This is a genomic window from Dietzia sp. PP-33 (assembly GCF_033790845.1).
Lineage (GTDB): Bacteria > Actinomycetota > Actinomycetes > Mycobacteriales > Mycobacteriaceae > Dietzia.
In genome coordinates, this window is sequence record NZ_JAMYEI010000008.1 from 227,252 (window position 1) to 273,609 (window position 46,358).

Consider the following 46,358-nt stretch of genomic DNA (forward strand, 5'->3'; position numbering starts at 1 on the left):
TCGTGATGGTGTAGAAGCGCTCCTCCTCCTCGAGGCGGATCCGGCCCGCCTCCTCGGCGATCGGCGCCTTGCCCTTGGGCACGCGAGCCTCGAAGAGCTCCTGCACCCGCGGCAGACCACCGGTGATGTCGTCGCCGACGCCACCCTGGTGGAACGTACGCATCGTCAGCTGCGTGCCCGGCTCACCGATGGACTGGGCGGCGACGATGCCCACGGCCTCGCCGATGTCGACCAGCAGGCCGGTGGCCATCGAGCGGCCGTAGCAGGTCGCGCACACGCCGGTGCCCGTGGTGCAGGTCAGGACCGAACGGACCTTGACCTTCTCGATGCCGGCGGCGATGAGCGCCTCGATGTTCGGGTCACCGAGGTCGGTGCCGGCGGCGACGATGACCGTGCCGGACGCGTCGACCGCGTCCTCGGCGAGGGTGCGCGCGAACGTCGAGGTCTCGACGTGCTCGTCCCGGTCCAGCACACCCGTCTCGACACCGTGGACGTCCACGTCGCGGCGGGCGATGGTCGTCTCGACGCCCTTGCTGGTGCCACAGTCGGTCTCGCGGACGATGACGTCCTGGGAGACGTCGACCAGACGCCGCGTGAGGTAGCCCGAGTCGGCGGTACGCAGAGCCGTGTCGGCCAGACCCTTACGCGCACCGTGCGTGTTCATGAAGTACTCGAGCACCGTCAGGCCCTCGCGGAACGAGGACTTGATGGGCTGCGGGATGAACTCGCCGTTCGGGCGGGTCACCAGACCCTTCATGCCCGCGAGCGCGCGGATCTGGGTCATGTTCCCCGCCGCGCCCGACTTGACGATCGTCGGGATGGGGTTGCTGTCCGGGTAGTTCGCCTCCATGGCCTGACCGATCTCGTCGGTGGCCTCCTGCCAGAGCTTGACCAGGTCGCTCTTGCGCTCCTCGTCGGTGATCTTGCCCAGGTTGAACTGCGACTCCAGACGCTTGGCCTTGGCGTCGTACGAGGCGAGGATCTCCTTCTTGGCCGGCGGGACCAGCACGTCGGACATCGCGATGGTGACGCCCGAGCGGGTGGCCCAGTAGAAACCGGTGTCCTTGAGCTTGTCCACCGTCTGCGCCACGACGATCATCGGGTAGCGCTCGGCCAGGTCGTTGATGATCACGGCCTGACGCTTCTTGGGCATCTGCTCGTTGACGAACGGGTAGTCCGCCGGAAGCAGCTCGTTGAACATGACGCGACCCAGGGTGGTCTCGGCGATCCATTCCTGCCCGGGGGTCCAGCCCTCGGGGAACTGCTCCGCCTCGATCTCGGCGGAGGGACGCTGCAGCGTCATCCGCACCCGGATCGGCGCATGGATGTCCAGCACCTTCAGGTCGACGGCCATGATGGCCTCGGCCGAGGTGGAGTACACACCGGTGGCCGGGGCGTCCTCGGCGGCGGGGACGTGGGCGCCGGGGGCGTCCTCGTCCAGACGGGTCAGGTAGTACAGACCCGTCACCATGTCCAGTCGCGGCATGGCGAGCGGACGACCCGAGGCCGGCGACAGGATGTTGTTCGAGGCGAGCATGAGGATGCGCGCCTCGGCCTGGGCCTCCGCCGACAGCGGCAGGTGCACGGCCATCTGGTCACCGTCGAAGTCGGCGTTGAACGCCTCACACACCAGCGGGTGCAGCTGGATGGCCTTGCCTTCCACCAGCTGCGGCTCGAAGGCCTGGATGCCGAGACGGTGCAGCGTGGGCGCGCGGTTGAGCATCACCGGGTGCTCGGCGATGACCTCCTCGAGCACGTCCCACACCTGGTCGCGCTGACGCTCGACCATCCGCTTGGCGGACTTGATGTTCTGGGCGTGGTTGAGGTCCACCAGCCGCTTCATGACGAACGGCTTGAACAGCTCCAGCGCCATGAGCTTGGGCAGACCACACTGGTGCAGCTGCAGCTGCGGGCCCACGACGATGACCGAACGGCCCGAGTAGTCGACCCGCTTGCCGAGCAGGTTCTGACGGAACCGACCCTGCTTGCCCTTGAGGAGGTCCGAGAGCGACTTGAGCGGACGGTTGCCCGGGCCCGTGACTGGCCGGCCGCGACGACCGTTGTCGAACAGCGCGTCGACGGACTCCTGCAGCATCCGCTTCTCGTTGTTGACGATGATCTCGGGGGCGCCGAGATCCATCAGCCGCTTGAGGCGGTTGTTGCGGTTGATCACGCGACGGTAGAGGTCGTTGAGGTCCGAGGTGGCGAAGCGCCCACCGTCGAGCTGGACCATCGGACGCAGCTCCGGCGGGATCACCGGGACCGCGCCGAGCACCATGGCGGCCGGGTGGTTGCCGGACCGCAGGAACGCGGAGACGACCTTGAGGCGCTTGAGTGCCCGGATCTTCTTCTGACCCTTGCCGTTGCGGATGATCTCGCGGAGGTTCTCGGCCTCGGCCGCCAGGTCGAAGTTCTCCAGCAGCGACTGGATCGCCTCGGCGCCCATACCGCCCTCGAAGTACTCGCCGAAGCGGTCCTCGAGCTCGCGGTAGATGCCCTCGTCGACGATGATCTGGTTGACGTCGAGCTTGGTGAAGGTGGTCCAGATCTCCTCGAGGCGGTCCAGCTCGCGCTGGGCCGACTCGCGGATCTTCTTCATCTCCTTCTCGCCGCCGTCCTTGACCTTGCGGCGCTGGTCGGCCTTGGCACCCTCGGCCTCCAGCTCGGCCAGGTCGGCCTCGAGCTTCTTGGCGCGGGCCTCGATGTCCGAGTCCCGCTCGTCCTCGATGATCTTCCGCTCCTCGAGTACCTGGGCCTCGAGCGTGCTGAGCTCGTTGTGGCGCAGGTCCTTGTCCACGCCGGTGATGACGTAGGCCGCGAAGTAGATGATTTTGTCGAGGTCCTTGGGCGCGAGGTCCAGCAGGTAGCCGAGCCGTGACGGGACGCCCTTGAAGTACCAGATGTGCGTGACGGGCGCGGCCAGCTCGATGTGGCCCATCCGCTCACGACGCACCTTGGCGCGGGTCACCTCGACGCCGCAGCGCTCGCAGATGATGCCCTTGAAGCGCACCCGCTTGTACTTGCCGCAGTAGCACTCCCAGTCCCGGGTGGGGCCGAAGATCTTCTCGCAGAACAGGCCCTCCTTCTCCGGCTTGAGGGTGCGGTAGTTGATGGTCTCAGGCTTCTTGACCTCGCCGAAGGACCAGTTGCGGATGTTCTCCGCGGTGGCGAGGCTGATGACCAGCTCGTCGAAGTAGTTGACGTCCTGCACGTAGGCGTCCTTTCCCGTATGGGATGGTGGCGGGCCCCTCGCGGGGTGGGGCCGGTATGGGGCCCGCCGTAGTTGAACTGAATTATTCGGGGTGCGGGGCGCCGGTGGTGCACGCCCCCGGCGCCTACTGCGCCAGTTCGTCCGCTGCTGAGGACTCGTCCCTGGAGAGGTTGATCCCCAGGTTCGCAGCGGTGCGGTCGAGATCGTCGTCCTCGGCGCCCTCACCCAACGAGACCGCCTGACCGTCGCTGGAGAGCACCTCGACGTTGAGGCAGAGCGACTGCAGCTCCTTGAGCAGGACCTTGAACGACTCCGGGATGCCGGGCTCCGGGATGTTCTCGCCCTTGACGATCGCCTCGTAGACCTTCACGCGGCCCACGACGTCGTCGGACTTGATGGTGAGCAGCTCCTGCAGCGTGTACGCCGCGCCGTAGGCCTGCATCGCCCAGCACTCCATCTCACCGAAGCGCTGGCCACCGAACTGGGCCTTACCGCCGAGCGGCTGCTGGGTGATCATCGAGTACGGACCCGTGGAACGGGCGTGGATCTTGTCGTCCACCAAGTGGTGCAGCTTGAGGATGTACATGTAACCCACCGACACCGGGTACGGGAACGGCTCGCCCGAACGACCGTCGATCAGGGTCGCCTTGCCGTCGGCCTCGACCATCCGCTCGCCGTCACGGTTCGGGAGAGTGCAGCCGAGCAGGCCGGTGATCTCCGTGTCCGCCGCACCGTCGAAGACGGGGGTGGCCGTGTTGGTGCCGGCCTCGACGCTGTAGATCTCCTCCGGCAGCTTGGTGGCCCACTCGGGAAGGGAACCGTCCGCCTCGCGGGGCACCTCCCAGCCCGCCTTGGCCAACCAGCCGAGGTGGGTCTCCATGATCTGACCGATGTTCATACGACGCGGGACGCCGTGCGTGTTGAGGATGATGTCCACGGGCGTGCCGTCGGGCATGAACGGCATGTCCTCGGCGGGGAGGATCTTGCCGATGACGCCCTTGTTGCCGTGGCGGCCGGCGAGCTTGTCGCCGTCCTGGATCTTGCGCTTCTGCGCCACGTACACGCGGACCAGCTCGTTGACGCCGGGGGGCAGGTCGTCGTCGTCATCGCGTGAGAACACGCGGACGCCGATCACCTTTCCGGACTCGCCGTGGGGCACCTTCAGCGAGGTGTCGCGCACCTCGCGCGCCTTCTCGCCGAAGATGGCGCGCAGCAACCGCTCCTCCGGGGTCAGCTCGGTCTCGCCCTTGGGCGTGACCTTGCCGACCAGCACGTCGCCGTCACGGACCTCGGCGCCGATCCGCACGATGCCGCGGTCGTCCAGGTCCGCGAGGACCTCGTCGGAGACGTTGGGGATGTCGCGCGTGATCTCCTCGGCACCGAGCTTGGTGTCGCGGGCGTCGATCTCGTGCTCCTCGATGTGGATGGACGTGAGCACGTCCTCCTCCACCAGGCGCTGCGAGAGGATGATGGCGTCCTCGTAGTTGTGGCCCTCCCACGGCATGATCGCCACGAGGAGGTTCTTGCCGAGAGCCATCTCGCCGTTCTCGGTGCAGGGCCCGTCGGCGAGGACCTGACCGACCTCGACGCGGTCTCCCTCGTCCACGATCGGCCGCTGGTTGGAACAAGTGCCCTGGTTGGACCGGGCGAACTTGGCCAGACGGTAGGTGTTGCGGCCACCGTCGTCGTCCATCACCGTGATGAAGTCGGCCGAGACCTCCTCCACCATGCCCGCGCTGGTGTTGACGACGACGTCGCCGGCGTCCACGGCCGCGCGCAGCTCCATGCCGGTGCCGACGAGCGGCGCCTCGGAACGCACGAGCGGGACCGACTGGCGCTGCATGTTCGCACCCATCAGGGCACGGTTGGCGTCGTCGTGCTCGAGGAACGGGATCATCGCGGTGGCCACGGAGACCATCTGCCGCGGCGAGACGTCCATGTAGTCGACATCGGTACCCGCGACGACCTCGACGTCGCCGTGCTTCTTGCGCACGAGGACGCGGTCCTCCACGAACTTGCCGTCCGCGTCGACCTCCGAGTTGGCCTGCGCCACGACGTGGCGGTCCTCCTCGTCGGCGGTCAGGTAGTCCACCTGATCGGTGACGGCACCGTCGATGACCCGGCGGTACGGGGTCTCGATGAAGCCGAACGGGTTGACCCGCGCGTACACCGAGAGCGAACCGATGAGACCGATGTTGGGACCCTCGGGGGTCTCGATCGGGCACATACGGCCGTAGTGCGAGGCGTGGACGTCGCGCACCTCGAGGCCCGCGCGCTCACGGGACAGGCCACCGGGGCCCAGTGCCGACAGGCGCCGCTTGTGGGTCAGGCCCGACAGCGGGTTGTTCTGGTCCATGAACTGCGACATCTGGGAGGTTCCGAAGAACTCCTTGAGCGCGGCGGTGATGGGCCGGATGTTGATCAGCGACTGCGGGGTGATCGCCTCGGAGTCCTGCGTGGTCATGCGCTCGCGGACGACGCGCTCCATCCGGGACAGGCCCACGCGGACCTGGTTCTGGATGAGCTCGCCCACCGTGCGCAGGCGACGGTTGCCGAAGTGGTCGATGTCGTCGACGTCGACCGGCACCTCGCGACCGCCCTCGACCTGCATCGAGTTCTCGCCCGCGTGGAGACGCACGAGGTACTCGATGGTGGCGGCGATGTCCTCACGCGTGAGCGTGGTGGTGGAGTCGCCCTCGGGGTCCGGCAGACCGAGCTTGCGGTTGACCTTGTAGCGGCCGACGCGGGCCAGGTCGTAGCGCTTCTCCTTGAAGAACAGGTTCTCCAGGAGGGCCTCGGCGGACTCGCGGGTGGGCGGCTCGCCCGGGCGCAGCTTGCGGTAGATCTCGAGCAGGGCCTGGTCGGTGTCCTCGACCGTGTCCTTCTCGAGGGTGGACATCATGATCTCGGAGAAGCCGTAGCGCTCCTTGATCTCGGTGGTGGTCCACCCGAGCGCCTTGAGCAGCACGGTGACGGACTGACGACGCTTGCGGTCGATGCGGACACCGACGGTGTCGCGCTTGTCCACGTCGAACTCGAGCCAGGCACCACGCGACGGGATGACCTTGACCGAGTGGACGTCGCGCTCCGTGGACTTGTCGCGATTGCGGTCGAAGTAGACGCCCGGCGAACGGACGAGCTGCGAGACCACGACGCGCTCGGTGCCGTTGATGATGAACGTGCCCTTGTCCGTCATCATCGGGAAATCACCCATGAAGACGGTCTGGGACTTGATCTCGCCCGTCTCGGTGTTCTCGAACTCGGCGGTGACGAACAGGGGCGCCTCGTACGTGCGGTCCTTCTCGCGGCAGTCCTCCATGGAGGCCTTGACCTCTTCGAAGTACGAATCGGAGAACGAGAGCGACATCGATCCGGAGAAATCCTCGATCGGGGAGATCTCCCTGAGGATCGACTCCAGGCCTCCCTCGAGGTTGGTGACGCCGCGTGACGCGGCCCTCTGCTGCCACTCCTCCGACCCGATGAACCACTCGAACGACTCCGTCTGGAGGTCGAGCAGTCCCGGGACCGGCAACGGCTCGGAGAGTTTCGCGAACGAGACCCTCCGGGGCGCACCGGGAACGGTGGAGACTGACTTGGTCTGGCGGGAGACTGCCAAGGTGGGTCCTTCCAGCACCTCACGTGATCACCACGGGCGGTGAACACAGATGTATCTGCGAGCGGTCCGCCGACCGGTATCCACCCCGTCCGACCATCGATGAGGGCTCGGAGACCACCCGGTTTGACCGGGGGCGAACCGTCACAAGGGACGAGAGAGTAAATAGCAGCCAGCGCAACGACCTAATCTAGCGGAAGGCGGCGCGGAAGTCCAGCCGTCAACGGGGCATCCCCGGAGGCTGTGCTCACGTCCGGGCGCGTCGTCCGTCCCTGCGCTGGTTGCCCTCGTGGCTCTCGCCTCATCGGCCCCCGGTCGGGACGTCGCACCCGCAGGCGAACTGGAAGTCGCCCGATGCCCCTAAAGGGTGACGTGTCGGAGGCCGTTCGTCAAGGATCCTGCACGGTCCGCCCCGGGATCGGCCTCTCCCCGGACCGTCAGGACGGCAGGTCGGGGATCCGCGAGAGCTTCCACACGCCGTCGATCCTGTCCAGACCGACCAGATAAGTCCCGCTGGTACTGCCCGCCGCCGCCCCGTCACGGGAGATCGAGACGTCCTGCACGAGGAGCACCTCGGCCTTGTCCCCGTCGAGATAGGCCAGTCCCGCTTCACGGACCTGCGCGTCGACGGTCGTGGCGGACTGTTCGTAGCTCTCGCGCAGTGCGGGCCAGTTCTCGTCGAGTTCGGTCACCAGTGACGGGGTGAGGAACTCCCCCAACGAATCGTGGTACTCGTCGAGCGTCTCGTGGTCGATCGCCACCAGGCGCTGCACGTTGGTGCTCGCCGCGGTCAGCACCTCGTCCGTCGCGGCCTGATCGACGAAGGCCTGGTTGTCCACGTCTACGCCGGGCCCGGTGGCCAGGTACGCGCCCGCGCCGCCCGCCACCAGGCCCACCGCGAGGGCCGCGTACGCTAGGGCTAGGCGTGTCGGACGCCGCCGTCCCCGGGGACCGCGAGGACCGGCGGTGGTCCCGGAGGCGACCGCCTCGTCGTCGTCACGGGTCTCGTCCTCGGGCCGGGGTCCGGACTCGGGCCGGGTCGAGCCGGCGTGACCGGCCAGTCGTCGACGAGCCGGCTGACCGACGGTCTTGGCTGTCCTCTTGATGGGTGGCATCAGGTGATCGGTGTCCTCACTCAACGGCCGGCGGAGGTGGTCGGCGCAGTGGTCGACTCCCCCTGCGTGTCGGTGTCTTCTGTGCCGGTCTCTTCTGAGCCGGCGTCTTCTGTGCCAGTGTCTTCTGTGTCCGCGCCCTGCGCACCGGACTCCCCGAGGTCCTGCACGGACTGGCTGGACCCGCCGACCGGGACCGTCACACCCACCTGGTTGACCGCGTCGGCCTTCCACTGGTCGTCCACACGGGTCAGGTCCACGCGCATCGCCTGCCTGCCGGTGATGTCGTCCTGCCCCTCCCGCTCGGAGTGGGCGGTGAAGACCACCAGGACGGCCGCGTCGCCCTCATCCGTATCCAGTGTCTCCACTGCGGTGTGGGACACGGTCGCAGTGGTGACAGCCTTCTGCTCGACCACCCGGGTGCGCACGTCCTCGGCCCACTGCTCCTGCTCGATGAGGAAGTCCCCGGTCGAGGAGTCGGCGAGCTGCTGCAGGGAGTCGTCCACGTTCCGGTGGTCGAAGCTGAACGCGTTGATGATCACCTGCGAGGCGACCTCGGAGACAGTCTCCCGCTCGGTCGCCGCGTTCTTCGCTGACCGCGCGTCGGCGTAGCGCGCCCCGAACAGGCCCAGCATCGCCAGGCCCACCACCAGCACGAGCACCGAGACGACCGCCAGCCACTTCGGCGCCGCCGGGTCCCCCTGGACGCGATCGGCGCCCCCGTCCGATTCCTGCGAGCTCATGGTCGGAACGCTACCGGATCCCCCGTCCACCGGATCACCGCCCCCTGCCGCGGTCACCGCGGGATCAGCCCCTGCAGCACGGCTAGCTGCTCCGCGGCCACGGACAGGTTGAGTTTGTCGGGATCGACCTTGGGCTTGGTGTCCCACGGCTGCGGCACGTCCGGATGCGCGTACTCCACCCTGTCGGCGCTGCGGACCCCCGTGGGGCTACCGAAGGGAACCGTGCACTCCGCGTCGTAGTTGGGCGGGAAGTTCTGCTCCTGCCAGTCGAACGACGGGTCCTGTGCCCTCATCTGATCGATGATCGCCTGGGTGCCCTCGTATCCCTGGGTGCACGCTGGCGGGTTGTTCGTCTCCAGATTCAACCCAAAGTGGATAGTGCCGTCTCCGGGCGCCACCGACCGCCCACCGGCGGCCAGGGCGGGAAGCAACTGCAGCAACACGACGAACGAGGGCGCCAACGGGTCGATCGTCTTCATGGTGGTCGACAGGTTGCCGATCGTCTGCGTGAGCGGCTGACCCGAGTTGTCGACCAGGAACCTCATCTCGTCCGCGAACTCCGGAGCGGTGTCGACGAGCCGCTCCAGGTCCGAATCCGAGTCCCGCAGCGCCTCGGCGACCGTGCGCAGGTCACGCGAGAAGCTGACGATCTCCGCGGACTGGTCTGCCTGGGACTCCAGGGCCGTCGCCCCGTCGCGGATCAGCGCCTGAAGTTGCGGCATCGTGCGGATCCCTTCGGCCGAAATCCGGATGAGGGAGTCTGAGAGGCGCTGGAGCTGGGGGCCCCGGCCCTCGATGGCCTTGCCGAGCTCGTCGACCGTCACCTCGAGATCGTCCAGCGGGACCGAGCGGGCCAGGTCGTCCACCGACGACAGCAAGTCCTCGACACGCACGGGCAACGCCTCGCGTCCCGCGGAAATGACGTCCCCGTCACTCAGGTACGGCTCGGTGTAGGAGTTGGGCCGCAGGTCCACGAACTGCTCGCCGATGGCGGATCGGTTGGCCACGACGGCCTCCGTGTCGGCGGGGATCTCCGGGGCGCCGGAGTCCAGGTCGAGCTCCACCCTGACGCCGCCGTCGTGCAGCGCGAGTTCGCCGACGCGCCCCACCGGGGTGCCGCGATAGTTGACCGCGGCGTTGGTGAAGACGCCGCCGGTGTCGGGCAGGTCCAGGAAGACCTGGTATTGGCCGATGCCCAGCAGCGAGGGCAGGCGCACGTAGTTCGCGCCGACGTAGGCGATCCCCACTGCGGCGATCACGCAGAAGGCGATGAGCTGGGCTCTGAGTGTCTTGCTCATCGGTATCCTGGCTCCCCTGGTTCGGGCAGGTAGTTCTCGGAGAACTCCGAGGTACCCGGTGCGGGCTTGGGCACCACCGCCCGGTCCATGACCGGCGGCACCGGCAGGAGCGGCAGGACGATGGTCGTCCGCCGATCGGGACCGTTGTCACCGACCCACGGGTTCTGCGGGTCCACGACGTAGGGCCCGCTGGTGGTGTTCGGATAGGGGACCACCGGGTCGCCCTGATTGGCGCCGAGGCCCCGGAGCGTCTCGGAAATGCTCGCGTCCACGGACAGGAACAGGTTGGCCGCTCCGCCGACGGTCGCCGGGATAGATGTGTCGGGGAACGGGAACGTCGGCACGAACCCGGCCAACTCGATGAGCTCGGGGGTGGACTCGCTGAGGTACTGCAAAACCGGGCGCAACGCCCGCAGATCGGCGATCAGGTCCTCGCGACTGGTCAACAGGATGTCGGAGCCCACCTCGCCCAGCGCGTCGACCCGGCGCAGCATCTCCACGAACTGGGGCCGCTGTTCCTCGAGTACCGCCACGCCGGCGGGCAGCTCGTCCAGCGCAGCCTGGATCTGCTGCCGCTGGTCGTTCGCGCGGGCCGTCATGAGGTTCACGCCCTCAAGCGCCGCGGTGATGCTGTCCCGCTGCCGGTTGAGACCGGAGATGAGCTCGTCCGCGGACCGCAGGGTCGAGGTGAGGCCTTCCTCGCGACCGTCGGTGAGTGTGCGCATCTCCGCCACGATCGGCTGGAGCTGGTCCACCCCACCGCCGTTGAGCAACAGCGAGAGCGCCCCGAGTACCTGCTCGATGTCCGTGGCCGTCCGGGTGTTGGACGTACGGACCACGTCCCCGTCGGACAGCCGGCCGGTGGGCGGCTCGTCCCCGGGTGGGGTGAGTTGCACGAACTTCTCGCCCAGCAGGTTAGTCTGCTGGATCGAGGCCTCGACGTTGGCGGGGAGCTCGAGGTCGTCGCGCAGGACGATGTCCACCTGCGCCGTCCAGCCGTCGTCCGCCAGCGAGATGCCGGCCACCCGACCGGCGTCCAGCCCGTTGACCTTGACGGAGGACTGCAGGACCAGGTCCAGGACGTCGTCGAACTGGACGGCCACGTTCATGGGGTCCTCCCCCACGTCGGCGCCACCCGGCAGGGTGTAGTCCTCGAGGTTCATCGAACACCCGGCCGTGAGCGCGGCGACCACCACGGTGGCGCCCGCCGCGCGGGCCGTGCGTCGTCCGAGCGTGGGAATCTTCGGTCGACTCATCCCCGTCCCCCTTCCGAGGCGGGCGTCATCGGCCAGCCGCGGTTGCCCTGAACCGTCCCGGGAACCGGGATGGACTGCTTCATCTCGCCCTCGAGGATGCCGAGCGGCAGATCCGGGTTGGCGGCGCGGAGTTCGGCGTTGCGCTGCGGCGCGAGTGCCTCACAGGCATCGAGGTCGGCGCGTCGGAGGTTGTCGAGCTCGGCGAGCATCTGGTCTCCGGGGTTGAGGCGGCCGAGCGTCATGATCTGGCACAGGACACCGGCCGGGTTCTGACTCTCAGGGATGTTCAGACGCAGGTTCAGGCTCCCCGACTCGGAATCGTAGGCGTTGATCAGGTTGGACAGGCCCAGCGGGGCCGTCTTGAGGATCTCCTCCAGGTCGTCGCGCTGGTCTGCGGTGATCTGGCTGAGGGTGACCAGTCGGTCCGCGTTACTGCGGATCACGTCCTGGTTGTCGCGGACCAGTCGTGCGACGTCTGCGAGGGCGTAACTGAGCTCCGCCAGGGCGCCCTGCAGGTCCTCGCGTTGACCGGCCACGGTCCGGTTGAACGTCGCCATCTGGGTGTTGAACTGTCGCACCTGGGCGTCGTTCTGCGCGAGCATGGTCACGAACGACTGCAGGTTGACCACGGTCTCGCTGATGTCCTGGCTCGAGTCGGCCAGCGTCGTGGCCGCCCGCGACAACTCGTCGATGGAGCGACCGAGCGCCTCCCCGTTGCCGCCGAGGGTGTCGGCGGACGAGACGACGAACCGGTCGAGTGCGCCGTCGCTGTTGGCACCGTCCGGGCCGAGCGCCTCGGTGAGGTCCTGCACGGAGGCGTACAGCTTGTCCACCTCCACCGGGGTCGCGGTCCGCTCGAGCGGGATGTGCGCGCCGGATTCCATGGCGGGTCCGCCCGAGTAGGCCGGCAGCAGTTGCACGTTGCGGTCCGGGATGACCGACGGGGTCACCTGTACCGCCTTGGCGTCGGCCGGGATCTCGACGCCCCGCCGGACGTGGAGCTTGACCTCCACCGTCTCCCCCATCGGCGTGACCTCGTCGACCGAGCCCACCGTCACGCCCAGGATCCGCACGTCGGAACCCTCGGAGATGCCGACGGCGGTGGTGAACGTGGCGGTCACGGTGGTGCGGCCCAGTCGCGTGAGGGCCAGGTAGGTGACGGCCACGATCGCGACGACGACGACGAGGAGCAGCGCCACGAGCCAGTACGGCAGCTTCTTGTGCATCAGTTGATCCCACTCTGTCTGGCCGGCAAGCGGGCGCCGGGATAGAAGGGCGGCTCCGGCAGGCCCGGCGGGATGAGATTGGTGACCACGGAGTCGAGCCACCGGCCGGTGCCGAGCATGTTGGCGTACAACCGGTAGAACGGCGCGAGGTTGTGGATAGATGTCTTCAGCTGCTCCTCGTGATCGGTGAGCACGGCCAGCGCGGAGTCGAGACTGTCGAGGGTCGGCCCGAACTCGGCCTCGTTCTCCGCGACGAAGCGCCGGAGTTCGATCGAGAGCGCGCGGGTGGACGCCAGCACCAGTTTGAGCGTCTCGGAACGCTCGTTGAGTTCACCGAGGAGTTGTCCGGTGCCGATGATCAGGCGCCGGAAGTCATCGTTGCGCTCGGCCAGGATCTCCGAACTCGTGCGGGTGGCCTCGAGCAACTGCCGGAGTTCCGCGTCCCGGCTGGAGATGGTCTGGGACAGACGCGACACACCGTCGACGGCACCGCGAAACTCTTCGGGTGAGGCCTGCATGGCATCGGTGAGGGTGTCCAGGCTCTCGGCGAGTTGGGCGTCGTCGATCTCGTCGAGGGTCTCGGCGGCCGAGGAGAACGCGGTGACCACGTCATAGGGCGCCACCGTGCGCTCGAGCGGAATCGGGTCGGACGTGTCCAGCTCGCCTGTCCCGGCGGGGACCAGGGCGAGGTACTTCTGGCCGAGCAGGGTCTTGAGCTGGATACTCGCGCGGGTGTCTTCGCCCAACCAGGCGTCCTTCGCACGGAACCCCACGGCGACTTTGTCCCCCTCGAGCTCGACGTCGGTCACCACTCCCACCTTGACCCCGGCCACGCGGACCTCGCTGCCGTCTGCCAGCCCGGCGGCCTCGGAGAAGTACGCCTTGTACTTGGGCCCGGCCCCGACGATCGGCAGGGCGTCGAGAGAGAAGGACACGAGTGTGAGCACCAGGATCACGATCACGCCTATGACACCTACGGCGACGTTACCGATCTTGTGCTCACCCGGCTTGCGCTTGCTCATGGGGTCCCCCCTTCGTGGCACCGCGGCGCGACGTTCGTGTAGACGGGGTGATTGACGGTGGGCCCGCCGCTGGGGAGCAGGTTCGGGACGTCGGTGCCCGGCCCGTGCACCACGTCGAGACCGCAGAGATAGTACTGGAACCAGGACGCGAACGACCCCATCCGGATGAGGTTGTCGGTCTTGATCGGCATGTTGTTCAGGACCTCACTGAGCGTGTCACGGTTGGCCGACACGTCGTCGGTGACCACTTTGAGGTGGTCCAGTGACTCAGTCACGCTCGGCCTTGTCGCTCCGACCACGTTCTCGGCCGACGAGGTGAGGTCGGCGATCGAGTCGAGGGAGCTGCCGATCGCGTCGCGCTCCTGCGCCAGCCCCTCCACCAACTGTCGGGTGGTCACCACCAGCTGCTGGAACTGCACGTCCCGCTCGTTGATGGTCTGCAGGACCCGGGTCAGGTTGTCGATGACCTCCCCGATCACCTGATCGCGGTCGGCCAGGTGATTGGTCAGCTGCCCGGTCTGGCGGACCAGGTTGGAGACGGTTCCGCCCTCGCCCTGGAGCACTTGCACCAGGGAATCGGCGAGCGCGTTGACGTCCTCAGGCTGCAAGGTGGTGAACAACGGGCGGAAGCCGTTGAACAGCGCCGTGAGGTCGACGGCGGGCGAGGTGTTCTCGATCCCGATGGTCGTGCCCTCCGGCAGGGCCGGTGCGGCCGGCCCCGGCTCGCGCGAGATGTTCATGTACCGCTGGCCGATCAGGTTGCGGAACCGCAACGACAGCTTCGCGTCGGCCGGCAGGGTGCGGTCCCCCGACATCGTGAAGTGGACCTTGGCCTTGTCCCGATCGTGGATCTCGTAGCCGGTCACGTGACCCACCACCACTCCGGCGATCCGGACGTCGTCACCCTCCTCCACCATGGTCGCGTCGGAGAAGATCGCCGAGTACTCGATCCCGTCCTCGCGGGTACCGCCGCGGATGGTCGTGGCGAGCACCATGCTGAGCAGCACGGTCACCACGATGAAGACGGCGAGTTTGATGAACGAGGAGAGCAGGCCTCCCCGGAACAGGGCTTTGAACTTGGCGTTCATCGGAAGCTCACCTCCGCCCCACGCAGAGCTGGCGCTCCGATCGCGCCGATCCACCCCGGGATCTCCTCCGTGTCACGCGAGGTGGCGACCCCCAGCACCGTACGGACGGTGTCCGTCTCCAGCGGTGAGCCGGCGTAGGCCATCGCCATCACGTCGGCGTCCCGGCCCGCGGTGACGGTCGAGGGGAACGGCATGTTGGGCTGCTCGGGCACCGCCCGCCCCGGGGCCTCCGGGACCGATCCCCGGGTACGCAGAGCGGGCACCGGCCCGTCCTGCACGAGCGGATTCGGCAGTGTCGGGATGAACTCCGGCCCGGGGTTCCGCGTGGGGACCTGGTAGGACCCGTCCGCGATCGCCCCGCCGGGCGCGGCGGGGAAGTAGAAGGGTTCCTGGGCGGGGTCGTAGCAGCGCGGTCCGCGGGTGTCGAAGAACCGGGGTTCGTCCTGGTTGGGAACGTAGCGACCCTTCGGGTTGGTGACCTCGAGCGTCACCCGGATGCCGGGATGCGGGGTACCGACCCCGAGGATCGCGTCCGAGCGGTCCAGTAACACCAAGAACGACTCGACCGCGCACGGCAGTGCCGGGGAGTACTCGGCGAGGTACTCGAGCGGTGTTCGCGAGTCCGCGGACAGTGCGATGAGGTCGGTGCGGTTGGCGGCGAGGAAACCCGTGACGACCTCGGACGAGGTGCTGATCCGCTGGAGTCCGTCGGCGATGTCATCGCGCCGCTGGATCGCCGTGTCGCCGGTCGTGCGGAGGGCGTCGAGCGCGTGGATGAGATCCGGCAGCGCCTCGGAGTAGGTCTGCGAGAAGGTCGCCAGATCCTCGAGTCCGGATTCCAGCGCGGGCAGTTCCTGGTTGATGCCGTCGAAGACCTCTCCGATCTCCACGAGGCTGGCACCGAGCTCGTCTCCGCGCCCGGCCAGCGCCTGGTTCAGCGCACCGAGGGTACCCGCCAACTTCTCCGGCGGGACGGCCTCGAGGACCGGGAGCAGTCCGTCGAGGACGCGGCCGAGCTCGATGGCGTTGCCGCGGGTGTCCTGCTCGATGGTCGCACCGGGCTCGAGCGTCCCCGCCGGCTGGTCGGGGAATCCCAGGTCGACGAACCGCTCGCCGAACAGCGTCTTGGGAAGCAGACGGCCGCTGACGTTCGCCGGGAGCTGATCCATGTACACGGGGTCGAACTCCATGTTCACCTGCACGCGGTCCCCGTCGGGTACGACGCCGGAGACCCGGCCGACGAGCACTCCGCGGGCCTTGACGTCGGCGTCGTTGGGTAGGGCGAACGCCATGTCGTCGGTGTACAGCGTGATGCTGTCCGACGCGGTGAACGCACGGTTGTAGATCGCGATGGTCGTGCTGACGAACGCCACGACGATGACGATGAACAAGGCGGCCAGGAGCCGCTTGGACACGGACGACAGTTCGCTCATCCCGCCACCCGCACAGTCGTAGTGGTGCCCCAGAGGGCGAGTCCGACGAAGAAGTTGAGAATGGCCACCACGACGATCGTCGTGCGGACCGCACGCCCCACCGCCACGCCGACACCGGCCGGCCCGCCGGTGGCGGTGAAGCCGTAGTAGCAGTGGATCATCACCAGCACGAACGCGAAGATGATGACCTTGATGAAGGAGTAGATCACGTCTTCGGGTGGCAGGAAGAGGTGGAAGTAGTGGTCGAACGAACCCGTGGACTGGCCCTGCAGCATCGTGTTGACACCGCGCGTGGCCAGATATGACGCGAGCAGCCCCACCACGTACAGCGGGATGACGGCGATGAACCCGGCGATGATCCGCGTGGTCACCAGGTACGGGACGCTGGGGATCGCCATGACCTCCAACGCGTCGATCTCCTCGGAGATCCGCATCGCACCGAGCTGGGCGGTGAAACCGCACCCCACGGTGGCCGACAGGGCCAAGGACGCCACGATGGGCGCGACCTCGCGGGTGTTGACGTAGGCGGAGAGGAACCCGGTGAGGACCGAGCTGCCGATCTGGTCGAGCGCCGCATAGCCCTGAAGGCCCACGACGACGCCGGTGAACCCGCTCATCATGGCGATGACGCCGATGGTTCCGCCGAGGACCGCGAGCACGCCGACACCGAAGGTCACTTCTGCGATCAGGCGCAGGACCTCCTTGCGGTAGTGCACGACCGTCTGCGGAATCCACCGGATCGCCCGCAGGTGGAACGCGAGCTGGTCACCCAGACTGTCGAAGGAACTGACCGGGCCGCGCACCAGCGCCCGGAGCCGGGCCCTGGTGGGTCCGACATCGGTGAATATCGCCATTACGAGCCCTTCGGCGGAACGATCTGCAGGTACATCGCCGTGAGGATGAGATTGGCGAAGAACAGCAGGAGGAAGGTCAGGACCACTCCGAGATTGACGGCGTCGCCGACCCCCTTGGGGCCGCCTTTGGGATTCATGCCGCAGTACGAGGACACCACGCCCGCTATGAGGCCGAACACGAGCGCCTTGAACGAGGACATGATGAAGTCCGGCAACTGCGCGAGCGCACCGAATGACATGAGGTACGCGCCCGGGGTGCCGCCCTGCAGGAGGATGTTGAAGACGTAGCCGCCGGAGATCCCGACGATCGAGACGAGGCCGTTGAGCAGCACGGCCACGAGCATCATCCCCAGCACGCGGGGCACGACGAGCCGCTGGACGGGGTCGATCCCGAGCACGCGCATGGCATCGAGCTCCTCACGGATCGTCCGCGCCCCCAGGTCCGCCGCGACGGCGGAACCCGCGGCCCCTGCGATGAGCAGCGATGTCACCAGGGGCCCACCCTGCTGGACCACGGCGAGCACGCCGGTAGCGCCGGTGTACGCCTCCGCGCCGAGCTGCTGGACGAGCGAACCGGTCTGCATCGCCACGACGGCCCCGAACGGGATCGCCACCAGCGCCGACGGCAGGATCGTCACCGACGCGATGAACCAGGACTGCTCAATGAACTCGCGGAACTGGAACGGCCGCCTGAAGATCCCGCGGAGCACCTCGAGGAAGAGGCGGAACACCTTGCCGGCCTCACCGACCGCGGTCCGTACCCCGCCGCCGGCATCAGCCGGAGACACTCCGGATCTCGCCTCGGGTTGCTGATCCACACTCTCCGTCATCTATTCCCCCCGACCTTTCCGGCGTCCTCAGACCTCGTCCGAACCGTAGTGATCGTCGACACCCGTGGTAGTGGTGCCGTCCGCCGCACCCCCTGTGGTGGTGGCACCGGCCGGTGCCGCTGCGCCGACCTTGCCGTTGCCGTGGCCGCGGGCCGCCCACTCCTCGCGGATGGCGGTCTGGGCGCTCTCGGGGAGGGTGTCCATCATCTCGGACACACGCTTCTCACGGCGGACCTCACCCTGACGCTCGGGGCCGCCCGGGGTCGGCTGCATCTGTGGCGGGACACCCGTGACCTCGTCGGCTTGCGGAGACCCGTCGTTGTGGCCAGCGTCCGCCTGTGCCTGCTCCTCACGCATCTGTGCGTCGTCCTTCTCCTCGGACATCCCGATCGGTCCCAGCTTGGAACCGCGGAGGAACTGGCGGACCGAGGGCTCCTCGCTCGTGAGCAGGACCTCGCGGGGACCGAACATGATGAGCTTCTTGCGGTAGAGCATGCCCAGGTTGTCCGGGACGGTCCGGGCGAGGTTGATGTTGTGCGTCACGATGAGGATGGTGGCGTCGATCTGCGCGTTGATGTCGATGAGCAACTGCGCGAGGTACGTGGTGCGGACCGGGTCGAGTCCGGAGTCCGGCTCGTCGACCAGGATGATTTCGGGGTCCAGGACCAGTGCGCGGGCCAGGCCCGCACGCTTTCGCATACCACCGGAGATCTCACCGGGAAGTTTGCCCTCGGCCCCCATGAGGCCGGTGAGTTCGAGCTTCTCCATGGCGACGTCACGGATTTCGGACTCGGACTTGCGGGTGTGCTCACGCAACGGGAACGCCACGTTGTCGTAGAGATCCATGGAACCGAAGAGTGCCCCGTCCTGGAACAGCACCCCGAACAGCTTACGGATCTCGTAGAGCTCCTTGGCTGTGCACTGGAGGATGTCGGTGCCGCCGATGAAGATCTTGCCGCGCTCGGGGCGCAGCAGGCCGATCAACGACTTGAGGAACACCGACTTGCCGGTGCCCGACGGCCCCAGGAGTGCGCTGACCTCGCCCTCGGGGAGCGTGAACGAGACGTCCTCCCAGATCTTCTGCGAACCGAACGACTTGGTCAGACCCTCGACTGAAACCTCGACACCCATGACACCACTCCTCACTGCAGCCATCATCTGTGGCCTCGGTCACTGTAACCTACCGCTCAGTAGCCGCGCTTCGTTACATGCCGATAAGAATCGTATCTGTACGGCCCCGGACGGCCCGGACTGGTGAAATGCCGCAGGGGCGGCCCGGCGATGTCGCCGGACCGCCCCTCACGAGACGGTGGTTCGTCAGCTCACTTGAGCGAGACGGAGGCACCGGCCTCTTCGAGCTTGGTCTTGGCGGCCTCGGCGGTCTCCTTGTCGGCCTTCTCGATGATCGCCTTGGGGGCGGACTCGACGAGATCCTTGGCCTCCTTGAGACCCAGGCCCGAGACGAGCTCGCGGACGACCTTGATCACGCCGATCTTCTTGTCGCCGGCCGACTCGAGGACGACGTCGAACTCGTCCTGCTCGGCGGCGGCCTCGGCGGCAGCCGGGGCGGCGGCCGCAGCGGCGACCGGAGCGGCCGCGGTGACCTCGAAGGTGTCCTCGAACAGCTTCACGAACTCGGAGAGCTCGAGAAGAGTCATCTCCTTGAAGGCCTCGAGCAGCTCGTCGTTGCTGAGCTTCGCCATGGTGGCGTCCTTTCTGTTGGTCCCGGCACCGTAATACGGCCCGGAAGCATGTGGGGTGTGTCAGTTCTTCTCGTCCTGGAGCGCCGCGAACAGACGCGCCAGCTGCGAGGCGGGCGCGTTGAACAGGCCGGCGGCCTTGGCCTGGTTGCCCTTGAGGGCACCGGCCATCTTCGCGAGCAGGACCTCGCGGGACTCGAGATCGGCGATCTTGTCGAGTTCGGTGGCGGACAGCGTGGCGCCGTCCATGACACCGCCCTTGATGACGAGCGCCTTGTTGTCCTTGGTGAAGTTCTTGAGCGCCTTGGCGGCGTCAACGACCTCACCGGTGACGAACGCGATGGCGGTGGGACCGGACAGGAGGTCGTCGAGACCGTCGACTCCGGCTTCCTTCGCCGCACGCTTGACCAGGGTGTTCTTGGCCACGGTGTACGTGGCCGAGTCACCCAGCGCCTTGCGCAGCGCGGTGACCTGTGGAACGGAGAGTCCGCGGTACTCGGTGACCACGGCCGTGGTGGAGTTCTGGAAGTGCTCCTTGATCTCCTCGACGGCCTGGACCTTTGCGGGCTTTGCCATGTTTCGCCTCCTTTCTGCTTCTCACTGCCGAGAAATGCACGAACGCCCCGGGCGCAGGCGGCACGGGGCGTGGAGGGGGCGGGCGCGGTGACGCGCCTGGTCCTTCACTGACCGGTGTTCTCCTGCGCGGGCCGCCCGGGCGCTCCCGGACTCTTCGACCGCCCCCGGCGAGGGCGGTGACCTGCGGTCTTCGGTGAAACTTGATCAGGTGCCCGACAGGCTTCCCCGTCAGGCGTTCAAACTTCCCCATCAGGGTATAGGCGGCCGGTGATCAGCTCCAAATCGGCGGACGGGCCGGGAATGGCGAGTCGGGCCCGCATCTGACACTGTTGTGCGGTGTCCCCTGCCCCGTCCCGTGTCGCCGTCATCGTCAACCCCACCAAGGCCGGGGTCGACGAGGTCCGTCGCCGGACGGTCGAGAGGGCGCCGCTGCACGGGTGGACCGATCCGGTGTTCTACGAGACCACGGAGGACGATCCGGGGCTGGGCCAGGCGACGGAGGCGGCCGCGGGTGGTGTCGGCCTGGTGATCGCCTGCGGCGGCGACGGCACCGTGCGATCAGTCGCCCAGGGCCTCGTCGGTACCGGGGTCCCGATGGGCGTCGTCCCACTCGGCACGGGCAATCTGCTGGCACGGAACCTGGACGTCCCGCTGGACGACGTCGATCGGGCGCTCCGCGTGGCCATGAGCGGCCGGAGCCGCGGGGTCGATCTGGGCGAGGTGCGGTACACCGACGGCGAGGGCGAGACCCACGACGACGTCTTCCTGGTCATGCTCGGCGCCGGCATGGACGCCGACATGATCGCCGGAACGAACGACGGCCTCAAGGCCCGGGTGGGATGGTTCGCCTACGTGGGCGCGTTCGCCAACACCCTGTTGCGGGGCCACCGGATCAGGGTGGAGTACTCACTCGACGGCGGACCCGACATCCACACCCGCGCACGGGCCCTGATCGTGGCCAACTGCGGGATGCTGCAGGCGGGCATGGTCCTGCTGCCCGACGCCGTCATCGACGACGGCCTGCTCGACGTACTGGCGCTCCGTGCCAAGGGCGCCCTCGGGTGGGTCCAGGCCGGAGCGGTCCTGGTCCACCACACGTTCCAGCACCGCCTCAGCCCGGTGTTCCGGAGGAACTCGGCCCCGGGCGCGGAGAAGGAACGACACCAGACCCGGCCACTGGACTTCCGTCAGGGCGTGGGAGTGACCGCCCGGGTACTCGAGAAGCCCGCCGCGTTCCAGATCGACGGCGAGGAGTGTGGGACCGTCACCGAGTTCTCGGCGCGTATCAAGCGGCGGGGGCTGACGGTCCGGGTCGCGCACTGACCCGTCCCGACGACGACGCACTCAGTCGGTGTCGCACTCAGTCGTCGCGACGTACCAGCAACGCCAGGACGTCGTGGATCTCCTCCACGGACGGGATCGGCAACGCCGAACGGCCGTAGACGAACCCGATCCCCGCGTATACGAGGACCCCGGCGCGAATGCGCGCGTCCCGTTCGGAGAAGCCGAGGTCGACGAACGCGTCGTGGACCACCCCGAGGATCCGCCGGTCGAGGTCCCCCACCGCCGCGGCCACCGTCTCGTCGGCGCGGGCCCACTCCCGGATGGCGGCCTCGCCCTCCCAGGCGCGGGATTCGACCAGCATCGCGCTCATCGTCTCCAGCCGCTGCACCGGCGGCATCTCCTCCACGGTGACCAGCCCGCGGGCGGCGTCCATCTCCTGGGAGAAGTACAGCCTCGCGATCGCGGCCATGAGGGCGTCGAAATCGGCGAAGTGCCAGTAGAAGCTGCCCTTGGTCACCCCGAAGTGTGCACAGAGTCGGCTGATCTTGACCGCGCCGCGCCCCTCGGTCAGGAGCAGGTCGAGCCCCGCTCTCGCCCAGTCCTCGGCTGCCAGACGCCCGGTACGGGGCGCGGTGGGTCGAGCCGACCACGCAGATCCCTGTGTCATGCGCCCGAACCGCTCCGTCGTGTCGTCATCGAGTGCCACCCTACGTCGGACCGCGAGCGCACCCCACGCGGCTACGGTGGGGTCCGTGGAGAACAACGACGGACAGCGGACGGACGGCTCGACCGACCGGCCGATCGTGACCGGGCCCGGGACCGGGAGCGGGAGCGGCACGGGGACCGGACCGCTGGACGGCATGCTCGTTCTGGAACTGGGCACCCTGATCGCCGGGCCGTTCGCGGGCCGGCTGCTGGGCGACATGGGCGCGCGGGTCGTCAAGATCGAGGACCCGGGGCGCCCCGACCCGCTGCGCACATGGGGGCAGGGGGAACGGGACGGCCGCCGCCACTTCTGGACGGTGCACGCCCGCAACAAGGAGTCCGTGACCCTCGACCTGCGCTCGGCGGAGGGCGCGGCGCTGTTCCTCGACCTGGTCGCCCGCGCGGACGTGGTGGTCGAGAACTTCCGTCCCGGCACTCTGGAGAAGTGGGGGTTGGGCCCCGATGACCTGCACCGGATCAACCCCGGCCTGGTGATCGGCCGGGTCTCCGGGTACGGCCAGACGGGGCCCCGGTCCACCCGGGCCGGCTACGCCTCCGTCGCCGAGGGCGTGTCCGGACTGCGGCACCTCAACGGCTTCGCCGACCGGCCGCCGCCGCGCATGGCGCTGTCACTCGGTGACACGCTCGGCGGGATGTTCGCCGTCCAGGGGATCCTCGCGGCCCTGCTGGCCCGCACCACCACCGGCCGCGGCCAGGTGGTCGACGTGGCCCTGACCGAGTCGTGTCTGGCCGTGCAGGAGTCGGTGATCCCCGACTACGACGCGGCGGGCGTGGTGCGCGGCCCGTCCGGCACCCGGTTGGAGGGGATCGCACCGTCGAACCTCTACCGCGCCTCCGACGGACTGTGGGTGATCATCGCCGCCAACCAGGACACCGTCTTTCGCAGGCTGTGCGCGGCGATGGGCCGGCCCGGGCTCGCCGAGGACCCGCGGTTCGCCGACCACTCGGCGCGCGGGGTGCACCAGGACGAGATCGACACGATCATCGCCGACTGGGCCGCCGAGCGGACGGCCGAGGAGATCCGCGAGGTCCTCGATGCCGCGGGCGTCGTGGTGGGTCCGGTCAACACCGTCGCGGACGTGGTGCGAGACGAGCAGTTCCTCTCGCGCGACATGATCGTGCCGCACACCGTGCCGGGGGTCGACGACACGGTGCTCGGCCCCGGGGTGGTGCCCGTCCTGGACGGCACCCCCGGGTCGGTGCGTCGCGGCGGGGCGCCCGAGCCGGGCTGGGACAACCGGGCCGTCTACTGCGACCTGCTGGGGCTGGACACCGAGCGCCTGGCCGATCTGTCCGCCCGTGGCGTCATCTGAGCGCTCGCGCCGGGTGCGCGGGTGGATCGTGACGTCGACGTCGGCCGAGATGTCGGTGAGAACGCGAGTGGTCGATCCCGTTCACGTTGTCCGAGTTGGGCACGGAGCTACCTCCGCAGTTGGGACCACTCGACGAGCCGCGGGCGGGCGGCGCCCGGGTCAGGCCCGCGGCAGGGTCCAGGCGAACTCGCGGCCGTCACCGTGCGCGCCCGCCGAGGCCCGCGAGCGCGACCGCTCGCCCAGCCGGGTGAGCATGCGGTCACCGGTACGCACCAACTCGTGGAATTGGTCCGGCCCCAGCCAGTCCGGGCGCAGGGCGAACACCACGTCCTCGGTGGCGGTGTTGCCGGAGGCACCGGGAGCGAAGGGGCAGCCGCCGAGCCCGCCCAGCGCGGCGTCGACCATGCCCGCCCCGGCGGCCACGGCGGCCAGCGTGTTGGCCACGCCCATCCCCCACGTGTCATGACCGTGGAAGACGAGCCGTCGCCCGCCCGCCGGCTCGATCGCTGCGGCCACGAGGTCGGCGACCTGCCGCGGATGCGCCTGGCCGAGGGTGTCGGCGAGCACCACGTCGGCGGTGCCCTCCCCCCGTGGATCGGCGATCAACCCCAGCACCCGCCCGGGGTCGACCGGCCCGGTGATCGGGCAGGTGAACGTGGTGGCCAGACAGAGCTGGACGGTGCCGCCCACCGCCGCCGCGGCCTCGACGGCCCCGGGGAGGGCGGCCATGCTCGTCTCGGCGTCGCGACCGATGTTGGCGCGGTTGTGCTCGTCGGTCACAGACAGGCAGTACTGAAAGCGGCGGACCCCGGCGTCGGCGGCGCGGCGCACGTGGCCCGGGGTGGCCACCCACACCCAGCAGCGGTCGCGCTCGGCCTCGTCGAGGGCGGCGATCACGTCGAGGGTGTCCGCCAGCGCGGGCACGAGGTCGGGCCGGGCCATGGACCCCACCTCGAGCTCCGGGACACCCAGCCGGAGCAGCGTGCGGACCAGCTCGACCTTCGCCGTGGTGCTCAGGCGTCCCTCGGTGAGCTGGAGGCCGTCACGCAGTGCGACGTCGCGCACCGACACCGCATTCGTGGACGCCGCGCTGGTGGGCCGGGCAGAGCCGACGGGCTGGGAGGTCATGGGACCATCTTCCCGCATTCGTGCCGGTCGGGGTCACGCAGAAGGGCCCCGCGCCGGAGACCGGTCGCGGGGCCCTGTCCGGGCGGTTCAACTCACTCGGAGTCGGTGCCCGCCTCGAGGAGCTTGGAGATCGCCGAGGTGTCGACCGGGATGCCGGGGCCGGTCGTGGTGGAGATGGTGATCTTCTGCAGGTAGCGGCCCTTGGAGGAGGACGGCTTCAGACGCATGACCTCGTCGATCGCGGCCTGGTAGTTCTCCGTGAGCTGCTCGGTGGAGAAGGATGCCTTGCCCACGATGAAGTGCAGGTTGTTGGCCTTGTCGGTGCGGAAGGTGACCTTGCCGCCCTTGATGTCGTTGACGGCCTTGGTCACGTCCATGGTGACGGTGCCCGTCTTGGGGTTGGGCATGAGGCCACGCGGGCCGAGCACGCGGGCCACACGGCCGACCTTGGCCATCTGGTCCGGGGTGGCGATCGCGGCGTCGAAGTCGAGCCAGCCGCCCTGGATCCGCTCGATCAGGTCGTCGGTGCCCACGACATCGGCGCCGGCGGCCTCGGCCTCGGTGGCCTTCTCGCCCGCGGCGAAGACGATGACACGGGCGGTCTTACCGGTGCCGTTCGGAAGATTCACGGTACCGCGGACCATCTGGTCCGCCTTGCGGGAGTCGACGCCAAGTCGCATGGCGACCTCGACGGTGGCGTCCATCTTCGTCGAGGAGGTGTCCTTGGCCAGGGCCAGGGCATCCAGAGGCGAGTACAGCTTGGTGCGGTCGACCTTCTCAGCTGCGGCCTTGAAGGCCTTGCTGTTCCTGCTCATGTGAGTTCCATTCCTGCCGCGTCACTCACGCGGCGGTCGGGTGTGGTGCGGGCCTGAGCTGCCCTCCCACGAGTGCTTCGGGGTTGGTGGAGGTCAGGCCTCGACCGTGATGCCCATGGAGCGGGCGGTGCCGGCGATGATCTTCGCGGCCTGGTCGGCGTCGCTGGCGTTGAGGTCTTCCATCTTGGTCTGCGCGATCTCACGGACCTGGTCCATGGAGACCTTGCCGACCTTGGCGGAGTGCGGCGTGCCGGAGCCCTTCTGCAGGCCGGCGGCCTTGAGCAGGAGCTTGGCGGCGGGCGGAGTCTTGAGCTTGAAGTCGAAAGAACGGTCCTCGTAGACCGTGATCTCGACCGGCACGACGTTTCCGCGCTGGTTCTCGGTGGCTGCGTTGTAGGCCTTGCAGAACTCCATGATGTTGACACCATGGGCACCCAGAGCCGGACCGACCGGCGGGGCCGGGTTGGCGGCGCCGGCATTGATCTGGAGCTTGATGAGCCCTGAGACCTTCTTCTTCTTCGGAGGCATCGTCTTCCTGATTCTTCGACTGGATCTCGGCTCCACGCTGTACACGTGGGAGGCCGACTGTCGTGTGCGCCGCTCCCCGCGTACCGCCCTCTCGGGCGGGCATCGGAGAGCGCAGGCGCAACCTTGGAGATTCTACGCGCGGGATCGCGGGGATCCCTAATCGCGACGGAAACGACGAGACCCGCCGCGCGCGGGAGGCGCGGGGCGGGTCGTCGGCCTGACCGGGTGCGTCAGTCGATCTTCTCGACCTGGGAGAAACCGAGCTCCACCGGGGTCTCGCGACCGAAGATCGACACGAGCACCTTGAGCTTCTGCGAGGCGGGCTCGACCTCGGAGATGCTGGCGGGCAGCGTGGCGAACGGGCCGTCCATGACGGTGACCGACTCGCCGACCGTGAACTCGACCTCGACGGTCTGCGGGACCAGTCCGCTGTCGCCCTCGCCACCGGGAGCGGTGGCCTTCTTCTCCGGCTTGGGGGCCAGGAACTTGGCGACGTCGCTCAGAGAGAGCGGGGTGGGCGCACCGGCCGCGCCGCCGGTCGCGCTGACGAAACCGGTGACCCCTGGGGTGTTGCGGACGACGCCCCATGACTCGTCGTCGAGGTCCATGCGGACGAGGACGTAACCGGGCAGGACCTTGCGGTTGGCGACCTTCTTCTGGCCGTTCTTGACCTCGGTGTACTCCTCGATCGGGACCTCGACCTGGTAGATCTTGTCCTCCGCGCCGAGGGTGACCGCACGGGTCTCCAGGTTGGCCTTGACCTTGTTCTCGTAGCCGGCGTACGAGTGCACGACATACCAGTCGCCGGGGAGCTTGCGGAGCTGACGCTTGAAGGCGATGACCGGGTCGATCGCGGGCGCCGCCTCCTCGGGGGCCCCCTCGTCGACGGGCGCGTCGCCGTCAGCATCGTTCTCGGCGGTGCCGTCCTCGTCGGTGCCGCCCTCGGACGCACCGGTCTCGTCGGCGCCGGCCTGGCCGAGCTCGGAGGCGTCCTCGTCCTCGGCGACGGCGTCCACATCAGCCTCGGCTACCGCCTCGACCTCGGCCTCGACGGCCTCCGCGGTCGGCGGGACGGCGGCGTCGGAGGGGTCCGCAGCCGTGTCACCGAGCACTGCGTCGGCCTCGGTCTCGGCCTGCTCGGCGGCAGCCGGGCTCTGCTCGACGTCCTCGGACTCGGGGCTGTGCTCGATGTCGCTCACGGAAATTGCGGTCCTCTCGAAGTTCGGCGGTCCGGATCTCGCCCCGGACCCGAGCGGCAGGTCAGCGGTCGAAGACGAGCTCGACGAGCTTGCCCGCGCCGAAGTCGACGCCGGAGACCAGCGCGGTCATGAAGATCAGGAACAGGAACACCACGATGGTGTAGGTGACCATCTGGTTGCGCGTCGGCCAGATGACCTTGCGCAACTCCTCGACGACCTGCCCGATGTACTGGAACGGATTCGCGCGGTTGCCCCGCGTGTCCTCCGCGGTGTCCGCGTCCGTGCGGACACGGCCCGCGACAGCGGTGTCACCCCGGCCGGCTTTGCCCGTCGGAACAGCAGAGCCTGCCGGAACAGCGGAGCCGGTGGACGCCGCGGCGCCGTCGGAATCGCGCGCGCCGCTGGTGTCGACGTCGTCGTCGCGATCCTGACTCACGCGGTACCTCCGGGTCGTCGTTGGCTGGCGGGAAGGGCAGGGGCGACAGGACTTGAACCTGCAACCTGCGGTTTTGGAGACCGCTGCTCTGCCAATTGAGCTACGCCCCTTCGGCCGGTCTCCCGGCCACCCGTGCCGTCTCACGAAGCGCGGACCGCACGAACGCCTCGACTCTACAGTGTCGGCGGCTACCTCAGGCAGCGCGGGCCGCGACCGCGGGCGGTCGGGCAATTCAGTGTACGACAGTCCCGGCAGTGCCCCGAAATCACGCCCGCCGTGTGGCGGGGACGCGCCTCATCCCCCGGCCAGCGAGACGGTCACCACGGCCTTGCCGAACACCTTGACCCCGCCGCAGGTCACCGCCAGCGCCACGTCGGCAGTGGAGCCGTCCTCGGCGACCTTCTTGACCGTGCCCGCCACCTCCAGCCGCGCCGGGGAGTCGGCGGGCACCACCACGGGTCCGGCGAACCGGATCGAGGTGGCCAGCACCCTGTCGGCTCCCCCGGCCCACTGCGCCACCACACCGATCGCCACCGCGGAGGTCAGCATCCCGTGCGCCACCACTCCGGGCAGACCGAGCGCGCGGGCGGCCTCGTCGTTCAGGTGGATGGGGTTGTGGTCCCCGGAGGCGTCGGCGTAGCGGCGCAGGTCCTCGCGCGTGATCGGGCACGTGCGGGCCGGGATCGGCTCGCCTGGCTGGGGCCGCCTCGTCGTCGTCGGGTCGTCCGTCATTCCTCCACCTCCGCGGTGAGCAGCGCGCTGGACAGGGACTGGACGGCCGCGCCGGTCGCGTCGCGCAACACCGTGTCGAAGCCGATCATCCGTCCGCCGCGGGCGGAGCGCACGCCGGTGACGGTCGCGGTGGCGGTGAGGACGTCGCCGACCGCGATCGGGCGGTGGTGCTCGGAGGACTGCGCGGTGTGGAGGGTGCGGGACAGGTCGATCCGCAGTGCCGGGTGTTCCATCACCGCGCGTTGGACCGGCGCGGTCAGGGCGGCGGCCAGGGTGGCGGGGACCTGGCCCGCGCGGGCGCCGACCGCCTCGGCGAAGCGCGCCACCACCTCGGTGGTGACGGTCACGGGATCCCCGGTGACGACGACGAGGTCGCCGGCTGCGCTCTCTGTGCTCACGCCCGCCGACGCTACCCGAGCCCGTCCGCGCGGAACGGCTCCTGCGGGGGCGCGCGGCTCCTACGGTGGAGACAGTCGACCAGGGAGAGCGCCCGTGAGCCAGAACGACCCCACAGACCGATCCGACCAGGCCGGCGGTGGCCGGGCGCAAGTATCCGGCCACGGCGGATCCCACGCCACCGCCGTCGCCGCCGCCCACGGGGTAAGGACCATGTTCACCCTGTCCGGCGCGCACGTGTTCCCGATGTACGACGCCGCGGAGAAGGAGGACCACGGCATCACACTGCTGGACGTGCGCCACGAGCAGACCGCCGCCTTCGCCGCCGAGGCCACCGGCAAGCTGACCCGCTCCCCCGGCCTCGCCGTCCTCACGGCGGGGCCGGGGGTGACCAACGGGATCAGTGCGGTCACCCAGGCCTCGTTCTCCGGCGCGCCGATGGTGGTCGTGGGCGGCCGCGCCCCCGCGGGCAGGTGGGGCACCGGCAGCCTGCAGGAGTTCGACCACGTCCCCCTGATGCGCCCGGTGACAGTGTCCGCGGAGACGGCCCGCGACACCGCCGACATCGCCGCCGCCACCCACCGCGCCTTCACCGCCGCGCGCACCGCCCACCGCGGGCCGGCGTTCCTTGACGTGCACATGGACCACTTCTTCGACCAGTGCGAGTCCGTGCGCCCCGGGCCGGGATTCGCGGCGGACGGATCGCCCGCCCCCGGTGTCGACCGCTCCCCCGACACCGACGCGGTCGACCGGATCGCGGACCTGCTCGCCGGATCGAAGCGGCCCGTCCTGGTGCTGGGCTCGGACGTGTGGGCGGACCGCGCAGAGGACGCGGCCCTGCGGTGCGTGGAGGCGCTCGGACTGCCCGCGATCCCGAACGGCATGGGGCGAGGGATAGTCCCCCCGGGTCACAGCCTTCTCGTGTCCAAGGCGCGCGGCATGGCGTTCGGGGGCGCGGACCTCGTCGTCGTCGTGGGCACCCCGTTGGACTTCCGCCTGGGGTACGGCGTGTTCGGCGGAAAGGACGGTGCAGAACCGGCGACAGTGGTGCACGTCGCCGATTCCGAGGGCCAGCTCAGCCGCCACGCCGACCCCGCCGTCGCCACGGCCGGCGACCTGGGGCGGGTCCTGGACGCACTCACCGAGGCGGTGCAACGTCGGTCGAGCACGCCGGACTGGAGCGGGTGGGCCCGGTCGCTACGCGAGAAGGCCGACGCCACCCACGCCGCCGACCTCGAACTGCTCGGCGCGAGCGCGGACCCCGTCCACCCGGCGCGCATCTACGGTGAACTGCTGCCGCGGCTTGCCGAGGACGCGGTCGTGATCGGTGACGGCGGCGACTTCGTGTCCTTCGCCGGGAAGTTCATCGAACCCGCGCGGCCCGGGAACTGGCTGGACCCCGGTCCGTTCGGCTGCCTCGGCGCGGGGCTGGGCGCGGCGATCGCGGCCCGTATCGCCCGGCCCTCGAGTCAGGTGGTGCTGCTGCTGGGCGACGGTGCGGCCGGGTTCTCGCTCATCGACGTGGACACCCTCGTGCGCCACAACCTGCCCGTGGTGATGGTGATGGGCAACAACGGGGCGTGGGGACTGGAGAAGGGGCCCATGCAGATGCTGTACGGCTACGACGTGATCGCCGACCTCGCCCCGCGCACCCGCTACGACGAGGTGGTCAGGGCGCTCGGCGGGGCCGGCGAGATGGTCACCGACCCCACGCAGATCGGCCCCGCGCTGGACCGTGCCTTCGCGAGCGGGGTGCCGTACCTTGTCAACGTCGTGACAGACGTAGAGGCCGGCTATCCCCGGTCGACGTTCGGGGTGTGAGCCGGGCGCGACACCCCCCGTTCCCCGGTGGATATCAGGGCACGACGAGTCGGTAGAGCAGCTCCGGTCGTCCGCGCCCGCCGTAGCGGTGCGACACATCAACGGTGCCGTTCCGGTGCAGATGATCGAGGTAGCGGCGCACGGTCGCGCGGGAGGCGCCGCTCATGCGGGAGACATCCACAGCCGTGTGACCGGCGCCGTCGTCCAGAGCGGTGAGGACCGCGGCCAGCGTCGGCTCGGACAACCCCTTGGGCAGTGGGCCGGGGCCGGGGCCGTGCCCGGTCGCCGCCGGGCCCGTGGACGTCACGCCCGGACCCCTCCGCAGCAGAGCGTCGATCTCCCCCTGACCGAACGTATCGAGCTCTGCCGGTGGTCCGGCGCTTTCGGCGCGGAACCGTTCCAGTCGCTCGATCATCGCGGCCCTGGTGAACGGCTTGACCAGATACCCCACGACCTGGCCGGACAGCGCCTGCCTGACGGTGATGCGGTCCCGAAGCGAGCTGACCACGATCACGCTGATGGGGCGGCGGGAGATCGTCCTGATCCGGTGCAACACCTCGATCCCGCTGAAACCCGGAAGGCCGATGTCGAGCAGGATCAGATCTACCCCGCCGCCCGCAGCCCATCTGATGGCCCCGTGACCGTCAGCGACCGCGGCGGCCACCCTGAACCCCGGAACACTGTCCACGTACCGACTGTGCAGGCGACGCGCGACGGGATCGTCGTCGACGATCAGCGTCCGGATGGTGTGGCCGCCCTGTTCCCCGTTCACCCTCGTCGCCCCTTCACGCTCTCGCTACTGCGATCTCAGACGGCACGGTCCCCGCCGACCTTCCCACCCGGGGATGCGGGGAGCCGCACGGTGAACAGTGCCCCACCGGCCGACGAACGTCCCACCTCGATGTCGCCACCACGATCCCGCACGATCTGCCAGACCACGGCGAGGCCCACCCCGCGCGTCGCATGCCGATCGCCCGGCTGCTTGGTGGAGTAGCCGTGCTCCATCACCATCGGCAGCGTGTCCGGGTCCAGACCTGGGCCATCATCTCCGACCGCCACCTCGGTGCCGAACTCGTCCGCGACCACCAGGACGCGGACGTGACCGCCGGGGCCGGCCGCCTCCATCGCATTGAGCACCAGGTTCGCGATCAGCGAGACTTCATCTCCACCGAGTGCACCCACGCTCGTCGACGTCAGTGGGTCGATCTCCAGCCGTCCTCCCTGCGAGTGGTACTCCGCGACCATCGCCCCCAGTACTGCGCGCATCCGCGGGTCCTCGATGACTCCATCCCGGATATCCGTGCCGGAGACCGGAGCCAGTTCGGCCAGGTACTCCAACGCCTCGTCGACCTCGCCACTCTCGACGAGGCCGTACACCGCGTGTATCCGCGTCCGGAACTCGTGGGTCTGCTCGCGGAGCGCTCTCGAGAGCCGGCGCTGCTCACCCAGTTCGGCGTTCTCGGCCTCCAGCCTTCGTACGCGGACGTCGACCGCGCGGGAGACGCCGGCGGCACCGATCAACCCGACCAGCACCGCCAGCAGCACCCACGGTGCCATCGCCCCGAGACTGGACCGCAGATCGGCGGCGATCTCCGACTCGAGGACCCCGACCGATGCCGCGCCGATGACGACGCCGTCGCGATACACCGGCACCTTGGCGCGAAGTGTCAGACCGATAGTCCCCTCCTCGGTGCCGACGAAGGTGGCACCGGCCAGAACTGCTTCCGGGTCGGTCGAGACCGGCCGACCGCGTTCCCCGGGCACCGGGTGGGTGATCCGGATCCCGTCGGAGTCACTGATCACCACGTAGTCCACACCCGAGGCCTGCTGGATCAGCTCGGTCAGCGGTTGTAGCTCCTGCTCCGGGTCGTCCCGTTCGATGGCGTCCCGAACCTGCTCGAGCCTGGCGAGGCTGTGGGCGACGGCGAGCACGCGCTCGGTCATGGCATCGCGCACCTGTCGCTCCTGGACGCGCGACGCGGCATACGCCGTCAAGCCGACACAGGTCAGCACGACCGCGCACTGGATCAGCAGGACGACGACAAGTCTGAACCTCCGCCTCAGAAGCCACTCCGGGTACTGCGCCACCTCGGCCCTTTCCTCCGTCGCAGCAAGCCTGCCCGCTGCTTCACCCCGCCACGTTCCAGCCGGACGGCGTGAGCATCAATGAGCACAAACCCTAGTTGTGCCCCACATCACACGTCGACATTCCATTCTCAGCTCATCCCTCGGTGGCGTCTCTGGCACCGAGAACCAGGAAGGACCGTGGATGCGACAACACCTTGCCCGCTTCGTGACCGTGGTACTAGCCGTCGCGCTGACCACTGTCGCGGTGACCGATGCCAGCAGCTCGGGCGGCGGCGACAACGCGCGGACACAACTGAACATCATCGCGCCGGCCGCCCCCGGCGGCGGATGGGACACGTTCGGCAGAGAAGCACAGCAGGCCCTGATGTCCGACGGGATCGTCAACGCCGTCCGCGTCCGCAACGTCCCCGGCGCGGCCGGGACCATCGGACTGACCCAGTTCGTTCAACTCGCCGGACGCACCGACTCGCTCATGGTCACCGGCGGCGTGATGGTGGGCGGAGTGATCCTGCAGGATTCCGACGCCACGCTCGAAGACACGACGCCCATCGCACGTCTCGCGGACGACTACAACGTGCTCGTGGTCCCCGCGAACTCGCCGTATCAGACGCTGGACGAGTTCATGGCGGCGTGGCGAGAGCATCCGGGAATGGCGATCGCGGGCGGGTCGTTGGGGAGCATCGACCATCTGCTCACGGGAATGCTCGCCGACGCTGCCGGCATCGACCCGTCCCTGACCAACTACATCGCCTACGCCGGTGGCGGTGAGGTCGTGCGCGCGATGATCAGCGGTTCCGCTGTGGGGGCCATCTCGAGTGCCAACGACTTCGCCGCCCAGATCGAGGTGGGTGAACTCCGAGCGCTCGGTATCTCCTCGGCGACACCTCTCGAGGAGATACCCACTCAGACCTTCATCGAACAGGGAGTGGACGTGTCCATGTCGAACTGGCGCGGGCTGGTCGCCCCACCGGACATCCCGGAGGAGGTCCGTGACGAGCTGATCGCGATCATCACGGAGATGAGCGAGACCGATCAGTGGCGCGACACCCTCGACCGCAACGACTGGACCGACGAGTTCATGGCAGGCGAACAGTTCGAGCAGTTCCTCGACGCCGAGATCGCGTCAACCGAAGAGATCATCAAGGAGTTGGGCCAGTGAGTACCTCGACCGACCCGGCGAGCACCGCGGTTCCGCATGCTCAGCCGGGCAGCAGAACGCGCTGGTGGCGCAATCGGACCGAGTTGGGCTTCGCCACCGGCATCCTGGCGATCGCTGCCTTTATGACCGTGCAGATCGTCCAGATGGACGTCCCCGACGGGGCAGGAACCCCCGGTCCGCAATTCTTCCCCGGCCTGGTCGCCGGGTTCCTCCTCCTGACCGGTGTACTGCTGGCGATCAACGTCATCCGCAACCCTCGGCACACCGAGGCCACATCGACGATGGGCCAGCTGTCCACCGACATGCTCGAGGATCTGGCCGCGATCGACCACACCGGTGAGACCCGGGGTGTTGGCGGCACGACCCGGCCAGGCGACCCGGCACACCCACAGGAGACCGACTCCCCCACCGGGACGCCCTCGCCGTCCGCGGCCGTCGGCTCGGGATACATCCCCGTCGACTACCGCACCACCGGGATCGTGCTCTGCGGGCTCGTGGCGTTCGCGCTCACACTCCAGCCCGTGGGCTGGCTGGTCACCGCCAGCGCGCTGTTCTGGGTGGTCAGCTACGCCCTGGGCAGCAGACGCCCACTGTTCGACGTCGCCGTCTCGGTGATCTTCGCGTCCGTCATCCAGATCGCCTTCTCGGCCGGTCTCGGGCTGGGCCTGCCCCCCGGCATACTGGAAGGAGTACTGCCATGGAGCAACTGAGCCTCCTGGGCGAGGGCCTGGCCGGGGTCCTGACCCCGATGAACCTCACCCTCCTGCTGATCGGTGCCGTCCTCGGTACCGCTGTGGGTGTCCTGCCCGGACTCGGCTCCGCGATGGCGGTCGCCCTGCTCCTCCCGGTCACCTTCACACTCGATCCGACCGGCGCCTTCATCATGTTCGCCAGCATCTACTTCGGAGGACTGTTCGGCGACTCGACCTCGGGGATCCTGCTCAACACCCCGGGCAACTCGTCGGCCATAGCGACGACGTTCGAGGGCCACCGGATGGCCTTGGACGGCCGGGCCGCCAAAGCACTGGGCATCTCGGCGATCGGCGCGTTCACCGGCGGCATGATCGCGTGTGCCTGCGTGGTCATGCTCTCCCCCTACCTGATCCTGCTCGCGCGGGCGTTCTCGTCACCGGAGTACTTCGCGCTCGCCGTCTTCGCCTTCGTCGCCATCTCGGCGGTCGTCGCCGAGTCCGTCGTGCGGGGGCTCGCCGCACTCGGGCTGGGGCTCGCGCTCGCGCTGGTCGGCACCGACTCGATGACCGGCACCCAGCGCTTCACACTGGAGAACCCGGCCCTGTTCGAGGGCATCTCGATCATCGTGATCACCGTCGGCCTGCTGGCTCTCGGGGAGGTACTGCACCAGGCGTCGCGGATCCACCGACAGACCCTGACCGGCGGACCGGTGAAGACCGAGGGCTCACCGTTCCCGACGCGCAAGGAGATGCGCAGGATCGTCCCCGCCTTCCTCCGCGGCACCGCATTCGGTCTCCCCTTCGGCACGATCCCCGTCGGCGGCTCCGAGGTTCCCACGTTCCTCGCCTACGGAACCGAGAAGGCTCTGGCCAAGCGGCGGAATGACCCCGACTTCGGTACCCGCGGAGCGCTCCAGGGCGTCGCCGCGCCCGAGGCCGCCGGCAACGCCACCGCGGGCAGCGCGATGGGCGCGCTGCTCGTCCTGGGACTGCCGACCTCGGCGACGGCCGCGATGATGCTGGCCGCGTTCCAGCAATACGGGATGCAGCCCGGTCCCCTACTGTTCGAGACGAGCGCCGCGCTGGTCTGGCCGCTGCTCGCCAGCCTGTTCGTCGGTCTGATCATCCTGTTGATCATCAACCTGCCGTTCGCCGCCGTCTGGGCGAAGCTACTCCTGATCCCCCGCCACAATCTGTACGCCGGGGTCACCGTCATCGCGATGCTCGGCACCTACGCGATCTCCTCCTCCACGCTGGACCTCTGGATGGTGATCGCGATCGGTGTCGTGGGATTCCTGATGCGGCGGTTCTCGATCCCGCTGGCCCCGGTCCTGATCGCCGCGATCCTCGGCCCACTGGCGGAGATCGAACTGCGGCGGTCACTGGCGCAGTCCGAGGGTGATGTGGCGATCCTGTTCTCCTCGCCTATCACCATCGTGCTGTACGCGCTGCTGGCCGCAGCCGTGGCCGCGAGCATCATCCAGCACATTCGGCACCGTCGTCGTCGAAGCGAACACGCCGCACAGTAGTCGTTGCAGCGGCTGGGCAGAGACAACGAAGGCCGTCCGCGATTCGCGGACGGCCTTCGTCTGTCTTGTACCGGTGGGGGGACTCGATCCCCCGACCTCACGATTATGAGTCGTGCGCTCTAACCAGCTGAGCTACACCGGCATGCTCTGCCAGCCGGGCGACCCAGCCGCCCGCACAGTGCGAGCCCCCTGTCGGAATCGAACCGACGACCTTTTCCTTACCATGGAAACGCTCTACCGACTGAGCTAAGGGGGCGGGCCACTCCGGGTCGCGAACTTCTCCGCGACTCGGGGTGAAAGCCTCTAGCAGATTACACACACGCTCGAACAGGGCACAAATCGCCCGGTTGGGTGCGGTCGGCGGTCCGCTGGCAGGATGAGAACCATGCTCATCTCCGTGGTCGTCCCCGTCCTCGACGACGCCCACGAGCTCGCCGGGTGCCTCGCGGCGCTGCGGTCCCAGACGCGGCTGCCCGACGAGATCGTGGTGGTGGACAACGGCTGCGGTGACGACAGTCCCGACGTCGCCCGGCAGGCCGGCGCCCGCGTGGTAACCGAGCCGGTGCGGGGGATCCCCTCGGCCGCCGCCACCGGCTACGACGCGGCCACCGGTGACGTGATCGCCCGCCTGGACGCCGACTCCCGCCCCGGCCCGGACTGGCTGGAGCGGATCGAGGGCGCGTTCACCGAGGATCCCGAGCTCGTCGCGATCTCGGGCCCCGGCGAGTTCATCGGGTTGAGCGGCTGGCGGGCCCGCGCCGCACAGCTGCTCTACATGGACGCCTACTTCTTCTCGGTGGGCGCCGCGATGGCGCACCCGGTGCTGTTCGGCTCGAACCTGGCGATGCGCCGGGCGGCGTGGGAGCGGGTCCGCGACGGGGTCGACCGCGCGGACCCGGAACTCCACGACGACATCGACCTGTCGTTCCAGTTCGGCGCCGCCGACCGGGTACGTGTGGACCGATCGCTGACCGTGGGCATCTCCGCGCGGCCGTTCGACGATCCCGCCGCGATGCGCCGGCGCTTCTCCCGGGCGTTCCGGACGATCTTCCGCAACTGGCGCACCAGCCCGCCCTCGAAGCGGTGGATGGAGCGCGTCCAGCGCTGAGCCCGAGCTGACCCTTCGACTTGCGCGCCCGGAACGCTCGCCTCCCGCCGACTCGTGAGCCCGGAATGGTCCAAAGCGGGCGCATAGCTTTTGCGAGCGGTGAGCGGTGAGCGGTGAGCGGCGAGTGGCGGGGAGCCTCAGGACCAGACGAGCACCGACCACAGCACGAGCTGGGTCACGCAGAAGCCGGCCAGCATGTTGAGCACCAGGAAGCGCTTCCACCCCTCGTTGGTGCGCTCGGCATCGGCGTCGGTGACCCTCACATAGGCCGCCACGGTGGCCAGGTACGGCAGGATCGCGAAGGCCGCCCCGGAGGCAGGCCACGGCGCCGCCACGAGCAGGACCACGACCGCGGCGGCGTAGCAGGCCAGCGCGAACCACACCGCGGCCCGCGCCCCGAGCACGGTGGCGACGGACTTGAGGTCCGCCTCGCGGTCGAAGCGCACGTCCTGCACCGCCCCGAACGCCTGCGAGGCGGCGCCCCACAGCATGAAGGCGATCAGGCACGCCCACACTCCCCCGGTCAGCTCGGCTCCCGCGATGGTCCAACCGACGATCGCCGGGGAGGCGAAGTGGAAGGCGGAGGTAACCGAGTCCAAGAACGGGATCTCCTTGAACCGCAGCCCCTTGGCGCTGTAGGCGATCACCGCGAACGCGCTCGCCGCGAGCCACAGTGACGACTCCCACGAGCCCACCCACACCAGATAGGCCAGGAACGGCACGGTCGTCACGCCCGAGGCCACGAGGGTGGCCGTGTGCCTGGACCGCTCCAGCACGGACCCCTCGACGCCGCCCTTGCGCGGGTTGCGCAGGTCCGATTCGTAGTCGAAGACGTCGTTGATCCCGTACATCGCGAGGTTGTACGGCACCAGGAAGAAGAACGTGCCGATCACGCCGAGGAGGTCGAACCCCCCGGTGGCCAGGAAGTACGCCAGCGCGAACGGCGCGGCGGTGTTGACCCACGACACCGGCCGGGACGACCAGAACAGCGTGGTCAGCAGACCGGGGGTCGCGGGCCGCTCGGCGGTGCGGACCTCGTCGTCGCCATGATCCGAGGCGCGCGCCAACGAGGCGTCCCCCCGGCCCGACACCGTCGGACTCCCCACCTCGGCCCCGACACGCGGGGCGGCGGTGAGCAGCGCCCACACCGACGGTACGAACACGGCCGCCGCCACGGCGTAGGCGAAGTCCTCGATGGGCGCCACGCCCAGGCGGAGTCCGCTGGTCAGCTCGTCGTCGTAGGCCACGAGCCCGGCCGAGATCATGATGTTGTCGAAGACCGCGGTGAGGATCATGAGGATCACCAGCGCGCCGCCGACCCCGATCAGCCACCGGCGTTTCTCGGGCCCCCTCAGGCGCCAGGCCGCGAGGAGGGCGGCGGCCACCACGGGGATGGACATGGTGAGGTTGAGGGTCGTGTACAGGCTGGTCACCGGCGCTCCCCCGTCGTCCGGTGAACGTCGGAATCTCGGGAGGACCGCAAGGCCCGCGACCGGTGCTCGGCCGCGAGCGCGACGCCGGCCGCGCACACCAGCGCGAGGTGCGAGAGGAACGCCAGGAACACGACCTCTTCGAGCGGGATCTCCGGCGCGACGGTCAGCCCGGTCATGAAGTCGGTCTGCCCGCGGAAGAACACCCCGCTGCGCACGCCGAGGACGTCCCAGGTCAACAGCAGCGCGACGGACGCGGTCACGGCCAGGGCCGCGGCGGCCGGGGCGCGGAACGCCGCCAGCTTCCAGCGGTGGTCGATCACCAGGATGCCCGCGAAGGACACGACCTGGACCGCCAGGTAGGCCAGCCCGATCACGCGCCCGACACCGTGCCGCGCGGGACCGATCTGTCGGACACTGATCTGTCGAACACCGTGCCCCCGCCGGGCTCGGCCACCGGGGCCGTGCTCGTGTCGCCGCGGACGTGCTTGAGCACCAGTTCGGCGCTGATCAGACACATGGGGAGTCCGATCCCGGGGATGGTCGAGGCTCCCGCGTAGTAGAGCCCGTCGACGTGTCTCGAGACGTTGCGGGTCCGGAAGAACGCGCTCTGGGCGAGTGTGTGGGCGGGGCCGAGGGCGGTGCCGCGCCACGCCCCGAGGTCGGCCTCGAGATCGGCCGGGGCGATGGTGCGGCGGAACACGACCCGCTCGGCCAGATCCGGGACGCCGGTCCACTCCGCGATCTGGGCGATCGCCTGGTCCGCGGCGGCCTCGATGGTCGCGTCCCCCGCGCCGTCGACGCCTCCACGGCCGAGGGTCGGGTCGGCGGGGATGGGCACCAGGACGAAGAGGTTCTCGTGGCCCGCGGGGGCGGTGCCGGCCGCGGGGTCGTCGGTCGCACTGGGCCGACAGACGTAGAGGGAGGCCGGGTCGGGGATGTGGGTCTCCTCGCCGAAGATGGCGTCGAATCCCTCCTCCCACCTCTCCGTGAACAGGAGGGTGTGGTGCGCCAGCTGCGGCAGTTCGCCGGAGACACCGAGCAGCATCAGCAGGGCGCCGGGGCCGGGGGTCTTGGCGTCCCAGTAGGACTGCGGGTAGGTGCGGAGCGTCTCCGGCAACCACCGGGTCTCGAGGTGGTGCAGGTCGGCCGCGCCGACGACGAGGCCCGCCGGCAGCGTCCGCTCGGCCCCCGCCCGGTCGCGCACCCGGACGCCGGTCACCCGGGCCCTGGCCCGCCCGGGCCCGCGGCCGCCCCCGCCCGCGGAGGTGGTCGTCAGTTCGACCGCCTCGGTGCCGGTGTGGATACGCACTCCCTGCGCCTCCGCGACCCGCCGGACGGCGGCGATGAGCTCGGTGAACCCGCCGCGCGGGTAGAGCACCCCGTCGGTGAGGTCGAGATGGCTCATGAGGTGGTAGATCGACGGCGCCAGGTACGGCGAGGAACCCAGGAACACCGCCGGGTAGCCGAGGATCTGCTGGATCCGGCGGTCGGTGAACCTGCGGGCGACGAACGACTGCAAAGGTTGCACGAGCCGCGCCACCAGGGACCCCGCCCGGGCCAGCACGTCCGGCCGCACCAGTGCCGGGTACGAGGTGAAGTTGGTGTAGAGGAACCGGCGCAGGGCCAGCTCGTAGGTGGTCCGGGCCGAATCGAGGTACCTGCCGAGCGTGGCGCCGGCGCCCGCCTCGAGCGACTCGAACAGCGCCATCGAGTCCGCGCGGTCCGAGCGCACGTCCACCGGATCCGGCTGTCCCTCGAAGTACACGCGGTATCCGGGATCCAGGCGGACAAGGTCGAGCTGCTCGGCGGCCGTGGTGCCGCAGAGGCGGAAGAAGTGGTCGAACACCTCCGGCATCAGGTACCAGGACGGGCCGGTGTCGAACCGGAACCCACCCGCCGACCAGCTGCCAGCGCGGCCGCCCACCTCGTCCGTGGCCTCGACCAGCGTGACGTCGCGGCCCTCGCGGGCGAGCAGCGCGGCGGTGGCCAGGCCGGCGATGCCGCCACCCACCACCACGACGGGACCGTCCGGGGCGGGCGTGCGGCGGCCGGGTAGACGGCCGGGCAGTCGGCCGGGCAGACGCGGGCTCATCGCACGACCGCCCGTCCGCCGCGCGGGACCGCGCGACCCCGCCCGGAGGCGGCACGTCCGATCACGGCCAGCTTGACCGGGTTGGGCACCCGGACACGACCGGCGCTCACCCCGGCCGCGCCGGCCGCCCGGAGGCGGTCGTTGAGCTCGGCGAACAAGTCGTGCGCGGCCAGCACCGCCAGCCGGTCCCGGCCGGGGATCCGATCGATCGCAGCGCGGGCGACGCGCAGGTCGGCGTCCACGTCGTCCGCCAACTCGCGCACGTCGGTGTCCGTCAGCGCCCGCGGGTCCCGTCCCGGCAGGTAGTTGCGACCGAGTTCCAGGGAGTCCTCCCGGATGTCCCGGAGGAAGTTGACCTTCTGGAACGCCGATCCGAGTGCGCGCGCGCCGGCGGCCAACTCGTCGTCGTCACCAAGCCCCCCACCGGCGAACGTCCGCAGACACATCTCCCCGATCACCTCCGCCGAACCGTGGATGTACCGGCGCAACGACTCCTCGGTGTGCTCGGTGACCTCCAGGTCGGCCTCCATCGAATCGTAGAACGGGTCGATGAGCCGGGCCCCGATCCCGAACCGGCGCGCGGTGTCGGCGAAGGCGTGCGTGACCGGGTCCGGGTCGAGACCACGCTCGACCGCGCGGTGGGTCCGGCGGCGGGCGTCGTCGATGAGCTCGCGGGCCGCGACGGGGTCGTCCATGGCGCCGTCGACGACCTCGTCCCCGACCCTCGCCCACGCGTACACGGCGGCGACGTGCGGCCGGGTCGCCGGGGCCAACAGGCGGCAGGCGAGCGCGAACGAGGTGGAGTAGCGGCGCAGGATCACCTCGCTGCACTTGCGGGCGGCCTCCGTGAACTCGGCGTGCGGGCTCTGCGGGGTCATCGGGTCCTCTCGAGGGCGGTGGCCAGGTGGGGATCGAGCGCTGCGCGCAGGTCGTGGGGAACGGCCGGCGAGTCCAGTGTGGCGCGGGCGGCGGTCACCAGGTCCTCGGCGATCCCCAACGCGTGTTCGCGGGCACCGCACTCGGCCAGCAACGACCGTGCGGTGGCCGGGTCAGGAGCGGCATGAGCCGGATCGGCATGGTCCGAGTCGGTACCACCGAGCGCGGAGTCGATGCGCGGCCAGAGCTCGGTGGTGGCGGCAAAGGCGAGGAGCACCGTGGGCGCGCGGCGCACCAGGTCCCCCTCGTTGGACTTGCCGGTCACGGCCGGGTCGCCGAAGACCCCCAGGACGTCGTCGATCACCTGGTAGGCGGTGCCCAGGTGGCGCCCGGTCTCGCGCAGCGGGGGGATCATCTCCTCCGGCCCCCCGGCCAGCACGACCCCCAGTACCAGCGGCAGGGTCACGGAGTAGGCCGCGGTCTTGGCGGCGCCGATAGCCAGGGCGTGCTCCTGGGTGGTCGGCTCACCGTGGGCCGCCCCGTGTACGTCCGCGTACTCGCCGGCGATCGAGGCCACCACGGCACGCTCGATCTCCTCCATGGCGCGGTGCACCACGGGCGCCGGGACGGGCAACCGGGCGAACTCCCCCATCGCCGCCACCAGCAGCAGGTCCCCGCCGAGCAGTCCCCCCACCATGCCGACGTGGGCGGCGGACTCCCGGGGCATCCCCAGTCCGGCGGCCCGCGTCGTGGTGCGTCCCTGCAGATTGGGCCGGCCCCGGCGGTGATCGTCACCGTCGGCGAGGTCGTCGTGCACGAGAAACGCCTCGTGGAGCAGTTCGAGGGCCTGGCAGGCGGCGTCGCGGACCGTCTCGTCCCGGCCACCGGCGCCGGTATAGACGGCGTCGAACAGTGCGGAGCGCATGCCCTTGCCGGATCTGGTGGTGTGGTTCAGGTCCGCGACCAGGTCGTCGACGGCCGGGCCGAGTCCCTCGGGCAGGTCACGAGAGGTCATCCGCTGGGCGGCGGGTACCGATGCCAGTGTCATGTCCGGTAGTTCGGAGCCGACCGCGTCGTGGATACCCCTCACCCCGAATCTTCTACACGAGAGGCGACAGCCGGGTGTCCGGCGCCGGGAGCCGCGGAACACCACGGTGTCACACGGTCACACTATCGCGGCCCGAAATGCACGAAGACCCCCGCTTGTGGCGGGGGTCTCGCGTGCCAGATGATGGATTCGAACCAACGTAGGCATAAGCCGACGGATTTACAATCCGCTCCCTTTGGCCGCTCGGGCAATCTGGCGTGCACCCCTGGAGGCGCTAGGACACGATACAACGCAGGTGACCCCCGGTGCCAAATCGGGGGCGCACGGGGTGGCCGGAGCGGATGGCCTGGGCGGGTAGCCTGGCCGGGATCGACCCCCAACCACGTGAAGGAGCGCATCCATGGCCTCGGAGTCCTCGTTCGACATCGTCTCGGAGTTCGACCGCCAGGAGGTGGACAACGCCCTCAACCAGGCCGCCAAGGAGCTGGGCACCCGCTACGACTTCCGCGGCACCGACACCGGCATCGAGTGGAAGGGCGACGACGCGGTGGAGATCGTCGCGGACTCCGAGGACCGTGTGCTGGCCGCCAAGGACGTGTTCATCGAGAAGCTGGTCCGCCGGGGCCTGAGCATGAAGGCGCTGGAGGTGGGCGAGCCCATGCCGTCGGGCAAGGGATTCCGCCTGGTCGGCACGCTCAAACAGGGGATCGACAAAGAGAACGCCAAGAAGATCACCAAGCTCCTGCGCGACGAGGGCCCCAAGGGCGTCAAGGCGCAGATCCAGGGCGAGGAGATCCGGGTGTCGTCCAAGAAGCGCGATGACCTGCAGGAGTGCATGCAGCTGCTCAAGAAGGCCGACCTGGAGGTCGCGCTGCAGTTCACCAACTACCGGTAGATCGTCGACCGTGCGCGCCACAGGCGAGCGCCGGAGGGGTCGCCGGCGTGCCGCCGCCGCGCCCGGCGCCGCGCCCGGCGCCCTGGTGGTGGCGGCGGCCCTGTGCCTGTCCCTGGTCGCGGGGTGTGCCGTGGGGGGCGACGACGACGAGGACTCCCAACTGCTGACCGTCTTCGCGGCCGCCTCGCTCACCAGCGCGTTCACCCGGATCGCCGAGGACTTCGAGCGCGAGAACCCCGGCGTGGAGGTACGGCTGTCGTTCGACGGCTCCTCCGGGCTGGTGGACCAGATCGCCGGGGGCGCCCCTGCTGATGTGTTGGCCTCGGCGGATGTCAGGAGCATGGACCGGGCCGTCGCCGAGGGGCTGGTCTCCGGCGAGCCGGTGGAGTTCGCGACCAACATCCTCACGTTGATCACCCCGCCGGGCAACCCCGCGGGCATCACCGGCCTGGACGGCTCGCTCGACGGCACCCGCCTTGTCGTGTGCGCCGCCGCGGTCCCCTGCGGTTACGCCGCACGCGCACTGGCCGCGTCCGCCGGGGTCGAACTCCGGCCGGTGAGCGAGGAGTCCAAGGTCACCGACGTGCGGGGCAAGGTCAGCTCCGGTGAGGCCGATGCCGGGATCGTCTACGCCACCGACGCCCGCGCGGCCGGGGACCGGGTAGAGCAGATCCCGATCCCGGCCGCGGATTCCGACCCCAACCGCTATCTGATCGCGGAGATCGACCGTCCCGGCGCCACGGGAACCGGGTCTGCGGACGCCGGGCCTGCTGGCTCCGGGCCTGCTGGCTCCGGGCCTGCTGGCTCCGGGTCCGATCCGGCCCGCCGGTTCCTCGACGCCGTCACCGGCGAGGCGGGTCGCTCCGTGCTCGCGGACCACGGGTTCGGCCCGCCGTGACCCGGCCCCCGCTGCCCCGCTGGCTCCTCGTCACGGCCGTCCTCGCGGTGGCGCTGGCCGCCGTGCCGTTGTTGGGGATGGCGGTGCGCATCCCATGGGCGGCCGTCCCCGGACTGCTCACCTCCGAGGCCGCGCGGGAGGCAGCGCTGCTCAGCCTGCGCACGTGCGCAGTGTCGACCCTGCTGTGCGTGCTGCTGGGCACCCCCCTGGCGGTGCTGCTGTCCCGCAGCAACGGGACCCTTGCCACGGTGGCCCGCACGGTCACGGCGCTGCCGATGGTGCTTCCACCCGTCGTGGCGGGGCTGGCCCTGCTCACCACGCTCGGACGCACCGGCGTGGTGGGTCGGCACCTGTCCGTCATCGGGATCGAGGTCGGCTTCACCACCGCCGCCGTGGTGATCGCCCAGACCTTCGTGGCCATGCCGTTCCTGGTGATCGCTCTGGAGGGTGCGTTGCGCTCGGTCGACTCCCGGCTGGAGCGCACCGCCGCGTCCCTGGGCGCATCCCCGACCCGCGTCCTCGCCACGGTGACGCTGCCGCTGGTCCTGCCCTCGCTCGTGGCCGGCGCCGCCATGTCCTTCGCCCGCGCCCTCGGCGAGTTCGGTGCCACCCTGACCTTCGCCGGATCACTGCAGGGCACCACGCGCACCCTGCCGCTGGAGATCTACCTGAGCCGGGAGACGAACACCGACACCGCCCTCGCCCTGGCCCTGCTGCTGATCGTGGTGGCCGCGGTGCTCATGGCAGCCTCGGCGAGCGTCGCGCGACGGGCGGTGGTGGGCAGTGGCTGAGCACGCGTCGGGCGAGCCGGGAGCGACCGCCGAGCCGGGCCCCGCCGCCGCGCTCGACTGCCGCGTCGACCACCGCGACGTCGAGCTCCGTCTCACGGTGCCCGCCGGCCGTCGCCTCGCGATCGTCGGACCCAACGGCGCGGGCAAGTCCACATTGCTGGCCTTGCTGGCCGGACACCTGCGCCCGGACTCCGGGGAGGTCCAGCTCCACGGGCGGCCGGTCAGCGCGCAGGGCATCCATGTGCCCGCGCACCGCCGCCGGGTGGTCTCGCTCGAGCAGCGGCCCGGGCTCTTCCCCCACCTCACGGCACTGGAGAATGTCACCTACGGCCCGCGATCCCGCGGAGTCCGCAGACGCCCCGCCCTCGACCGCGCCCGCGCCGAGCTGGACGCCGTGGGGTGCGCGGGCCTCGCCGGCCGCAGGCCCCACGAGCTGTCCGGCGGGCAGGCCCAGCGCGTCGCCCTGGCCCGGGCCCTGGCCGTGGACCCGGAACTGGTCCTGCTCGACGAGCCGCTGGCCGCACTGGACGTGGAGATCGCGCCCGGTATCAGGCGGCTCCTCGCCGACCGGCTCACCGGTCGCACGGTGGTCCTGGTGACCCACGATCCACTGGACCTGTGGGCGCTGGCGCACGACGTCGTCGTCGTCACCGGGGGTCGCGTCGTCCAGTCCGGCACCGTCGAGGGCGTGCTCGCCCGCCCGGGCTCGGACTTCGCCGCGCGGCTGGCCGGGGTGTCACTGCTGGAGGGCGCGGTGGTCGACGACGACGAGCTGCACACCCCGGGCGGCGACGCCGTCACCGGGTACCGCCCGGACGCGGCGTCGGGAGGGGTGTCGGGAAGGGCGCCGGGCTGGGCCCCGGGTGCGCGCGCTATCGCGACCGTCGATCCGCGGGCGGTGGCCATCCACGCCGCCGCGCCAGAGTCCGGGCCCGCGTCTGGGCCCGCGTCTGGGCCCGCGTCCGGGCCCGCGTCTGCGTCTGCGTCTGGGCCCGCGCCCGCGAGCGCGTCCGGCGTCGCGGCCAGTCCGCGGAACTCCTGGCCGGCGCGCGTGGTGTCGCTGGCCCCGGCGGGGGCGTTGACGCGGGTGACCACCGAGCTGCGGGATGGCCAGCGGGTCGATGCCGAGGTGACCAGCCGCTCGGCCGCCGAACTCGCGCTCGCGCCGGGCGTGGCCGTGATGCTGGTGGTCAAGGCCGCGCAGGTCGCCCTCTACCCGCGCGCCTGACGTCGGACCCGGACTCGTCCCACAGCCGCTCCCCGCGATGAACTCGCGCATGTACCGCTCGGAAGTTGTCAACCTGTCTCAAGACAGGTTGATGCCAGTGGTGGTGGGTAGTGCTGGTGCTTTCGGTGGTGCCGAGTATCTGCGGGGATGCAGTGCCGCTGCCCAGTCCAGGGTCTGTTGT

41 protein-coding genes and 4 tRNA genes (1 of these 45 cut by a window edge) are annotated in these 46,358 nt (G+C 69.6%); 11 read left to right on the forward strand and 34 right to left on the reverse strand.

Features of this window, described 5'->3' with window-relative positions:
- From NJE57_RS14990 to rplJ, 15 genes are all read right to left on the reverse strand, one after another.
- On the reverse strand, positions 1-3,211 hold the 5' portion of the coding sequence (locus NJE57_RS14990) for a DNA-directed RNA polymerase subunit beta' (protein WP_319029310.1). Its footprint begins 749 nt before the window's first position; only the first 3,211 of its 3,960 coding nucleotides appear in the window; the start codon lies at positions 3,209-3,211; its stop codon lies off the left edge, out of view.
- A gap of 124 nt (positions 3,212-3,335) precedes the next feature.
- Entirely contained in the window at positions 3,336-6,845 is a 3,510-nt protein-coding gene (locus tag NJE57_RS14995; RefSeq protein ID WP_319029311.1) for a DNA-directed RNA polymerase subunit beta, read from the reverse strand.
- Positions 6,846-7,261: 416 nt separating this feature from the next.
- Entirely contained in the window at positions 7,262-7,939 is a 678-nt protein-coding gene (locus NJE57_RS15000; protein ID WP_319029312.1) for a hypothetical protein, read from the reverse strand.
- 20 nt (positions 7,940-7,959) lie between these two features.
- The gene (locus tag NJE57_RS15005; RefSeq protein ID WP_319029313.1) at positions 7,960-8,679 is read right to left on the reverse strand and encodes a hypothetical protein; all 720 of its coding nucleotides are present in this window, start codon (positions 8,677-8,679) and stop codon (positions 7,960-7,962) included.
- 53 nt (positions 8,680-8,732) lie between these two features.
- Complete coding sequence (locus NJE57_RS15010; RefSeq protein ID WP_319029314.1) at positions 8,733-9,977, reverse strand: MCE family protein; 1,245 nt, start codon at positions 9,975-9,977, stop codon at positions 8,733-8,735.
- Positions 9,974-11,233, reverse strand: coding sequence for an MCE family protein (locus NJE57_RS15015; RefSeq protein ID WP_319029315.1), 1,260 nt, complete (start codon positions 11,231-11,233; stop codon positions 9,974-9,976). The genes NJE57_RS15010 and NJE57_RS15015 overlap by 4 nt, the downstream gene beginning before the upstream one ends.
- Positions 11,230-12,459: an MCE family protein gene (locus NJE57_RS15020; protein ID WP_319029316.1), complete on the reverse strand. Its 1,230-nt coding sequence runs from the start codon at positions 12,457-12,459 to the stop codon at positions 11,230-11,232. The genes NJE57_RS15015 and NJE57_RS15020 overlap by 4 nt, the downstream gene beginning before the upstream one ends.
- Positions 12,459-13,481 carry an MCE family protein gene (locus tag NJE57_RS15025; protein WP_319029317.1) on the reverse strand — a complete coding sequence of 341 codons (1,023 nt, stop codon included), beginning with the start codon at positions 13,479-13,481 and terminating at the stop codon, positions 12,459-12,461. The genes NJE57_RS15020 and NJE57_RS15025 overlap by 1 nt, the downstream gene beginning before the upstream one ends.
- Entirely contained in the window at positions 13,478-14,569 is a 1,092-nt protein-coding gene (locus NJE57_RS15030) for an MCE family protein (protein ID WP_319029318.1), read from the reverse strand. The genes NJE57_RS15025 and NJE57_RS15030 overlap by 4 nt, the downstream gene beginning before the upstream one ends.
- Complete coding sequence (locus NJE57_RS15035) at positions 14,566-16,002, reverse strand: MCE family protein (RefSeq protein ID WP_319029319.1); 1,437 nt, start codon at positions 16,000-16,002, stop codon at positions 14,566-14,568. Before NJE57_RS15035 ends, NJE57_RS15030 begins: the two co-directional genes overlap by 4 nt.
- Positions 15,999-16,856 (reverse strand): ABC transporter permease, encoded by an 858-nt coding sequence (locus tag NJE57_RS15040; RefSeq protein WP_319029320.1) that lies wholly within the window; start codon positions 16,854-16,856, stop codon positions 15,999-16,001. The genes NJE57_RS15035 and NJE57_RS15040 overlap by 4 nt, the downstream gene beginning before the upstream one ends.
- A complete protein-coding gene (locus NJE57_RS15045; RefSeq protein WP_319029321.1) occupies positions 16,856-17,686 on the reverse strand; it encodes an ABC transporter permease in 831 nt (276 codons plus the stop codon). Before NJE57_RS15045 ends, NJE57_RS15040 begins: the two co-directional genes overlap by 1 nt.
- A 27-nt stretch (positions 17,687-17,713) precedes the next feature.
- Positions 17,714-18,817, reverse strand: coding sequence for an ABC transporter ATP-binding protein (locus NJE57_RS15050; RefSeq protein ID WP_319029322.1), 1,104 nt, complete (start codon positions 18,815-18,817; stop codon positions 17,714-17,716).
- A 191-nt stretch (positions 18,818-19,008) separates the two neighbouring features.
- A complete protein-coding gene (gene rplL, locus NJE57_RS15055; RefSeq protein ID WP_319029323.1) occupies positions 19,009-19,389 on the reverse strand; it encodes a 50S ribosomal protein L7/L12 in 381 nt (126 codons plus the stop codon).
- A 60-nt stretch (positions 19,390-19,449) separates the two neighbouring features.
- Entirely contained in the window at positions 19,450-19,962 is a 513-nt protein-coding gene (gene rplJ, locus NJE57_RS15060) for a 50S ribosomal protein L10 (RefSeq protein WP_319029324.1), read from the reverse strand.
- A gap of 336 nt (positions 19,963-20,298) precedes the next feature.
- On the opposite strand from rplJ, the gene NJE57_RS15065 reads away from it, so the two are divergent.
- On the forward strand, positions 20,299-21,285 hold the full coding sequence (locus tag NJE57_RS15065; protein WP_319029325.1) for a diacylglycerol/lipid kinase family protein: 987 nt from the start codon (positions 20,299-20,301) through the stop codon (positions 21,283-21,285).
- A gap of 37 nt (positions 21,286-21,322) precedes the next feature.
- Here NJE57_RS15065 and NJE57_RS15070 read toward each other — a convergent pair whose 3' ends face one another.
- On the reverse strand, positions 21,323-21,913 hold the full coding sequence (locus NJE57_RS15070; protein WP_319029326.1) for a TetR/AcrR family transcriptional regulator: 591 nt from the start codon (positions 21,911-21,913) through the stop codon (positions 21,323-21,325).
- A gap of 193 nt (positions 21,914-22,106) precedes the next feature.
- Here NJE57_RS15070 and NJE57_RS15075 point away from each other — a divergent pair, with 193 nt between their 5' ends.
- The gene (locus tag NJE57_RS15075; protein ID WP_319029360.1) at positions 22,107-23,285 is read left to right on the forward strand and encodes a CoA transferase; all 1,179 of its coding nucleotides are present in this window, start codon (positions 22,107-22,109) and stop codon (positions 23,283-23,285) included.
- Between the two features lie 159 nt (positions 23,286-23,444).
- Here the strand turns inward: NJE57_RS15075 and NJE57_RS15080 are convergent, their stop codons facing one another.
- The 8 genes from NJE57_RS15080 to hadA all read right to left on the reverse strand — a co-directional run bounded on the left by NJE57_RS15080 (position 23,445) and on the right by hadA (position 28,521).
- Positions 23,445-24,413: a hydroxymethylglutaryl-CoA lyase gene (locus NJE57_RS15080; protein WP_319029327.1), complete on the reverse strand. Its 969-nt coding sequence runs from the start codon at positions 24,411-24,413 to the stop codon at positions 23,445-23,447.
- A gap of 92 nt (positions 24,414-24,505) precedes the next feature.
- Positions 24,506-25,228, reverse strand: a complete 723-nt coding sequence (rplA, locus tag NJE57_RS15085; RefSeq protein WP_319029328.1) for a 50S ribosomal protein L1 — start codon at positions 25,226-25,228, stop codon at positions 24,506-24,508.
- 93 nt (positions 25,229-25,321) lie between these two features.
- Complete coding sequence (rplK, locus tag NJE57_RS15090; RefSeq protein WP_319029329.1) at positions 25,322-25,756, reverse strand: 50S ribosomal protein L11; 435 nt, start codon at positions 25,754-25,756, stop codon at positions 25,322-25,324.
- A 230-nt stretch (positions 25,757-25,986) separates the two neighbouring features.
- A complete protein-coding gene (nusG, locus tag NJE57_RS15095) occupies positions 25,987-26,955 on the reverse strand; it encodes a transcription termination/antitermination protein NusG (RefSeq protein WP_319029330.1) in 969 nt (322 codons plus the stop codon).
- Positions 26,956-27,016: 61 nt separating this feature from the next.
- Entirely contained in the window at positions 27,017-27,391 is a 375-nt protein-coding gene (secE, locus tag NJE57_RS15100) for a preprotein translocase subunit SecE (RefSeq protein WP_319029331.1), read from the reverse strand.
- Between the two features lie 37 nt (positions 27,392-27,428).
- A tRNA-Trp gene (locus NJE57_RS15105) sits at positions 27,429-27,501 on the reverse strand.
- A 184-nt stretch (positions 27,502-27,685) separates the two neighbouring features.
- On the reverse strand, positions 27,686-28,123 hold the full coding sequence (locus NJE57_RS15110) for a MaoC/PaaZ C-terminal domain-containing protein (protein ID WP_319029332.1): 438 nt from the start codon (positions 28,121-28,123) through the stop codon (positions 27,686-27,688).
- Entirely contained in the window at positions 28,120-28,521 is a 402-nt protein-coding gene (hadA, locus tag NJE57_RS15115) for a (3R)-hydroxyacyl-ACP dehydratase subunit HadA (RefSeq protein ID WP_319029333.1), read from the reverse strand. Before hadA ends, NJE57_RS15110 begins: the two co-directional genes overlap by 4 nt.
- 94 nt (positions 28,522-28,615) lie before the next feature.
- Between hadA and NJE57_RS15120 the strand changes: the two genes are divergently transcribed.
- Positions 28,616-30,340 (forward strand): acetolactate synthase, encoded by a 1,725-nt coding sequence (locus NJE57_RS15120; RefSeq protein WP_319029334.1) that lies wholly within the window; start codon positions 28,616-28,618, stop codon positions 30,338-30,340.
- A gap of 34 nt (positions 30,341-30,374) precedes the next feature.
- Here the strand turns inward: NJE57_RS15120 and NJE57_RS15125 are convergent, their stop codons facing one another.
- Complete coding sequence (locus tag NJE57_RS15125; RefSeq protein WP_319029335.1) at positions 30,375-31,112, reverse strand: response regulator; 738 nt, start codon at positions 31,110-31,112, stop codon at positions 30,375-30,377.
- A 35-nt stretch (positions 31,113-31,147) separates the two neighbouring features.
- On the reverse strand, positions 31,148-32,428 hold the full coding sequence (locus NJE57_RS15130; RefSeq protein WP_319029336.1) for an ATP-binding protein: 1,281 nt from the start codon (positions 32,426-32,428) through the stop codon (positions 31,148-31,150).
- Positions 32,429-32,609: 181 nt separating this feature from the next.
- Between NJE57_RS15130 and NJE57_RS15135 the strand changes: the two genes are divergently transcribed.
- The 3 genes from NJE57_RS15135 to NJE57_RS15145 are packed head-to-tail and all read left to right on the forward strand — an operon-like array spanning position 32,610 to position 35,808.
- A complete protein-coding gene (locus tag NJE57_RS15135) occupies positions 32,610-33,587 on the forward strand; it encodes a Bug family tripartite tricarboxylate transporter substrate binding protein (RefSeq protein ID WP_319029337.1) in 978 nt (325 codons plus the stop codon).
- A complete protein-coding gene (locus NJE57_RS15140) occupies positions 33,584-34,297 on the forward strand; it encodes a tripartite tricarboxylate transporter TctB family protein (protein WP_319029338.1) in 714 nt (237 codons plus the stop codon). Before NJE57_RS15135 ends, NJE57_RS15140 begins: the two co-directional genes overlap by 4 nt.
- The gene (locus NJE57_RS15145; RefSeq protein WP_319029339.1) at positions 34,285-35,808 is read left to right on the forward strand and encodes a tripartite tricarboxylate transporter permease; all 1,524 of its coding nucleotides are present in this window, start codon (positions 34,285-34,287) and stop codon (positions 35,806-35,808) included. Before NJE57_RS15140 ends, NJE57_RS15145 begins: the two co-directional genes overlap by 13 nt.
- 68 nt (positions 35,809-35,876) lie before the next feature.
- Here the strand turns inward: NJE57_RS15145 and NJE57_RS15150 are convergent.
- Both NJE57_RS15150 and NJE57_RS15155 read right to left on the reverse strand, forming a co-directional pair.
- Positions 35,877-35,950: transfer RNA gene (locus tag NJE57_RS15150), tRNA-Met, on the reverse strand.
- Positions 35,951-35,991: 41 nt separating this feature from the next.
- A tRNA-Thr gene (locus NJE57_RS15155) sits at positions 35,992-36,064 on the reverse strand.
- Positions 36,065-36,184: 120 nt separating this feature from the next.
- Between NJE57_RS15155 and NJE57_RS15160 the strand changes: the two genes are divergently transcribed.
- Positions 36,185-36,916 carry a glycosyltransferase family 2 protein gene (locus NJE57_RS15160; protein ID WP_319029340.1) on the forward strand — a complete coding sequence of 244 codons (732 nt, stop codon included), beginning with the start codon at positions 36,185-36,187 and terminating at the stop codon, positions 36,914-36,916.
- Between the two features lie 137 nt (positions 36,917-37,053).
- Here NJE57_RS15160 and NJE57_RS15165 read toward each other — a convergent pair whose 3' ends face one another.
- From NJE57_RS15165 to NJE57_RS15190, 6 genes are all read right to left on the reverse strand, one after another.
- Positions 37,054-38,349 carry a prenyltransferase gene (locus NJE57_RS15165; protein ID WP_319029341.1) on the reverse strand — a complete coding sequence of 432 codons (1,296 nt, stop codon included), beginning with the start codon at positions 38,347-38,349 and terminating at the stop codon, positions 37,054-37,056.
- Positions 38,346-38,723: a lycopene cyclase domain-containing protein gene (locus NJE57_RS15170; RefSeq protein ID WP_319029342.1), complete on the reverse strand. Its 378-nt coding sequence runs from the start codon at positions 38,721-38,723 to the stop codon at positions 38,346-38,348. The genes NJE57_RS15165 and NJE57_RS15170 overlap by 4 nt, the downstream gene beginning before the upstream one ends.
- Positions 38,720-40,441 (reverse strand): phytoene desaturase family protein, encoded by a 1,722-nt coding sequence (crtI, locus tag NJE57_RS15175; protein ID WP_319029343.1) that lies wholly within the window; start codon positions 40,439-40,441, stop codon positions 38,720-38,722. The genes NJE57_RS15170 and crtI overlap by 4 nt, the downstream gene beginning before the upstream one ends.
- Positions 40,438-41,319 carry a phytoene/squalene synthase family protein gene (locus NJE57_RS15180; RefSeq protein ID WP_319029344.1) on the reverse strand — a complete coding sequence of 294 codons (882 nt, stop codon included), beginning with the start codon at positions 41,317-41,319 and terminating at the stop codon, positions 40,438-40,440. The genes crtI and NJE57_RS15180 overlap by 4 nt, the downstream gene beginning before the upstream one ends.
- Entirely contained in the window at positions 41,316-42,407 is a 1,092-nt protein-coding gene (locus tag NJE57_RS15185) for a polyprenyl synthetase family protein (protein ID WP_319029345.1), read from the reverse strand. The genes NJE57_RS15180 and NJE57_RS15185 overlap by 4 nt, the downstream gene beginning before the upstream one ends.
- Before the next feature lie 132 nt (positions 42,408-42,539).
- A tRNA-Tyr gene (locus NJE57_RS15190) sits at positions 42,540-42,622 on the reverse strand.
- Positions 42,623-42,765: 143 nt separating this feature from the next.
- Here NJE57_RS15190 and NJE57_RS15195 point away from each other — a divergent pair.
- From NJE57_RS15195 to NJE57_RS15210, 4 genes are all read left to right on the forward strand, one after another.
- The gene (locus NJE57_RS15195) at positions 42,766-43,260 is read left to right on the forward strand and encodes a YajQ family cyclic di-GMP-binding protein (RefSeq protein ID WP_319029346.1); all 495 of its coding nucleotides are present in this window, start codon (positions 42,766-42,768) and stop codon (positions 43,258-43,260) included.
- Positions 43,261-43,345: 85 nt separating this feature from the next.
- Positions 43,346-44,158, forward strand: a complete 813-nt coding sequence (gene modA, locus NJE57_RS15200; RefSeq protein WP_319029361.1) for a molybdate ABC transporter substrate-binding protein — start codon at positions 43,346-43,348, stop codon at positions 44,156-44,158.
- A complete protein-coding gene (locus NJE57_RS15205; protein WP_319029347.1) occupies positions 44,155-44,949 on the forward strand; it encodes an ABC transporter permease in 795 nt (264 codons plus the stop codon). Before modA ends, NJE57_RS15205 begins: the two co-directional genes overlap by 4 nt.
- Positions 44,942-46,177 carry an ABC transporter ATP-binding protein gene (locus tag NJE57_RS15210; RefSeq protein ID WP_319029348.1) on the forward strand — a complete coding sequence of 412 codons (1,236 nt, stop codon included), beginning with the start codon at positions 44,942-44,944 and terminating at the stop codon, positions 46,175-46,177. The genes NJE57_RS15205 and NJE57_RS15210 overlap by 8 nt, the downstream gene beginning before the upstream one ends.
- Positions 46,178-46,358: the final 181 nt, after the last annotated feature.

Bases quoted from the DNA above. Each gene is read 5' to 3' on its own strand.
- NJE57_RS15000 (WP_319029312.1), bottom strand. From the start codon at position 7,939: ATGCCACCCATCAAGAGGACAGCCAAGACCGTCGGTCAGCCGGCTCGT.
- NJE57_RS15005 (WP_319029313.1), bottom strand. From the start codon at position 8,679: ATGAGCTCGCAGGAATCGGACGGGGGCGCCGATCGCGTCCAGGGGGAC.
- NJE57_RS15010 (WP_319029314.1), bottom strand. From the start codon at position 9,977: ATGAGCAAGACACTCAGAGCCCAGCTCATCGCCTTCTGCGTGATCGCC.
- NJE57_RS15015 (WP_319029315.1), bottom strand. From the start codon at position 11,233: ATGAGTCGACCGAAGATTCCCACGCTCGGACGACGCACGGCCCGCGCG.
- NJE57_RS15020 (WP_319029316.1), bottom strand. From the start codon at position 12,459: ATGCACAAGAAGCTGCCGTACTGGCTCGTGGCGCTGCTCCTCGTCGTC.
- NJE57_RS15025 (WP_319029317.1), bottom strand. From the start codon at position 13,481: ATGAGCAAGCGCAAGCCGGGTGAGCACAAGATCGGTAACGTCGCCGTA.
- NJE57_RS15030 (WP_319029318.1), bottom strand. From the start codon at position 14,569: ATGAACGCCAAGTTCAAAGCCCTGTTCCGGGGAGGCCTGCTCTCCTCG.
- NJE57_RS15035 (WP_319029319.1), bottom strand. From the start codon at position 16,002: ATGAGCGAACTGTCGTCCGTGTCCAAGCGGCTCCTGGCCGCCTTGTTC.
- NJE57_RS15040 (WP_319029320.1), bottom strand. From the start codon at position 16,856: ATGGCGATATTCACCGATGTCGGACCCACCAGGGCCCGGCTCCGGGCG.
- NJE57_RS15045 (WP_319029321.1), bottom strand. From the start codon at position 17,686: ATGACGGAGAGTGTGGATCAGCAACCCGAGGCGAGATCCGGAGTGTCT.
- NJE57_RS15050 (WP_319029322.1), bottom strand. From the start codon at position 18,817: ATGGGTGTCGAGGTTTCAGTCGAGGGTCTGACCAAGTCGTTCGGTTCG.
- rplL (WP_319029323.1), bottom strand. From the start codon at position 19,389: ATGGCGAAGCTCAGCAACGACGAGCTGCTCGAGGCCTTCAAGGAGATG.
- rplJ (WP_319029324.1), bottom strand. From the start codon at position 19,962: ATGGCAAAGCCCGCAAAGGTCCAGGCCGTCGAGGAGATCAAGGAGCAC.
- NJE57_RS15070 (WP_319029326.1), bottom strand. From the start codon at position 21,913: ATGACACAGGGATCTGCGTGGTCGGCTCGACCCACCGCGCCCCGTACC.
- NJE57_RS15075 (WP_319029360.1), top strand. From the start codon at position 22,107: ATGCTCGTTCTGGAACTGGGCACCCTGATCGCCGGGCCGTTCGCGGGC.
- NJE57_RS15080 (WP_319029327.1), bottom strand. From the start codon at position 24,413: ATGACCTCCCAGCCCGTCGGCTCTGCCCGGCCCACCAGCGCGGCGTCC.
- rplA (WP_319029328.1), bottom strand. From the start codon at position 25,228: ATGAGCAGGAACAGCAAGGCCTTCAAGGCCGCAGCTGAGAAGGTCGAC.
- rplK (WP_319029329.1), bottom strand. From the start codon at position 25,756: ATGCCTCCGAAGAAGAAGAAGGTCTCAGGGCTCATCAAGCTCCAGATC.
- NJE57_RS15110 (WP_319029332.1), bottom strand. From the start codon at position 28,123: ATGACGGACGACCCGACGACGACGAGGCGGCCCCAGCCAGGCGAGCCG.
- NJE57_RS15135 (WP_319029337.1), top strand. From the start codon at position 32,610: ATGCGACAACACCTTGCCCGCTTCGTGACCGTGGTACTAGCCGTCGCG.
- NJE57_RS15145 (WP_319029339.1), top strand. From the start codon at position 34,285: ATGGAGCAACTGAGCCTCCTGGGCGAGGGCCTGGCCGGGGTCCTGACC.
- NJE57_RS15160 (WP_319029340.1), top strand. From the start codon at position 36,185: ATGAGAACCATGCTCATCTCCGTGGTCGTCCCCGTCCTCGACGACGCC.
- crtI (WP_319029343.1), bottom strand. From the start codon at position 40,441: ATGAGCCCGCGTCTGCCCGGCCGACTGCCCGGCCGTCTACCCGGCCGC.
- NJE57_RS15180 (WP_319029344.1), bottom strand. From the start codon at position 41,319: ATGACCCCGCAGAGCCCGCACGCCGAGTTCACGGAGGCCGCCCGCAAG.
- NJE57_RS15195 (WP_319029346.1), top strand. From the start codon at position 42,766: ATGGCCTCGGAGTCCTCGTTCGACATCGTCTCGGAGTTCGACCGCCAG.